This is a genomic window from Shewanella sp. cp20, from assembly GCF_000832025.1.
In the GTDB taxonomy this organism is placed as follows: domain Bacteria; phylum Pseudomonadota; class Gammaproteobacteria; order Enterobacterales; family Shewanellaceae; genus Shewanella.
On the sequence record NZ_JPII01000009.1, the window covers coordinates 172,720 to 230,390 of the forward strand.

Annotated in this window: 48 protein-coding genes and 2 pseudogenes (2 of these 50 only partly in view); 26 read left to right on the forward strand and 24 right to left on the reverse strand. The window is 54.9% G+C overall.

Features of this window, described 5'->3' with window-relative positions; translation table 11 throughout:
• A protein-coding gene (locus tag DB48_RS03115) for a LysR family transcriptional regulator (protein WP_041508866.1) crosses the window boundary here: on the reverse strand, positions 1 to 318 show its beginning. The gene continues 552 nt to the left of window position 1, outside the view; the window shows 318 of its 870 coding nt (coding positions 1–318); the start codon lies at positions 316 to 318; its stop codon lies off the left edge, out of view.
• Positions 319 to 439: 121 nt separating this feature from the next.
• Here DB48_RS03115 and DB48_RS03120 point away from each other — a divergent pair, with 121 nt between their 5' ends.
• A complete protein-coding gene (locus DB48_RS03120; protein ID WP_041508867.1) occupies positions 440 to 1,093 on the forward strand; it encodes a TetR/AcrR family transcriptional regulator in 654 nt (217 codons plus the stop codon).
• Here the strand turns inward: DB48_RS03120 and DB48_RS03125 are convergent.
• Together DB48_RS03125 and DB48_RS03130 are read right to left on the reverse strand one after the other, a co-directional pair.
• Entirely contained in the window at positions 1,077 to 2,444 is a 1,368-nt protein-coding gene (locus tag DB48_RS03125; protein ID WP_041508868.1) for an ATP-binding protein, read from the reverse strand. The genes DB48_RS03120 and DB48_RS03125 overlap by 17 nt on opposite strands.
• Positions 2,444 to 3,127, reverse strand: coding sequence for a response regulator (locus DB48_RS03130; RefSeq protein WP_041508869.1), 684 nt, complete (start codon positions 3,125 to 3,127; stop codon positions 2,444 to 2,446). Before DB48_RS03130 ends, DB48_RS03125 begins: the two co-directional genes overlap by 1 nt.
• A 235-nt stretch (positions 3,128 to 3,362) precedes the next feature.
• On the opposite strand from DB48_RS03130, the gene DB48_RS03135 reads away from it, so the two are divergent.
• From DB48_RS03135 to DB48_RS03155, 5 genes are all read left to right on the forward strand, one after another.
• Positions 3,363 to 3,845 (forward strand): Spy/CpxP family protein refolding chaperone, encoded by a 483-nt coding sequence (locus tag DB48_RS03135; RefSeq protein WP_235375330.1) that lies wholly within the window; start codon positions 3,363 to 3,365, stop codon positions 3,843 to 3,845.
• Between the two features lie 64 nt (positions 3,846 to 3,909).
• Positions 3,910 to 4,779: a cation efflux pump FieF gene (gene fieF, locus DB48_RS03140; RefSeq protein WP_041508871.1), complete on the forward strand. Its 870-nt coding sequence runs from the start codon at positions 3,910 to 3,912 to the stop codon at positions 4,777 to 4,779.
• 128 nt (positions 4,780 to 4,907) lie between these two features.
• Positions 4,908 to 5,561: a TetR/AcrR family transcriptional regulator gene (locus tag DB48_RS03145; protein ID WP_041508872.1), complete on the forward strand. Its 654-nt coding sequence runs from the start codon at positions 4,908 to 4,910 to the stop codon at positions 5,559 to 5,561.
• Positions 5,554 to 6,861, forward strand: a complete 1,308-nt coding sequence (locus tag DB48_RS03150) for an efflux RND transporter periplasmic adaptor subunit (RefSeq protein ID WP_041508873.1) — start codon at positions 5,554 to 5,556, stop codon at positions 6,859 to 6,861. The genes DB48_RS03145 and DB48_RS03150 overlap by 8 nt, the downstream gene beginning before the upstream one ends.
• Positions 6,858 to 9,968, forward strand: a complete 3,111-nt coding sequence (locus DB48_RS03155) for an efflux RND transporter permease subunit (RefSeq protein WP_041508874.1) — start codon at positions 6,858 to 6,860, stop codon at positions 9,966 to 9,968. Before DB48_RS03150 ends, DB48_RS03155 begins: the two co-directional genes overlap by 4 nt.
• 89 nt (positions 9,969 to 10,057) lie before the next feature.
• Here the strand turns inward: DB48_RS03155 and DB48_RS03160 are convergent, their stop codons facing one another.
• The 7 genes from DB48_RS03160 to DB48_RS03190 form a co-directional block, all read right to left on the reverse strand.
• Positions 10,058 to 11,344 carry a DUF4785 domain-containing protein gene (locus DB48_RS03160; protein ID WP_041508875.1) on the reverse strand — a complete coding sequence of 429 codons (1,287 nt, stop codon included), beginning with the start codon at positions 11,342 to 11,344 and terminating at the stop codon, positions 10,058 to 10,060.
• A gap of 10 nt (positions 11,345 to 11,354) precedes the next feature.
• The gene (locus DB48_RS03165) at positions 11,355 to 12,212 is read right to left on the reverse strand and encodes a hypothetical protein (RefSeq protein ID WP_041508876.1); all 858 of its coding nucleotides are present in this window, start codon (positions 12,210 to 12,212) and stop codon (positions 11,355 to 11,357) included.
• Between the two features lie 411 nt (positions 12,213 to 12,623).
• A complete protein-coding gene (locus DB48_RS03170; RefSeq protein ID WP_041508877.1) occupies positions 12,624 to 13,514 on the reverse strand; it encodes a LysR family transcriptional regulator in 891 nt (296 codons plus the stop codon).
• Between the two features lie 257 nt (positions 13,515 to 13,771).
• Positions 13,772 to 15,181 (reverse strand): nitrogen regulation protein NR(I), encoded by a 1,410-nt coding sequence (gene glnG, locus DB48_RS03175; protein ID WP_041508878.1) that lies wholly within the window; start codon positions 15,179 to 15,181, stop codon positions 13,772 to 13,774.
• A gap of 41 nt (positions 15,182 to 15,222) precedes the next feature.
• The gene (glnL, locus tag DB48_RS03180; protein ID WP_041508879.1) at positions 15,223 to 16,278 is read right to left on the reverse strand and encodes a nitrogen regulation protein NR(II); all 1,056 of its coding nucleotides are present in this window, start codon (positions 16,276 to 16,278) and stop codon (positions 15,223 to 15,225) included.
• Between the two features lie 126 nt (positions 16,279 to 16,404).
• Positions 16,405 to 16,947 (reverse strand): DUF4124 domain-containing protein, encoded by a 543-nt coding sequence (locus DB48_RS03185; RefSeq protein ID WP_041508880.1) that lies wholly within the window; start codon positions 16,945 to 16,947, stop codon positions 16,405 to 16,407.
• A gap of 65 nt (positions 16,948 to 17,012) precedes the next feature.
• Entirely contained in the window at positions 17,013 to 17,474 is a 462-nt protein-coding gene (locus DB48_RS03190; RefSeq protein ID WP_041508881.1) for an Lrp/AsnC family transcriptional regulator, read from the reverse strand.
• Between the two features lie 191 nt (positions 17,475 to 17,665).
• On the opposite strand from DB48_RS03190, the gene DB48_RS03195 reads away from it, so the two are divergent.
• Together DB48_RS03195 and DB48_RS03200 are read left to right on the forward strand one after the other, a co-directional pair.
• The gene (locus tag DB48_RS03195) at positions 17,666 to 18,838 is read left to right on the forward strand and encodes a PrnB family protein (protein ID WP_041508882.1); all 1,173 of its coding nucleotides are present in this window, start codon (positions 17,666 to 17,668) and stop codon (positions 18,836 to 18,838) included.
• 3 nt (positions 18,839 to 18,841) lie between these two features.
• A complete protein-coding gene (locus tag DB48_RS03200) occupies positions 18,842 to 19,954 on the forward strand; it encodes an aminotransferase class V-fold PLP-dependent enzyme (protein WP_041508883.1) in 1,113 nt (370 codons plus the stop codon).
• 85 nt (positions 19,955 to 20,039) lie between these two features.
• On the opposite strand, the gene DB48_RS03205 is transcribed toward DB48_RS03200, so the two are convergent.
• Together DB48_RS03205 and glnA are read right to left on the reverse strand one after the other, a co-directional pair.
• Positions 20,040 to 20,864 carry an N-acetyl-ornithine deacetylase gene (locus tag DB48_RS03205; protein WP_041508884.1) on the reverse strand — a complete coding sequence of 275 codons (825 nt, stop codon included), beginning with the start codon at positions 20,862 to 20,864 and terminating at the stop codon, positions 20,040 to 20,042.
• Positions 20,865 to 21,479: 615 nt separating this feature from the next.
• Positions 21,480 to 22,889: a glutamate--ammonia ligase gene (gene glnA, locus DB48_RS03210; protein WP_041508885.1), complete on the reverse strand. Its 1,410-nt coding sequence runs from the start codon at positions 22,887 to 22,889 to the stop codon at positions 21,480 to 21,482.
• A 368-nt stretch (positions 22,890 to 23,257) separates the two neighbouring features.
• On the opposite strand from glnA, the pseudogene typA reads away from it, so the two are divergent.
• The 3 genes and pseudogenes from typA (at position 23,258) to DB48_RS03225 (ending at position 27,235) form a co-directional block, all read left to right on the forward strand.
• Positions 23,258 to 25,080: pseudogene (typA, locus tag DB48_RS03215) on the forward strand (translational GTPase TypA).
• A gap of 493 nt (positions 25,081 to 25,573) precedes the next feature.
• Positions 25,574 to 26,743, forward strand: coding sequence for a patatin-like phospholipase family protein (locus DB48_RS03220; protein ID WP_041508886.1), 1,170 nt, complete (start codon positions 25,574 to 25,576; stop codon positions 26,741 to 26,743).
• A gap of 57 nt (positions 26,744 to 26,800) precedes the next feature.
• Complete coding sequence (locus tag DB48_RS03225; protein WP_041508887.1) at positions 26,801 to 27,235, forward strand: hypothetical protein; 435 nt, start codon at positions 26,801 to 26,803, stop codon at positions 27,233 to 27,235.
• A 1,023-nt stretch (positions 27,236 to 28,258) separates the two neighbouring features.
• On the opposite strand, the gene DB48_RS03230 is transcribed toward DB48_RS03225, so the two are convergent.
• From DB48_RS03230 to DB48_RS03255, 6 genes are all read right to left on the reverse strand, one after another.
• The gene (locus DB48_RS03230; protein WP_052813636.1) at positions 28,259 to 29,728 is read right to left on the reverse strand and encodes a phospholipase D family protein; all 1,470 of its coding nucleotides are present in this window, start codon (positions 29,726 to 29,728) and stop codon (positions 28,259 to 28,261) included.
• A gap of 73 nt (positions 29,729 to 29,801) precedes the next feature.
• A complete protein-coding gene (locus tag DB48_RS03235) occupies positions 29,802 to 31,889 on the reverse strand; it encodes a carboxylesterase family protein (RefSeq protein ID WP_041508889.1) in 2,088 nt (695 codons plus the stop codon).
• A 274-nt stretch (positions 31,890 to 32,163) separates the two neighbouring features.
• On the reverse strand, positions 32,164 to 33,855 hold the full coding sequence (locus tag DB48_RS03240) for a hypothetical protein (protein ID WP_041508890.1): 1,692 nt from the start codon (positions 33,853 to 33,855) through the stop codon (positions 32,164 to 32,166).
• Positions 33,856 to 34,257: 402 nt separating this feature from the next.
• Positions 34,258 to 35,745, reverse strand: a complete 1,488-nt coding sequence (locus DB48_RS03245; protein ID WP_041508891.1) for an FUSC family protein — start codon at positions 35,743 to 35,745, stop codon at positions 34,258 to 34,260.
• Positions 35,746 to 35,756: 11 nt separating this feature from the next.
• Positions 35,757 to 36,620, reverse strand: coding sequence for an HlyD family secretion protein (locus tag DB48_RS03250; RefSeq protein WP_041508892.1), 864 nt, complete (start codon positions 36,618 to 36,620; stop codon positions 35,757 to 35,759).
• Between the two features lie 12 nt (positions 36,621 to 36,632).
• The gene (locus tag DB48_RS03255; RefSeq protein WP_041508893.1) at positions 36,633 to 36,845 is read right to left on the reverse strand and encodes a DUF1656 domain-containing protein; all 213 of its coding nucleotides are present in this window, start codon (positions 36,843 to 36,845) and stop codon (positions 36,633 to 36,635) included.
• Positions 36,846 to 37,070: 225 nt separating this feature from the next.
• Between DB48_RS03255 and DB48_RS03260 the strand changes: the two genes are divergently transcribed.
• The 3 genes from DB48_RS03260 to DB48_RS03270 all read left to right on the forward strand — a co-directional run bounded on the left by DB48_RS03260 (position 37,071) and on the right by DB48_RS03270 (position 41,128).
• Entirely contained in the window at positions 37,071 to 37,979 is a 909-nt protein-coding gene (locus tag DB48_RS03260) for a LysR family transcriptional regulator (RefSeq protein ID WP_041508894.1), read from the forward strand.
• Between the two features lie 244 nt (positions 37,980 to 38,223).
• On the forward strand, positions 38,224 to 39,870 hold the full coding sequence (locus tag DB48_RS03265) for a hypothetical protein (RefSeq protein ID WP_041508895.1): 1,647 nt from the start codon (positions 38,224 to 38,226) through the stop codon (positions 39,868 to 39,870).
• 88 nt (positions 39,871 to 39,958) lie between these two features.
• Complete coding sequence (locus DB48_RS03270; protein WP_041508896.1) at positions 39,959 to 41,128, forward strand: BamA/TamA family outer membrane protein; 1,170 nt, start codon at positions 39,959 to 39,961, stop codon at positions 41,126 to 41,128.
• On the opposite strand, the gene DB48_RS03275 is transcribed toward DB48_RS03270, so the two are convergent.
• Positions 41,117 to 42,271, reverse strand: coding sequence for a multidrug effflux MFS transporter (locus tag DB48_RS03275; protein WP_041508897.1), 1,155 nt, complete (start codon positions 42,269 to 42,271; stop codon positions 41,117 to 41,119). The genes DB48_RS03270 and DB48_RS03275 overlap by 12 nt on opposite strands.
• Before the next feature lie 98 nt (positions 42,272 to 42,369).
• On the opposite strand from DB48_RS03275, the gene DB48_RS03280 reads away from it, so the two are divergent.
• Entirely contained in the window at positions 42,370 to 43,146 is a 777-nt protein-coding gene (locus DB48_RS03280; RefSeq protein WP_041508898.1) for an AraC family transcriptional regulator, read from the forward strand.
• Between the two features lie 65 nt (positions 43,147 to 43,211).
• On the opposite strand, the gene DB48_RS03285 is transcribed toward DB48_RS03280, so the two are convergent.
• The 4 genes from DB48_RS03285 to DB48_RS03305 form a co-directional block, all read right to left on the reverse strand.
• Positions 43,212 to 43,853, reverse strand: a complete 642-nt coding sequence (locus DB48_RS03285; RefSeq protein ID WP_041508899.1) for a DJ-1/PfpI family protein — start codon at positions 43,851 to 43,853, stop codon at positions 43,212 to 43,214.
• A gap of 1,746 nt (positions 43,854 to 45,599) precedes the next feature.
• The gene (locus DB48_RS03295) at positions 45,600 to 46,814 is read right to left on the reverse strand and encodes a 4Fe-4S binding protein (protein WP_041508901.1); all 1,215 of its coding nucleotides are present in this window, start codon (positions 46,812 to 46,814) and stop codon (positions 45,600 to 45,602) included.
• Positions 46,815 to 47,087: 273 nt separating this feature from the next.
• Positions 47,088 to 47,738 carry a DUF2959 domain-containing protein gene (locus DB48_RS03300; RefSeq protein WP_041508902.1) on the reverse strand — a complete coding sequence of 217 codons (651 nt, stop codon included), beginning with the start codon at positions 47,736 to 47,738 and terminating at the stop codon, positions 47,088 to 47,090.
• A 24-nt stretch (positions 47,739 to 47,762) separates the two neighbouring features.
• Complete coding sequence (locus DB48_RS03305) at positions 47,763 to 47,984, reverse strand: hypothetical protein (protein WP_011867341.1); 222 nt, start codon at positions 47,982 to 47,984, stop codon at positions 47,763 to 47,765.
• Positions 47,985 to 48,118: 134 nt separating this feature from the next.
• Between DB48_RS03305 and DB48_RS03310 the strand changes: the two genes are divergently transcribed.
• From DB48_RS03310 to DB48_RS03330, 5 genes are read left to right on the forward strand one after another with little or no spacing between them, the layout of a single operon-like run.
• On the forward strand, positions 48,119 to 48,997 hold the full coding sequence (locus tag DB48_RS03310; protein ID WP_415837094.1) for a virulence factor BrkB family protein: 879 nt from the start codon (positions 48,119 to 48,121) through the stop codon (positions 48,995 to 48,997).
• Complete coding sequence (locus DB48_RS03315) at positions 48,994 to 49,950, forward strand: alpha/beta fold hydrolase (protein WP_041508903.1); 957 nt, start codon at positions 48,994 to 48,996, stop codon at positions 49,948 to 49,950. The genes DB48_RS03310 and DB48_RS03315 overlap by 4 nt, the downstream gene beginning before the upstream one ends.
• 40 nt (positions 49,951 to 49,990) lie before the next feature.
• Positions 49,991 to 50,539 carry a hypothetical protein gene (locus DB48_RS03320; protein WP_041508904.1) on the forward strand — a complete coding sequence of 183 codons (549 nt, stop codon included), beginning with the start codon at positions 49,991 to 49,993 and terminating at the stop codon, positions 50,537 to 50,539.
• Positions 50,540 to 50,598: 59 nt separating this feature from the next.
• On the forward strand, positions 50,599 to 51,036 hold the full coding sequence (gene dtd, locus DB48_RS03325; protein ID WP_041508905.1) for a D-aminoacyl-tRNA deacylase: 438 nt from the start codon (positions 50,599 to 50,601) through the stop codon (positions 51,034 to 51,036).
• A gap of 2 nt (positions 51,037 to 51,038) precedes the next feature.
• Entirely contained in the window at positions 51,039 to 51,500 is a 462-nt protein-coding gene (locus tag DB48_RS03330) for a thioesterase domain-containing protein (protein WP_041508906.1), read from the forward strand.
• A 296-nt stretch (positions 51,501 to 51,796) separates the two neighbouring features.
• On the opposite strand, the gene DB48_RS03335 is transcribed toward DB48_RS03330, so the two are convergent.
• Positions 51,797 to 52,360 (reverse strand): NapC/NirT family cytochrome c, encoded by a 564-nt coding sequence (locus DB48_RS03335; RefSeq protein ID WP_041508907.1) that lies wholly within the window; start codon positions 52,358 to 52,360, stop codon positions 51,797 to 51,799.
• 394 nt (positions 52,361 to 52,754) lie between these two features.
• Here DB48_RS03335 and DB48_RS19620 point away from each other — a divergent pair, with 394 nt between their 5' ends.
• The 6 genes and pseudogenes from DB48_RS19620 to DB48_RS03365 all read left to right on the forward strand — a co-directional run.
• Positions 52,755 to 53,189: a hypothetical protein gene (locus DB48_RS19620; RefSeq protein ID WP_052813637.1), complete on the forward strand. Its 435-nt coding sequence runs from the start codon at positions 52,755 to 52,757 to the stop codon at positions 53,187 to 53,189.
• A 128-nt stretch (positions 53,190 to 53,317) separates the two neighbouring features.
• Positions 53,318 to 53,770: a DUF2057 family protein gene (locus tag DB48_RS19625; RefSeq protein ID WP_052813638.1), complete on the forward strand. Its 453-nt coding sequence runs from the start codon at positions 53,318 to 53,320 to the stop codon at positions 53,768 to 53,770.
• A 105-nt stretch (positions 53,771 to 53,875) separates the two neighbouring features.
• Positions 53,876 to 54,283, forward strand: coding sequence for a hypothetical protein (locus tag DB48_RS03350; RefSeq protein WP_041508908.1), 408 nt, complete (start codon positions 53,876 to 53,878; stop codon positions 54,281 to 54,283).
• A gap of 255 nt (positions 54,284 to 54,538) precedes the next feature.
• On the forward strand, positions 54,539 to 55,078 hold the full coding sequence (locus DB48_RS20535; RefSeq protein WP_041508909.1) for a heavy metal-binding domain-containing protein: 540 nt from the start codon (positions 54,539 to 54,541) through the stop codon (positions 55,076 to 55,078).
• Positions 55,079 to 55,101: 23 nt separating this feature from the next.
• Positions 55,102 to 56,693 (forward strand): annotated as a pseudogene (locus DB48_RS03360) (efflux RND transporter periplasmic adaptor subunit).
• Positions 56,694 to 56,701: 8 nt separating this feature from the next.
• Positions 56,702 to 57,671: the start of an efflux RND transporter permease subunit gene (locus DB48_RS03365; RefSeq protein ID WP_041508910.1), read on the forward strand. Its footprint extends 2,174 nt past the window's final position; the window shows 970 of its 3,144 coding nt (coding positions 1–970); it begins with the start codon at positions 56,702 to 56,704; its stop codon lies beyond the right edge, outside the window.

Below are 57,671 nucleotides of genomic sequence, written 5' to 3' on the forward strand. Positions count from 1 at the left end.
GTTCAGATAACGCTTGATATAGTCGGTCGGCACGCCTAGGCGGATGATTTCGCGGTTCTGACACTCCTTGAGGTCATCCAGCGCCTGCGAGTTGAGCTGCAACATCTTGTAGGCGTAGTTCAGCAGGGTCTCACCGGACTCGGTGAGTGTGACGCCCTTGTTGTCTCTGATCAACAGCTCCTGCCCCACGCTCTCCTCGAGCTTCTTGATTTGCAGGCTGAGGGCCGACTGGGTGCGACAGATCTTGTCGGCGGCTTTCGACAGGTTGCCCGATTCCGCGACGGCGATGAAGCTCTCTAGCAATTCGATCTTTAACATGGGCTATTGGCTTTGTTCATAGTGGTATCAGTATTACTCAATATCCCTGGTTAGAGAACACTGTTATCGTTTGATTGTGAAGTTGCAATTAAGATGTTTCGTAAAGTGTGATGAGGTCGATATGAGTAGCTGGGAGCAAAGAACAGATTATCTTGTTGAGGTGGCGCAGCGCTGCCTTAGGGGGCATCAGAGTTTCGATCTGTGCCGTTCTCATCTCGTTGCGGCCAGCCAGATCTCCAAGGGAACTATCTATAATCATTTCACCACAGAGGCAGACTTGGTGGTGGCGGTTGCCTGTGCCCAATACCAAGGTTGGCTCAATGCGGCCGAGAGTGAACAGCAAGGCGATACCGATCCCTTTGAATGCTATCTGTTCCATCACTGTCAGCGTTTGTATGATGTTTTGGCGCAGAAGCGCTTCGTGATAGAGCGCATGATGCCCAATCAAGAGTTATTGCAGCAGGCCTCAGAGGTGTATCGCGATAGATTTAATGATCTATTTGCACAATATTGTCAGTGGAATCAGGGCATGATCTCAGCCGTTGGCGATCGTCCTGGCTTTGATCGCTACGAACTGCTTAAAAATTATATTCGCGGCACCATGATCAATAGCGATGATGGCCTTAAGTGCTGTGACGACGTGCAAACCTACTATCAATTTAGTTATGCGATGGCCCAGCTGATGGGACACTCAGACAGACGCATTCCCACTAAGCAAACCTTTTCAGTCTGGCTGGCGCAGAGAGAGCCGCAGCAAACTAACGCGGCAGCCTGATAATCACTTCGAGTCCGTGAGGGGCGGCGTTGTGGGCCACTATCTGCCCCTGGTGGGCCTGTATGGCCGCCTTGGCGATCGCCAGCCCTAGCCCCCAGCCGCCGGATTCCCTCTCTCGCGCCGATTGCGGGCGATAGAAGGGCTCGAAGATCGCCTGCAGATCCGCCTCATTCTCTATGCCTGGACCATCATCCCTGATGCTGAGGATCACCCGCTCGGGCTCGGCGTAGGCACGTATGCTGACTTCCCGCTCGGCGTAGCGGATGGCGTTACGCAGCAGGTTCTCCACCGCCCTGGCGAGAGGGCGGGGATTGAGCATCAGCATCAGGCTGTCGTCTATGTCGATCAGCAGAGATTTCTGTTGCTGCTCCGCCTCGAACTCGGCGTCGTCTAAAACCTGTCCCAGGGTCTCGGCCAATGACAACTTATGCTTGTGCTCGTGAACATCCAGCTTCACCCGCGACAGCTCCAGCAGCTCGGCGATCATCGCCTCGAGTTGCTCCGCCTCATAGCCGATACGCTCTATCTCGGTCGAGGTCTGGCCCTTCTTGCGAGTGAGGGCGAGGGCTAGCTGCAGCCGGGTCAGCGGCGTCCTGAGTTCGTGGGAGATATCGCTGATCAGGCGCTGCTGACTGTTGACCATGGACTCGATGGCATCGGCCATGGCGTTGAAGGATTGAGCCAACTGGCCAATCTCATCTTTACGCGCCGTGGTGCTGGCATCGGCCCTGTGGCTGAGATCGCCGCTGGCGACTGCCTCGGCGCTCTGTTTAAGGGCGCGCAGGGGTTTACCCAGGTGCCAGGCCAGCAGGCCACACAGCAGGCCCGAGAGCAAGATCGCCAGGGTCAGGGTGAGAGCGATGTTTTCGGCGAAGAAGAAGAACCAGGGCCTGGGGTGCATCTCGGCGAGACGACCATAGAGGGTGTAGCGTTTACCCTTGATCTCGAAAGGTTCGGGGCCAAACAGCAGCTCGCTCTTAAACTGGTGGCTGATGGGGTGTCCCGCCTCGTCGGCCATCAGCATGAAGCGCCGTATGCCCCTTGAGACCCGCTGATTGTTGATCAGTTGGCCCTGTTCGTCCGCCACATAGAAGCGCACCGGCTTGTTGCCCATCTCCTTGAGTCTGTGCCAGCGCTTGTCGCGCTTGGTGGTCAGCAGTTCGGGGTGTTCCTGTAGGTGTTCAACGACTCGTTCGAGCAGCCCCTGCAGGTCGGGCGGAATAGGGGCCTGATCGTGATTCTGCTGCAGAAGCGGCAGCAGGCCGACGATGGCGATGATCAGGCTGCTACAGAGCCAGAAACTCAGCAGCAGCTTGATGAAGATGCGATTGGGAAGACTGCTAATTTTCATCAGGTTAGCCAGATATAGCCCTTGCCTCTCAGGGTCTTGACCCTGGGGCGTCCGTCGGTGCGTTCCGGCAGCTTCTTACGTAAATTAGACAGGTGCATATCCAGGCTGCGATCGAAGGGCATTAGCTTCTTGCCCAGCACATTTTCGCTGAGGTTGTCTTTGCTTAGCACCTCGCCGCTGTGCTGGATCATATGGTAGAGCAGGCTGAATTCGGTGCCCGTGAGGATCAGCAGTTGATCCTGGCAGACCACTTCCTGACGACTGGGATCCAGCTTGATGTCGGCAAACTCCAGTATGCCGGGCTGCTGTTCATCGACTTGATGGCCGGTGCGACGAATGATCGCCTTGATACGCGCCACCAGTTCCCTGTCGTTGAAGGGCTTGGGCAGGTAGTCGTCGGCGCCGATTTCGAGGCCCACGACCCTGTCTATCTCGTCGCCGCGGGCGGTGAGCATGAGCACCGGCGTCTGCTTCTTGGCCCGCAGCGCCTTGAGTACCTCGAAGCCGTTGAGCTTGGGCAACATGACATCGAGCAGGATGAGATCGAACTGCTGCTCCAGCGCCAGAGCGAGTCCGGCTGCGCCATCGTGAGCCAGGGTTAGATTAAACCCTTCAAGTTCAAGCAGTTGCGCTAGCAGTTCCGCTAGCCCTAGATCGTCATCGATTAACAGAATTTGGCTCATGGTACGTCTCTCTACACCTATAACAGCTTGAGTATACCCTTTTAGATGTCAATTGCAGTCTAAGAATGTAAGTCTAGGTAAAGGCGTGATGGACAGCAGATTCTCACTCTTTGGGCAAACTTTACAGAGGTTTACCTTAGGAAAACCCTGCATTACATAGGGGGGCGTACACTGTTAGTGTCGAAGCTCTTCCCAGAGCGAACTAACTATCCGCAATAAGCGTAAGAGGCAGATTATGAATAAGATGACCCTAAAATCAGGATTATTGGCGTTAATGACCAGTGCGGCCCTGTTAGCACCGGCTGTGTATGCGGCGGGCCCGGATGATGGCGGTTGTCGTCATGAGATGCGTGGCGAGCACAGAGGCCATCACGGCGATATGCATAAGATGTTTCGCGGCCTGGATCTCACCGACGCCCAGCGTAGCCAGATGAAGGAGATGATGCAGTCTCACCGCGAGGCGATGCAGGCCAAGCGTCCTTCAAACGAGGTGCGCGCCGCGCACAAGCAGCAGATGCTGGATATGATCACCTCAGACAGCTTCAACGAGGCCGATCTTAAGTCCATGATGGCGCAGCGCAGCGAGCTCAGGGCCCAGGCCGCAGTAGAGCGCATGAAGATGCAACGCGAGATCTATCAAATGCTTACCCCAGAGCAGCAGGCGAAATTTAAAGAGAATTTCGCCAAGCGCGGTGGACGTAAAGGTGATCGCCGATAGGGCATAACTAAGTTACAATGGGTCATATTCTTCCCCTGCTAATTATTAGCTGTAATATGACCCTATGACCGACACTTCCCAATACGATTTTTGGGTAAAGCTGGCCAGCCGCGCCGCCGTGGCGACCGCGCTTACCCTGATAGTGATCAAACTGGCGGCCTGGTTCTATTCAGGCTCCGCCAGTATGCTGGCATCCCTCACCGACTCCTTCGCCGACGCCCTGGCATCCATAGTCAACTTCATCGCCATTCGCTATGCCATAGTGCCCGCGGATCAAGACCATAGATACGGTCATGGTAAGGCCGAGCCCCTGGCGGCCCTGGCGCAGTCGGCCTTTATTCTGGGCTCGGCGCTGCTGCTGTTATTGCATGGCGGTGACAGGTTGATCAACCCAACCCCGGTCAATCACGCCATGGTGGGAGTGGTGGTGTCGGCGATTGCCATAGTGTTGACCCTGGCGTTGGTCTTGCTGCAAAGACGCGCCCTGGAGAAGACGGCAAGCACTGTGGTGGAGGCCGATGCGCTGCACTATAAGTCGGATCTGTTTCTTAACAGCGCCGTGCTGCTGGCACTTGTCCTGTCGCAGATTGGCTGGTGGTGGGCCGACGGCCTGTTCGCCATCTTGATTGCCCTGTTTATCGGCCAGCAGGCCGTGGACTTAGGCTATCGCTCGGCGCAGTCGCTGCTGGACCGGGAGTTGGATGCCGATACCAAGCTCAAGATCGTCCAAGCGATAGAGAAAGATCCCCGCATCAATGGCTTTCACGATCTGCGTACTCGTACCTCGGGCAAGACCACCTTCGTGCAGTGTCATCTGGAGTTGGATGGCAGGCTACCACTGGTGGAGGCTCACGCCATCGCCGATGCCGCCGAGGCGAGGGTGAGGAGGCTGTTCGAGCATGTGGAAGTGCTGATCCACCAAGATCCCATCTAGTCGATATCCGGCGGTGAGGCCAGACTTCGCCGCCGAAAATTCTACACAACCCCGTCTTTAGGGGAATTATTTCCCTGCCAATTCAAAGGCTATTCTTCTAGTATTAATTCCTCAACAGAGGAATTTTTATGGCAGAAGCTAAGAGTCGTGTCGGCCGTCCCAGTGGCGACACTCAAAATCGCGATAAGCTGATCCTGGCGGCGAGAAATCTGTTTATCGAACGCCCCTATGCCCAGGTATCGATTCGGGAGATCGCCAGCTTGGCCGGTACAGATCCGGGCTTGATCCGCTATTACTTCGGCTCCAAGGAGCGCCTGTTCTCTGCCATGATCCACGAGACGGCGATGCCCGTGATGGCCCAGCTCCACAAGGCGAGGAGAGAGGTGCGCCAGGAGAGTCCGGCGGACTTGCTGCAGACCTACTACAGCGTCATGAGCAAGCATCCGCACTTTCCCCGCCTGATGCTACGCCTCGCCGGGCTGGATCAGAGCCTGCCGGAAAATGCCGAGGTGACCAAGGCCTTCTATGAGGTGGTTAACTTCGAGAATATCGCCATATTTCAACGATTAAAGGAGAAGGGCATGTTGAAGGACGATGTGGATGCACAGTGTGCCCAGCTGAGTTTTTTCGCCATGATGGTGTTTCCCTTTATCGTGCCCGAAAACCTACTGCAAAGAGTCGGTATTGAGATCACGCCGACGTTTTTACAGCGGCTTGCCGAGCAAAATACCCGTCTGTTGCAGCGTGGCCTGATGGAAGTGAAGGATGAGAGTGATGAATAACAAGAAACGCTATCTATTGGTCGGTGTGGGCGTGGGTGTGCTGGCCATCTTGCTTGCGGTACTGCTGAAACCCTCACCTTCACTAGTCGCGGGCTATGATAAGGCCAGGGCGGTTGAGGTGACGCCCTTAACCCAGCAGGCGATCGCCCCCAGGGTGACAGGCTTTGGCCGGGTCGAGCCCAAGCATGTGTGGCAGGCGGTGGCCGAGGTGGGTGGCAAGGTGTTATATCGTCATCCCCAGCTGGAAACCGGGCGCATGCTACCAAAGGGCACGCTGGTGCTTGAGATCGATCCCCTGGAGTACCAACTCAAGGTCGCCCAGGCCCAGGCCAGCATGCACGCCACCCAGGCGCAGCTGACCCGCCTGGATCAGCAGGAGAAAAACCTCAACACCAGCCTGAAGATAGAGCAGCAGAAGCTGGTGCTTGCCGAACAGGAGTATCAGCGCAAGCTGACCCTGAAGAAGCGCAATCTGGTGTCGAGTTCTGAGCTGGAAAACCAGAAGCAGTCGCTGCTGGCCCAGACCAAGCTGGTGGAAGATCTGCAGAGCTCACTCAAGCTGCTTCCGGACGATCGCAAGGTGAGTGAGGCGCAGCTGAGTGTCGATATGGCGCAGCTACAAGACGCCGAACGTCGCCTGAATCAGACCAAGGTGGTGCTGCCTTTCGATGCGCGGGTGTCGGACATCAACATTGAGCAAGATCAGGTGGTGGCCGCCGGCGCCGTGATGCTGGTAGCCCACAGGCTGGGCACCGCCGAGATCAAGGCGGAGTTATCCTTGCAGGACATGCGCGCCCTGGTCAGCAGCCTGGTGCAGGCATCACAGCCCAGGAGCATGCCCTCTATCGATGAGTTTGGCCTACAGGCCGAGGTCAGTTTTCAGGCCGGTAATCATAGCTTTAGCTGGCCAGCCAAGGTGACCCGGGTCGCCGAGACGGTCAATCCTAATCAGGCCACCATAGGCGTCTATCTGGAGGTGGAGCAGGACTTTAATCAGATGGATCTCCTGCTGCGTCCGCCGCTGACCAAGGGGATGTTTGTCAGCGCGGTGATCAGCGGTAAACCCAAGCCACACTTAGTGATCCCCGAGCGGGCGCTGCGAGGCGATCATATCTATCTGATGGACGCCGAGCACAAGCTGGTGATCAAGCCGGTCGAGGTGCTGTTCCGTCACCAGCAGCTGGTGGCCATCAGCGGAGATATGAAGGCGGGCGATACCTTAGTGCTCAACGACCTGATCCCGGCCATTCCCGGCATGTCTCTTAAGCCCGTCACCGCTAAGGGAGGGGCGCCGCTGTGATCGCTTACATCACCCGACATCCCACCCTGGCTAACCTGCTGATGTTGGCCTTCCTGCTGCTGGGTGTCGTCAACATGGGCAGCATCAAGCGCGAGACCTTTCCTGAGTTTGCCCCGCCCTATGTGATGGCCACCGTGGTCTATCCTGGCGCCTCGCCGGTCGAGGTGGAGGAGAGCATCTGCCTGCGGATGGAGGACGCCGTCGATGGTTTGGCCAATATCGAAGAGGTCAAGTGTGACGCCCAGGAGGGGGTCGCCTCCATGCGCCTCAAGCTGGAACCTAAGGCCGATCTGGGACGTATGTTGGTGGATGTGCAGACCCAGATCAACGCGATTAACAACTTTCCGGCGCAGATCGAGCCGCCCATCGTCAAGGAGCTGGACTGGGCCGAGCCAGTGGTGGATATCGCCATCGTTGCCGACACTAGCTGGCCACACCTGAAAAGCTATGCCGAAGATGTGAAGCGCCGCCTCAAGATAGACGCTGGCGTGAGCCTGGTCTCTATCGCCGGTTTCTCGGACCATCAGCTGCGCATCGAGCTCAATCAGGCGGATATGCGCAGGCTGGGGCTGACCGCCGCCGAGATCGCCGACAAGGTCGGCCGCCAGAACGTGAAGATGCCGGCGGGGAATATCGAGCTCAAGGATAAGAATATCCTGCTCAGGTTCGATGAGCGTAAGGTCACCCCGGCCTCGCTGGCCAAGATCATCGTCGCCTCCAACCCCGACGGCAGCGTGGTGCGCCTGGGCAATATCGCCACCATCAGCGACAGATTCGAGCTGGATGAGGAGCATATTCAGTTCAACGGCAGCAATGCGGCGCTGATCAAGGTGCAGAAGAACAAGGCTGACGATGCGCTGCGCATCAAGGCCAGGGTGAGCGAGTTTATCGAGCTGGAGCAGGCCCGCGCGCCGGATGGTGTGCGCCTGACCATGACCAATGATCTCTCCTCCGTGCTGCAAGACAGGCTGAAGATGATGATCACCAATGGCTGGCAGGGGATCATCCTAGTCTTCCTCAGCATGTGGCTGTTCTTCTCCCTGCGCTACTCCTTCTGGGTGTCGGCGGGCCTGCCGGTCGCCTTCATGGGCGGACTCTACCTGATGAGCCTGTTTGGGGTGTCTATTAACCTCATGAGCCTGGTGGGGCTGCTGATGGCGATCGGTATCATGATGGATGACGCCATAGTGATTGCCGAGTCGATCGCCTCCCATATCGACAGGGGAATGGCGCCCCATGAGGCGGTGGTCAAGGGCGTACAGAAGGTCGCTCCCGGCGTGGTCTCCTCCTTCCTGACGACAGTGTTGATCTTCAGCGCGCTCTTGGGGCTGGATGGCCAGATGGGCGCCGTGCTGTCGGCCATCCCGACCGTGCTGATCATGGTGCTGACCATCAGTCTGTTCGAGGCCTTCCTGATCCTGCCCAATCACCTGAATCATTCGCTTACCCATGCCAAACCGGAAGGAAAGCCCAATCGCATCGGCGAGCTTAAGGCGAAGTTTCTGACTCGCTTCGAGGCATTTCGTAACGATCACTTGGTCAGGCTGGTGACCTTTATGGTGCGCTGGCGCTATGTGAGTGTCGGCGCCACTATAGGCCTGCTGCTGGTCTCTGTCTCCTTGGTGGTGGGCGGCGCGCTCAAGTTTGTGCCTTTCCCCGACTTAGATGGTGATATCGCCGAGGCGCGCATCATACTGCCGCCGGGCAGCTCCCTGAGTCAGACCCAGAAGGTGGTCGAGACCCTAATCGCCAGCGCCAAACGGGTCGGCGACAGATACACCCACGAGGTGGAGGATGAGCACGAACTGATCCGGGATATCACGGCCCAATACAACTTTAACGCCGATGCCGGCGAGAGTGGCCCCCATGTGGCGACCGTCAGGCTGGATCTCTTGTCGGCGGAGACCCGCAACACCCTCATCGAGGCGTTTATTCGCGATTGGCGCCTGGAGACCGGGGAGCTGGCCATGCCGCTCTCTATGGTGTTCAAGCAGCCAACCATGGGGCCGGCCGGGCGGGATATCGAGATCCGTCTGCAGGGCGACGACCTGGATATGCTCAAGCAGGCCTCGGTCTCTTTGCAGAGCTACCTGGGGCAGTTTGACGGCATCAGCGGCATACTCGACGACATGCGCCCGGGCAAGGAGGAGATCAAGGTGAGTCTGCGTCCCGGCGCCGAGAGTTTCGGTATCGATGGCCAACTGGTGGCGGCTCAGTTGCGCAGCGCCTACTTTGGCCAGCTGGCCGACGAGGTGCAGGTGGGACCTGAAAATATCGAGATCGAGGTGCGGCTGAACAAGCTGCATGCCGGGGATCTGCAGGCCTTGGCCAACTTCCCCATCATGCTGGCTGACGGCAGTCAGCTGCCGCTTTCGTCCATCGCCCTTTTGCAAGATCAGCGCTCCTATGTACGCATCCAGCGCATCGATGGCCTGCGCAGCGTGACTGTGATGGCCGATGTGGACAATCAGCGCGCCAATGCCAACGAGACCATAGCCGCGATCAGCCGGGAGTGGCTCCCCCAGATGCAGCAGCGCTACCCTGGGGTGAGGGTGGACTTCGAGGGGTCGGCCAAGGAGACGGCCAAGACCGGCAGCTCTATGGGAAAAGGCTTCCTTATCGGCCTGTTTGGCCTGTTTGCCATCTTGAGTTTTCAGTTCAGGAGTTATCTGGAACCCGCGGTGGTGATGCTGGCGATCCCGCTGGCGCTGATCGGCGTGCTCTGGGGTCATCTGCTGCTGGGCTATAACCTCTCCATGCCCTCCATCATGGGCTTCATCTCGCTGGCGGGCATAGTGGTGAACGACTCTATCCTGCTGGTGCAGTACATACGCCACCATGTGGATGAGGGAGACAGTGTGCATCAGGCGGTGGTGAGTGCCAGTCGCGAGCGTTTCAGGGCGGTATTCCTCACCTCGCTGACCACGGCGGCGGGCCTCTTGCCTCTGCTGCTGGAAACCAGCTTGCAGGCCCAGGTGGTGCAGCCCCTGGTGGTGTCTATTGTGTTTGGTATCTTCGCCTCGACCCTGCTGGTGCTGTTTATCATCCCCTGTGCCTACGCCATACTGGCCGACTTTGACAGGGTGAAGCCCCATACCCAGCTGTAGGCTTTGCTGATACCAATAGAAAGGGCGCCCGCTGTGAATCATAAGGGCGCCCTTTTTTATGCGACTGGATATGGTGCGCAGTTTTCCTTTTAGAGGGTGGCGGCCTCGCCCAGGTAACTCAGGCGAGCCATCTGGCCCTGATCTTTAAGCTCCAGCGCCTTGATGGCGTAGGGCGCACCAAGGCCAGAGGCCTCGAGCTGCTCGGCATCGAAGCTCAGGGTGACCTGACCATCTGCGTCGAGCCATTGGGCCGTCTCGGCGCGCAGGATGTTGGCCTGCTTACCCTGAGCATCTGTGCCCACTAACACGGCAGAGACCTGGTAGCGTCCCGGGCTGGCGACCTGCAGGTCGAACACCGCCTGGGTAGGCTTGCTATCCTGCCAGTAGATGCTGGCCTCGTCCGCCAGCTTGGCGGCGGGAACATACTGCTTGAAGGCGGTCTTGACGGTGCGGATCAGTGGCAGGTTATTGACCCGGGTCTCTATGTCGACCTGGATCTCGCTCAGGCCTAAGTTGCTGCTGGGTATGGCCAGCTCGTCCGGCACCTGCGCCTGCCAGGTATCGCCCTGTTTGACCACGGCTAACCTGTGATAGCGGCCATCGCTCTGCTTGAGGGTCGCGGTGGGGCTAAGGTCGATGTCGCTGTTGCTCAGCTTAAGATCGAAGGCCAGCTGCGGTGCCTTGCTACTGAGACGCTTTGGCGCCGACAGCGCCAGCTGGTAGGGGCTACCCTTCTCCTTGACGTTGATCAGATAGCTGTCGTTGGCACTGAGGGGCTGAACAACTTGCAGCTGATAGATGCCTGGCGTCGCCTGTTGTGACAGCTTCAAGGCGCTGGAGTCGTCGACGATACCCGCGGTCGCCATCGCCTGAGGATCACTCATGGATTGGATCAGCGAGGCCGACTTATCTACCGTCTGCTTGTTGACCTTGTAAAGGCGTAGCTGATCCGGTGAGATGGCCGGGCTGTGGCGCAGGGCGCCCGAGCTGGCATCGCCCCGGGGCGCCACGCGGATCACGCTGTCGCTCTGGCTCACGGCGAGGTTAATCCCCTTGTTGAGCTCGGCGCCCGAGACGGTGCGCCAATACTGGTCGCTGCTGCTCTGCTCCAGCTGGGTGGGCGCCACTAGCTGGGCTGCGCTGGTGATGGGGGCGCTGAAGCTGACGCCGCCGCGATTACCATTTACCGGTGGCAGCTCGGTGGCCGCCAGGGTGTCTATGGTGAGATCCCCCGAGGTGGGTGCCAGCAGAGTCACCTGGGTAACTGTCATGGCGCTGGCCTCTGGGGCATTGTCTGCTGGGGTCTCATCGTTTTGACAGGCACTCAGCAGGGCGGAAAGGGCGAACACACTCGCCATTTTGATTGATGGTTTCATCTTATGGCTCCTAGATATGGTCGCGGATCAGGGTGTCGAGATTAAAGCAGGCGCGGCGGCTCTGCTGATGACTCAGGGGCTCCTTGCCGGCGGTGCGCTGGATATCTTTAAACCAGACGCTGCCCGCCGCCGATTGTGACTGGCACTCCAGGAAGCCGTCCGAGCAGTCGTCCAGCCAGTTCTGAGTGGTCTCCAGTGCGACCTGATACTGATAGCCGGCGCAGTAGCTGTCGCTGTCCCAGAAGGCTGAGTCGACATCTGAACCCACCACGACCTCGAAGGGTGAGGGCAGCGCCGGGCGACCCGAGGTGCCATAGAGCCAGCTGTTGTTATAGCTGCTCATCCAGCTGACCTGCTGCTGTTTCACCGCATCGCTGCCATAGCCCAGCAGCCAACCCAGTGAGGTCTCGAACACATTGCCCTGGGTGACGGCATCGGCCAGTGGCGTGCCGCCGCTGGAAGGCGCCAGGGCGATCACCCTGGAGGTGGCGTTGATGATCTTGGGATAGCGACTGTCCCAGGTGGGATTGGAGAGGATCCAGCGCACCACGTTGCCGCCGTTGGAGTGGGTCAACAGGGTGAGGTCGTTAATGTTTTTACTGTCGATAAACTGGGTGAGTTGCCCCGCCAGACAGCCCGCGGCGGCGTCATCCCACATGTATTGGTCGAAGTCGCAGTTGATCACCAGATAGTTATCGGGCGAGGCAGCCCCCTGGCGCACCGAGTCGACAAATTCCCGCGTCCAATAGTCCGACAGCGCATCTGTCTGATGCCCGGTGCCATGGATAAACACGAGTCCGGAGGTGGCATAAGTCAATGGGCTGACAGCAAACAGACCCAGCATCATGAGCTTTTGGTAGATCTTCATTGGCTTATTTCTCTTTTCTTGTTGATGTTGTTTTAGGTTTTACTACTCAGGTTTTTCTACTGAGTTTTAATTACTCAGCTGTAGAGGTCAGACGTCTGACGTCAGACCTCTTAAGGAAAGCTAACGGCTGCAAAGTGAGGCGGCAAGGCTTTTTAACGGTACTTTAGTACCAGTTAAACTAAGCTTAGGTGGTTGATTGTTTTAAACAAAATGGCGTGCTTACTGTCACCGTGCATCTGGGACAGAGGCGGGCGTTTGAATCCTCGCTGAAAAAAATTGCACCTTTGTTGTGCAAGTGGGACCCGCCAGCACGATTGCCAGTGATTCTATCTGCCCGTGGCCCAGTTATCAGTGTTAGATAACTTATTGTCAGCCTTTTTCGGCTGAAAATCCGGTAAATTTTAACCCATATCAGGGGTGCAGATGGGCCTGCTCGCTGAGATCCAAAAGCGCCTGGGCCGCCGGTGTCAGGGGCAAGTCTTTACGCCAGATCAGCGCCAGGTCCCAGGTGAGGTTGGGGCGAATAGGCTTGAAGACCAACTCACTGCCCTGCAACTTGTGGCAGATAGGTTCGGGCAGTATGGCGACCCCCATCTGGGCCTCCACCATGGTCGCCAGAAAGTCCCACTGGCCGCTGCGAAAGGCGATGTTGAGCTGCACGCCCGCCTTGTGGCTCAGGCGGGTGATCAGCTTGGCCAGGGAGAAGTCCTCGTTGTAGAGGATGAAGGGGTAGGCCTCGAAGTCCTGCCAGGTCACGGCCTCTTGCTGGGCCAGGGCATGGTCCTTGGGTAGGCAGGCCAGCAGCGGATAGCGGGTGAGGGCGCGGTTGGCCAGCTCGACATCGTGTGTGGTGGGCAGGGCGGTGAAGGCGATATCCAGGCTGTTGTTGAGCAGCGCCTGCTCACAGCCGAAGCCGCCATACTCGTACATCTGTAGCTCTATTCCCGGGTATTGCTGACGAAAGGCGGTGAGCAGGTCGATGATCAGGCTGCTCATCATGGGGCAGACCCCAAGGCGCAGGTGACCCGACTTGAGACCGCTCAGGTTGGTGAGGTCTTCCTGTAGCCTGTGCCACTGGCCCAGGATCTCCCGCGCGCTGTGCTCCAGCAGGATACCCGCCTGGGTCAGCTCTATCTTCTGGTTATTCCTGTGCAGCAGCTGCTGGCCCAGATTATCCTCCAGGCGCTGAATGATCTTGCTCAGGGTGGGCTGGGTGATGAAGGACTTTTCCGCTGCCCGGGTAAAGTTTCCCGTCTCAACCAAGGTGAGAAAATAATGTAAGGTTTTGATTGGTATGTTCATTCTAATATGGCATTCACGGGATACTATTTATTCATTTTACTAATAGTCGCTATAAGATTACTTTGATCCAGTTGGCAAAATGAGGGCAAGGTAAATGAAAGCGAATCAAAGTTTATGGGTAGGGGCTTTATGGCAGGCGGCTATGCCTCGTGAAGTCATCGAATCCGAGTGTCAGTCTGAGAGTGTTGTTGTTAGCGCAAACAATACGCCTTCGGAAGAGGCGTCAAAGCACCCAGCCTAAGGCTGGGTGCTTTCACTCAATCCATCTCGAGTTCTTTCAGCTTACGCGTCAGGGTATTACGACCCCAGCCCAGGCGCTTAGCTGCTTCCTGTTTGTGTCCCTTGGTGTGTTTCAGCGCCGTCTCTAGCAATATCTTCTCAAACGCAGGCTGTATCTGAGTCAGTAGATCGCTCTCTCCCTCACTCAGGCGTTGATCTATCCATAGGGTCAGCGCCTCCTGCCAGCCTCCGCCGCCCGACTGTGACGTGCTGTCTTGGCTGGTGCTCGGGGTCAGCAGCTCGGGGGGCAGATCCTGGGGCAGAATCTCCTGGCCCGAGGCCATCACCATCAGCCAGCGACAGGTGTTTTCCAGCTGACGCACGTTACCGGGCCAGGGCAGGCTGGCCAGGGTGTCGGCAGTGGCCTTGGTGAGTATCTTAGGCTCGACGCTGATCTCCTTGGCGGCGGTGGCCAGGAAGTGGCGTGCGAGCTGGGGAATATCCTCCCGACGCTGGGACAGCGGCGGCAGATGCACCCGGATCACGTTGAGGCGGTGGAAGAGATCCTCACGAAAATCGCCCTTGGCCACCAGTGACTCCAGATTCTGGTGGGTCGCGGCTATGATGCGCACATCCACCTGCACCGGCGAGTGGCCGCCGATACGATAGAACTGGCCATCGGCCAGCACCCTCAGCAGCCTGGTCTGCACATCCAGCGGCATGTCGCCGATCTCGTCGAGAAACAGCGTGCCGCCGTCGGCCTGCTCGAAGCGGCCCTGACGCACGTTGGCGGCGCCGGTGAAGGCGCCCTTTTCATGGCCGAACAGCTCGGATTCGATCAGCTCCTTGGGGATCGCCGCCATGTTCAGGGCGATGAAGGGTTTGTCCTTGCGTGGGCTGTGTTTATGTAGGGCACCGGCGACCAGCTCCTTACCCGTGCCCGATTGACCGTTGATCAACACGCTGATGGAGGAACGTGACAGGCGGCCGATGGCGCGAAACACCTCCTGCATGGCTGGCGCCTCGCCGATGATCTCCGGGGCCTTAACCTCGGGCTGGCTGGCGGCCTTGGGCGACTGCTCCTTGGCGTGGCTCAGGGCACGCTCCACCAGGCCGATGGCCTCGTCGATGTCGAACGGTTTAGGCAGATACTCGAAGGCCCCCGCCTGATAGGCGCTGACGGCGCTGTCGAGATCGGAATGAGCCGTCATGATGATCACCGGAATATGGGGATAGTGCAGCTGCAGGCGATCCAGCAAGGTCAGGCCATCTGTGCCCGGCATGCGGATATCTGAGATGATCACCTGAGGTTGAGCCTGATCCAGTGCCTGCCACAGGGATTCGGCGGCGGCGAAGCTGGCACAGCTTATCTTGGCGCCCTTGAGCGCCCGTTCGACGACCCAACGTATCGAACTATCATCATCGAGAACCCAAACTTTTTCTGTCATACACCTACTCTCTTAAGTTGAATGCTCTAAGGTCACCTACGCTAGCTCTTGAGCGGCAGTAATATGGTAAATTCTGTCTTGCCCGGCACCGAGGCGCAGTCGATGCGTCCGCCGTGGAGTCTGGCAAAGTTATGGGCGATGGAGAGCCCAAGTCCGGATCCCTGCTCCCTGCCCGTGACCATAGGGTAGAAGAGGGTATCCATCAGCTCGGGCTTGATCCCCGGGCCGTCGTCTATGATGGAGAGCGCCAGCACCAGTTTATGGCGTGTGGTGCCTATGGTGACCTGGTGCTGAGTGCGGGTCTTGATGCGGATCTCGCCGCCTTCTTCCTCTGTCTCCAGCGCCTGAATGGCGTTCTGTACTATGTTGAGCACCGCCTGTTGCAGCTGCTCCTGATCCATCTCGATATCCGGGATTGAGGGGTCATAGTCTTGGATTAGGTGGATATTGTCCGGCAGGGTGACACTCACCAGCTTGAGCACCTTCTGGATCACCGCATGTATGTTGTGCAGGCTGTGCTCCGTGGGTTTCTGCGGGCCGAGCAGTCTGTCGACCAGGTTTCGCAGCCGATCGGCCTGCTCTATGATGAGGTCGGTAAATTCGCGCTGGTCGGCGTCTTCCAGCTCACGTGACAGCAGCTGCGCCGCGCCTCTGAGGCCGCCCAGGGGGTTCTTGATCTCATGGGCCAGATTGCGCACCAGATACTGGGCCGCCTGCTGTTGGGCATCTAGGGTGAGCTGCTGGTGTATCCTTCGCTGCTGATCCACCTGACGCAGCTCGAGTACGCCCTGCTCGGGTTGATCCGGCTCGACCTCCAGCGGGGTCAGGGTCATGTCGACCGTGTGATGCTGTCCGTCAAGGGTGATCAGGTTGGTGGTGTTGACCGTGAGCCCTTGGTGTTCGCGAATGGCGCTGCGCAGCAGCTGATGATCTATGCTGAGCAGCTGGCAGCAGTCTTGTAGGCTGTGCTCCGTGAGGCGGTGACTGCCTAACCCAAGCAGTTGCTCGGCCGCGCTATTGGCATAGCACAGCTTGAGATCATCTGAGACGACGAGTACGGCCGTCACCAGGTGATTGAGCAGAGGGTCTGTGTTCATTTACGGCTCCCGGAAAGTAGGTTGCACCATAATGGTGCACCAATTTGGTGCACGCTGCAAGCTGTCTTCACCGGGGGGATTTGGGGATGTGATTTCCTAAGTTGTTAAAAATTATGGTATAAATTTTTAACCGCCCCCGCGAGGGGTTGCCCTAGGAATCGCATATACACTGGCCCGGTGAAGAAATACGGTTCTAGGAGGGGTCGATGCAAGTTGTTTGCCGTTTTGTGCCAAGGCCCTGATTTCAAACTTATGCTCACCGCGATCCACATTCTCCAGGTTAAATACCGGGCTGGCCTGAGGCTGGCTGACGACCTTACCATCCATTACCAGCACCAGCCCATGGCCGGGGGCAAGATCTGGGCTGATGGCACCGATCACTGTGATATTGCCGTTATTGTCGCGAAGGGTCTCCTCTTCGCTGGGGCTGGAGATGGTCAGCTTATACAGCTCCTTAGGCTCGGCCTTGGCGGGCGCCGAGGACTCACGTACCACGGGAGGCGGCAGCTTGATCTGGTTTTCGGTATTTTCCTTAAACTCGACCTGGGTGGAGTTTTCTACCGGGGTATCCGAGTAGTGAACCTTGCCATCCTTGTCGACCCATTTGTAGATGGCTGCCTGAGCCCCAAGGGTCAGTAACAGCAGGGTAAACAGCAATATCGGGCGCATTTGCATTCCTTTTATACCTGGTGTTTGCTACAGATTAGTCGCTTTCGCTATAAAAATCACCAGTCTCATACGACTGGTAGTTGATGGCGGGAGAAGGTTTGTTTCAGCACCACGGTCGACTCTATGCTGGCGATACACTTGAGGCCGCCGAGGGAGTGTTTGACGAAGCCTTCATATTCCAGCAGATCGTGGGCGACGATCTTCAGCAGATAGTCGTGGGCGCCGGTGATCACCGAACACTCCTGCACCTGGGGCAGGCGGCTCATCTCCTGCTCGAACTGCTCGCCATAGGCGGCGGAGTTCTCGGTGAGGCGCACGAAGGCGTAGACGATCACATTGAGTGACAGCGACTTAGGGTCGAGCCTGGCGCTATAGCCCTGAATAAAGCCCGCCTGTTCCAGCTTCTTGATACGCCTGAGGCAGGGGGTGTCTGAGAGGTTGAGGCGATTGGCCAGCTCGGCCACGGGCAGTCGCCCCTCCTCCTGCAGTATGCTTAAGATCTGCTTGTCTTTACTGTCCAGTTTCATCTGTGTGCTCTCTTGTCGCTGCCGCTCGATAGGTATTGAGGTAATTTGTCGGATAGCATTATTAAAGTGATTATTTTTATCGGAATCCACCAAAAAATCTCTTTTTGTGTAGGTGATATTGCAGGTTTGCCCTAATGGCTTAGTGGTAGCTTATTGAGTCATAATTAAAATAACCAAGAGATAGTTACCCTATGAGTCAAGATGTCGCGGCCTTCGATCACTGGATCAGGCAGGAGTTTGTCGAGATTAACTCGGCGCTGGAGCGCCTCTACATGCTGCAGAGCGATCCCGCCAACGTGGAGGGGATAGGCGATGAGCTAAAGGCGCGGCTGGAGGCCGAGGGCCGAAGCTTGATCAAGGCGCTGCTGGATGAGGGCAATACCGACGAAGGATTCGATGCCGCCTTCGATCTGCTGGGCAACGTGGGCCTCTACATGGCCGCCTGCCGTCGCCATGAGATCACCGAGCCCAGCCGCGAGACCAGTTCGCCCCTGCTTGAGGCATCGGCGCTGGCGATGCACATAGGTGCCTCCATCGGCGTGACGCCGCGCTTTGCCACGGCGCATCTGACCACTCACAACCGTGCGGTTAACGGCCTCTACAAACGCTTTACCGATCTGGACGACGAGAAGCTGTTTGTCGACTACAACACCAAGGGGATCCTCGCCTACAAGCGTGCCGCCGATGCCTTGTTGAAGATCCAGCCGCTGGGAATTTCCCATCCCATGACCGCCGAACTGCTGGAGGTGGCTCGCGTGGCGCTGGAGCAGGTGATCGCCTCCAATCAGATCTTGTTCGATCGCCTCGATACCCAGGCGTTTTTCAACAGCGTGCGTCCCTATTACAAGCCCTATCGCGTCGGCCAGCAGGTCTATCGGGGTGCCAACGCCGGTGACTTTGCCGGTATAAACGTGATCGACCTGCAGCTGGGGCTCTGCTTCGCCAACGAGTCGGCCTACTCTCAGCTGTTGGTAGACAAGTTCCTCTACATGATGCCGGAAGATCAGCGCATCCTGCGCGACTGCATGCGCCGCACCAGCCTGATGGATGATTTTCTCGGTGCGATGGACATGCGGGAGCAGCCTTGGTATCGGGAGAATCTGGCGCGGTTCCTGCGGGTGTGTGAGGCCCACGGCCAAGGGGCGATACAGCATCATGATCAGCTGGTAGAGAAATATATCGCCCAGCCCGCTAAGCAGATGGAGAGTCAGCATATCGATAAGGTTACCGCCAGCGGCCCGCCGCTGCCTGTGTTATTGGGGGCGCTGGAGAAGCTCAGAGACAGACGCGCCGCCGCCAAGCGAGATGACATTCGTACCCGTTTCGACGATATCGCCAGGCTGCGCGCCAGCCTAGAGGGGTAGAGCATGTACCAGAATGATTTTGAGATGCCCAAGTCGGTCTACCTGTTAAATCACTCGGTGGGCAGGCCACTTAAGAGTCTGCGTCAGGCGTTCGATGAGCGCTTCTTCCTGCCCTGGCAGGGTTCGGGGCGCGAGCCCTGGGGGGATTGGCTGTCTGTGGTAGAGGATTTTCGTGCCCAGCTGGCCAGGCTGTTTAACAGTGAGGCCAGGCTGTTTTGTCCTCAGGTTAACCTCTCCAGCGGATTGACCAAGCTGGTGCAGTCCCTGCCTAGGTTGAGACATCCTGGCGCCGTGATCCTGATGAGCGAGAACGACTTTCCCAGCATGGGATTTGCCCTGCAACAGGCGCTGCCCGAGGCGCAGATACGTTTCATTCCCGCGGAGCTGGATGTGAGTCTGCCCGAGGTGTGGCAGGCCTATCTGACCGACGATATCGATCTGGTGTTTATCAGCCATGCCTATTCTAATACCGGGCAGCAGGCGCCGCTGGATTATCTGGTGCCTAAGGTGCGTCAGTTGGGGGCCTTGTCTGTGGTGGATGTGGCCCAGGCCGCCGGGGTATTACCTCTGGATCTTAGTGTGCTTGAGCCAGACTTCATACTGGGTTCCAGCGTTAAATGGCTCTGCGGCGGGCCGGGGGCGGCCTATCTCTGGGTCAATGCCGAGCAGCTGGCGCATTGCTCGCCCCAGGACGTGGGCTGGTTTAGCCATGAGAACCCCTTCGAGTTCGATATTTATCACTTTCGCTATCACGACTCGGCGCTCAAGTTTTGGGGCGGCACGCCTTCGGTGGCACCCTACGCCATCGCGGCCCACAGCATTGGCTATTTCGCCGAGCTGGGGGCGAACAAGGTGCGCCAGCATAACCTGATGCAGCTGCAGCGTATCTGGAATCAAGTGGGCGAGGCTCTGGTGTCGCCCTCAGACTCTGCTCGCTGCAGCGGCACAGCCATCTTGAATTTTGGCGCGGCGCAGCAACAGGTGGTCGAGGCGCTGACTCAGGCCGATATCAGCCTGGATGTGCGTAAGCAGGGGATGCGTATCTCGCCGCATATTTACAATGGTGAGCAGGACATGCAGCGGCTATTGGAGGCCCTAGTCCCCTTCTGCCGTTAGTGGAAAGCCCTGAGTGCTGACAAGAAGCCAGGCCTAGTGCCTGGCTTTTTTATGGGCGTCAGATCTTAGTGTATAGCCTATGTTTCTAGCGCCTCGCCAGACTCAACTCGACGAAGCGTTTGATGATGGCGGCATTGGCCAGGATGCGCTGGTCGAAACCTTGTTGGCCAGGGGTTTCGCTACACACGCCGACGCTGGCGCCCAGCCGTACCAGGAAGGCCTCGAAGGAGAGGTCGAAGTGGTTGAAGATGATGCCATCTTTGACCGGGCAGTCGTCGATCAAGCCATCCTGGGCGATAGGGAAATAGTGCCCCAGGGCGTCACGCAGCTCACGGCTGAATTGGCCGGGGTGCTGGTTGGCCTCGAAGGAGTAGATGTAGGTGTCTGTCAGCAGCACATCTTCGTGGCAGGTGAGGATGCCATCTTTACTGGCGGCGGCCAGCAGCTGAGAGTGGGCCAGGAGGATCTCGCCCTCACTCGAGGTGTCTTGATTGCTGACGCCGCGGCCGTTTTCTAACACGAAGCCGCGATTAGGGTTCTGTCCCAGCTTGTTGAACCTGTGGCCGCGCTTGAAACCGGTAGGGTTTACCAGAGGCAGCAGGCTGAGGTTGATCTGGCTAAATAGCTCAGGCTCCAGTTCGTTGAGGAAGTAGAGCAGTCCCCAGGGGCCGGCGGCCTCCTCGCCATGGAAACCTGCACTGATCAGAATAGAGGGCTGATCTGCCTTCTGCGCCGGTGACTGATACAGTTCCAGCGGATGTGGCCCGGCATCGCCCAGCTTGCGCGCCTGTAGCCCAAGGCGACTCGCCTGTTCGGCCAGGCGGGTATAGAAGCTGCTGATATCATTGCTCTGACAGCTAAAAATATCGCTGTGCCAGGTGTAAGACTGGAAGGGATCGCGGCTAGACATAATGGGATTCTAAGGTAAGTGATTCGGCGTGATCATGATAGCAGTTTGGCCATAAAGATAAATCAATTTTATGCCCGTCGTCAGGCGCTTAAATTAGGCTTAGCCCTCTGATTAACAGACATAAAAAAGCCGCCTTAAGCGGCGGCTTCCTCAAGCTGTGAGCAGAACTTAAAGGCAAGGATGACAGGCAAGAGTTACAGGTTTTAGTAAAGTTCGAACTCAGCTGGGTGAGTAGTGCGAGAAACGGTCTCAGTTTCTGCTGTCATCGATGCGATACATGGCAAGCATCGATGAAGTCTTTGCCGGAGCATTCTGGGGGCAGGACTGTCAATCACAGATATAAAAAAGCCGCCTAAGCGGCGGCTTCTTCAAGCTGTGAGCGAACTTACAGGCAAGGATGACAGGCAAGAGTTACAGGTTTTAGTAAAGCTCGAACTCAGCTGGGTGAGTGGTGCGTGCCACTTTCTCTGCTTCTGCTGTCATCGGTGCGATACATGGCAAGCATCGATGAAGTCTTTGCCGGAGCGTTCTGGGGGCAGGAGCGTCAGTCACAGACATAAAAAAGCCGCCTAAGTGGCGGCTTCTTCAAGCTATAAGCGGACTTACAGGCAAGGATTACAGGCTGTAGTAAAGCTCGAATTCAGCTGGGTGAGTAGTGCGAGAAACGGTTTCAGCTTCTGCTGTCTTCAGGGCGATATAAGAGTCGATGAAGTCATCAGAGAATACGCCGCCCTTAGTCAGGAACTCACGGTCTGCATCCAGGTTCTCCAGCGCATTTTCCAGTGAAGTCGCAACCTGTGGGATCTCAGCCGCTTCTTCGGCTGGCAGATCGTACAGATCTTTGTCCATGGCTTCGCCTGGGTGGATCTTGTTCTGGATACCGTCAAGACCAGCCATCAGCAGTGCAGCGAACGCCAGGTATGGGTTAGCCGTTGGATCTGGGAAGCGAGTCTCGATACGACGAGCCTTAGGGCTTGGCACTACTGGGATACGGATAGACGCAGAGCGGTTACGTGCCGAGTAGGCCAGCATTACTGGTGCTTCGAAGTGAGGCACAAGACGCTTGTATGAGTTGGTGCTTGGGTTAGTGAAGGCGTTCAGCGCGCGAGCGTGCTTGATGATACCGCCGATGTAGTAAAGTGCAGTTTCACTCAGACCCGCATACTTGTCACCAGAGAAGAGGTTAACACCGTCTTTAGCCAGTGATTGGTGAACGTGCATGCCGCTACCGTTGTCGCCAACGATTGGCTTAGGCATGAAGGTCGCAGTCTTACCGTAAGCGTGGGCCATGTTGTGAACCACATACTTAAGGATTTGGATTTCGTCGGCTTTTTCAGTCAGCTTGTTGAAGCGAGTCGCGATCTCGTTCTGACCGGCAGTCGCCACCTCGTGGTGGTGAGCCTCAACTACCTGACCCATCTCTTCCAGTACTAGACACATGGCGCTACGGAGATCTTGTGAAGAGTCAACCGGTGCTACTGGGAAGTAACCGCCTTTCACGAATGGACGGTGACCTGTGTTGCCGTCTTCGTAGTGAGTGCCTGAGTTCCAAGCCGCTTCTTTGGCGTCTAGCTTAACGAAACAGCCAGACATGTCGGTGCCGAACTTAACGTCGTCAAACAGGAAGAACTCTGGCTCAGGACCAATGAGTACGGTATCGGCGATGCCGGTAGAGATCAGGTACTCTTCGGCTTTCTTAGCGATAGAGCGTGGGTCGCGGTCGTAACCAGTCATAGTGCCTGGCTCAAGAATGTCACAGCGGATCAGGGCAGTGGTTTCTTCGGTGAACGGGTCTAGTACGAAGGTCGTTGGGTCTGGCATCAGTACCATGTCTGATTCGTTAATGCCTTTCCAACCAGCAATAGATGAACCGTCGAACATTTTACCGTCTTCAAAGAAATCGGCATCAACCTGGTGAGCAGGAATAGATACGTGCTGCTCTTTACCTTTAGTATCGGTAAAACGCAAATCAACAAACTTAACTTCAAGTTCTTCTAGTTGTTGTAAAACTGATTCAACTGACATTCTAAAGTCTCCGAGTAGAGTAGAGGGGATGCCCTTCTTATATCATTCAGCGTTGCGACCAACGCGGTTCTGGCATGAGTAAAGCGAGACTCGTGCCAAAAGTTTAAAGTATTGATTTTTATGGGAACGATAAAGCAGGCGGGTGGCGGAAATCTCGATATTGCACCATAAAGGTGCATTGATTGCCTCTTAATGGTGCGCTCACCAAGATGGTGCGCACCAATATAAACATGACTATTCATAGCTGACTAAAAAATAATCCTGTGCGAGAGCCCCTCGCTAGAGTAGAATGGCACGTTTTTTATTGCAACAGCTATTATTAGGGCTGTTATCAATACCCTATTTTTTCGATGGTAAGAGGTTTATCCGTGTTAGAGAATTTACGTAACATCGCCATTATTGCACACGTTGACCATGGTAAGACGACCCTGGTTGATAAGCTGCTGGCACAGTCTGGAACCCTTGAGACTCGAGGAGAGGCCGCTGAGCGGGTGATGGATTCCAACGATCTTGAAAAGGAACGTGGAATCACGATTCTGGCGAAGAATACTGCCATCAAGTGGAACGACTACCGTATCAACATCGTTGATACCCCTGGCCACGCCGACTTCGGTGGCGAGGTTGAGCGTGTACTTTCTATGGTTGACTGTGTGCTACTGCTAGTTGATGCGGTCGATGGTCCAATGCCACAGACACGTTTCGTGACTAAGAAAGCCTTCGCTCAAGGCCTTAAGCCTATCGTAGTGATCAACAAGATCGACCGTCCGGGCGCTCGCCCTGATTGGGTTATCGATCAGGTATTCGATCTGTTCGACAACCTGGGTGCTACCGATGAGCAGCTGGACTTCCCAATCGTTTATGCCTCTGCACTGAACGGCTTCGCTACCCTAGATCCTGAAGAGACTGGCACCGACATGACGCCACTGTTCGAGACTATCGTCGAGAAGTGTCTTCACCTGATGCCGATGCCGAAGGTGCTTTCCAGATGCAGATCTCTCAGCTGGACTACAACTCATACGTGGGCGTTATCGGCGTAGGCCGTATCAAGCGCGGTAGCGTTAAGGTTAACCAGCAGGTTACCGTAGTGGCGGCCGATGGCACCACACGTAACGGCAAGATCGGCCAGGTACTCGGCTACATGGGTCTGGACCGTCACGAAGTTGAGGAGGCAAACGCCGGCGACATCGTGGCTATTACCGGTCTGGGCGAGCTGAAGATCTCCGACACCATCTGTGCCGTGGGCAACGCCGAAGCCTTGCCACCTCTGTCTGTTGACGAGCCAACACTGACCATGACCTTCCAGGTAAACACCTCTCCGTTCGCGGGTAAAGAAGGTAAGTATGTGACCTCGCGTAACATCCTTGAGCGTCTGCAACAGGAGCTGGTACACAACGTGGCACTGCGCGTCGAAGAGACCGAGAGCCCGGATCGTTTCCGCGTATCAGGCCGTGGTGAGCTTCACCTGTCTATCCTGATCGAAAACATGCGTCGTGAAGGCTACGAGCTGGCCGTATCACGTCCAGAAGTTATCGTTAAAGAGATCGACGGCGAGAAGTGCGAGCCATACGAAACCCTAACCGTAGACGTTGAAGAAGAGCATCAAGGTGCGGTTATCGAGAAGCTAGGTACCCGTAAAGCTGATATGCGTGACATGCAGCCAGATGGCAAGGGTCGTATCCGTATCGACTTCATCATTCCTAGCCGTGGCCTGATCGGTTTCCAAACCGAGTTCATGACAGCCACCTCAGGAACGGGTCTTATCTACCACTCATTCGACCATTATGGTCCTGTGAAGGGCGGTGAGATCGGTCAGCGTCAAAACGGTGTGTTGATCTCTAACGCTACCGGTAAGGCATTGACCTTCGCCCTGTTCGGTCTGCAAGACCGTGGTCGTCTGATGATCGGTCACGCCGCCGAGGTTTATGAAGGCCAGGTAGTGGGTATCCACTCTCGCGCTAACGACCTAACGGTTAACTGTCTGAAAGGTAAGCAGCTGACTAACATGCGTGCCTCGGGTACCGACGAAGCTCAGGTACTGACACCGCACATTCAGATGACTCTTGAGCAGGCGCTCGAGTTCATCGATGACGACGAATTGGTAGAAGTGACTCCGCTGAGCATCCGTGTGCGTAAGCGTCACCTGACCGAGAACGATCGTAAGCGTGCCAGCCGCGCCTCGAAAGACGCTTAACTTGGCCCGCACCTTTTAGGTGCAGCCGATTAGCCCTAAAACCCCGACCATGCAGATGGCCGGGGTTTTTTGTATCTGGCGTTAGCTGATTCAAAGTTATCGATTGCCTACCGCGGGTGCCGCCCGTGGATGTGTCAATGTCCTTAATTCTTCACCACCGTAGGCTTTAAGTTGCAATGAAGCTAAGGCCTTCAAATACACCCCATAAATTCAATTAAAAGCCAAAGGGCTCCCTGCCTTATCGAGCACTCCCCTAAAAACAGCCTAGATCTGCGAGCAAGGATTCCGCCTTGCTTCCTACCTAGATTTGTAGGGCGAGATCCTGCAAATGGGATTAATGCAGATCCTGTTAGTTGATTAAACTGTCGCCAATAGAGAGTGCCCCTGCCTGTCGATGAATGGCGATAGGGGCAATCAACTTGCGTGGCGAACTTGCTCTGCCTGTTCGTCGTTAACCGGAATAATCCTAACAAGATGTGAAGAGGAGTGCGTCATGAGGCGTCTACCCATTACTGTATTTTTGACCCTGTTTCTCGCGGCGTGCAGCTCAACGCATACGCTGGAAACTCGCGTCACTAAAGAAAACTATCGTACCGTGACCCTGGCGGCCGAGACTCAGCACCAGGCCGACGAACCCTATAGAGTCTGGGGCGATGATGCCTCGGATTTTCTCTTTAATGCCCAGGATGGATCGACCCCCCTTAAGGTCCAGGGCGACAGATTGAATATTCTCGCGCTGTCGGGTGGCGGTGCCAATGGGGCTTTCGGTGCCGGCATTATCAATGGTCTGTACGACAGCCAGCAGTTGCAGGATTACACAGTGATTACAGGGATCAGTGCTGGTTCGCTCATCGCGCCCTTTGTATTTGTTGGTGGTGACGAGATCCCGCGTCTCAAAGAGGTGATGCTTGGCATTAACGACAAGATGATCCTGGGGAAGCGCAACCTACTTAATACCCTGATTAAGGATGCCTTTACCAATGGTGAGCAGATGTTTGAGTTCATCGAACAGGTATACACCCCAGAGATGATTGAGCAGATAGCCCTGCAACATCAGGCCGGTCGTCGCCTGTTTATCGGCACCACGCATTTCGATTCGGAAGAGCTGGTGGTGTGGAACCTGGGGCGTATTGCCGAGAGTCACCTGCCAAATAAGGTGCACCTGATCCATCAGATTCTGGCGGCCAGCTCGTCTATTCCTGGGGTATTTCCACCTCAGTTTATCGAAGTAGAAGATCAAAATGAGCGTCTCGAAGAGCTGCATGTCGATGGTGGGCTGACGGTGCAGATGTTTTTCGAGGTGGTCAACATCGACTATCACAAGCTGAACCAGGCGCTCGGCCTATCTGAGGCCCCTCAGGTACATGTCATCCGCAATGGCATGCTGAAGATGCCTTATAAGAGCATCGAAGATAGAGGCGTTCAGTTGCTGCGTAGAAGCCTCTCCAGCATGACGATTCAGCAGGCGAAAGGCGATCTTTACCGTATGCTTTATTTCAGTGAAATGAGCGGCTTAGACCTGGAGTTTGCCTATATAGACGATGAGTTTGACGCCCCGAAAGCCACGAAAGATATGTTCGATTTCGAGTACATGCAGGCCTTGTATCAGTATGGCTATGACAAGGTGAGCAAGGATGAACTCTGGACGACCGAAGTTCCCTAGGAAGCAATTGATTAAATATGACCCCCAAGATGAAGGTTAAAAGATGAAGGTTAAAATATGAAGAAAACACTCTTATCGCTGACGATGATTGCACTGAGTACAGGTGCACTTGCTCAGGATGTGGATCGTCTCAGTAACGCGCAGTTGGCCGAGGAGATGAAACAACTGGTGACGGTTACCGAGGAGGCCGAGCTCTTTATCACGATAGATGAAGAGGCCAGCTTTGAAATGGTCGAGTACCGGGGTTTTATCACCGAGACCTACAGTGACATCTATGTCACGCGTCAGCAGGCCAAAGCCGATGGACTCGAGAAAACGGCTAAGTTCTATGTGTATGGCGAGAAAGATATCGATGAGCTGGGACATAAGATAGCCGAGCGTGTGGAGCGTGACAGACCAAGATTTTTCTCGGTGGATCTGTTTCGTGACTACCATGGCGATTCAGGGGAATTTAACTATGTCGCCCGAGTCATAGAATACAAGTCGTCATAGAATATAAGCCGTTACAGAATATAAGTCGTCATAGACGATAAATCGTCATAACAGTTTAAGCCCGCCGTCGTGCGGGCTTTTTGTTTGTCTTGTCTACTCCCTCAACGGATTGCCTTATCCCCGCTGGTTTCACTCTGCTATGCGGCTTAGCCGCCTGTCGTGGAGCTATCGCGCCGTCTTCTCTTTCCTAATATTGCCTTCATTGATCATGGAGGTCTGGTGCAGTTCATTGCCGTTTTTGGAGTGCTATGCCTGTGAGTGCTATGCCTGTGAGTGCTGGCCCGTGAATCTCTCGACTCGATGCTTTTTGATTTAGCGCCTTTCGACTTAATGCTTTTCTATTTAGCGCCTTTCTATTTAGCGCCTTTCGATTTAATGCATTTGCACCGAGTGCTTTCGAGCTAGAGGCTATGCTCTATGGCCTTGGCGCAGTTCTCTCTGGCGGCAATCTCTTAAGCAGCGCTATAACTGTGACTTGTCTTCACTGCCCTCTTAGCGAGAAGCCCTCAGTTTATGAGCCGACCATGAGTACGAGGGCGGCGGATCATGAGGAAGGCGAGAGGAGAGAGGAGAGAAGAGAGAGATTTAGCCCTGAGCTGCAATCGCAGAATACTCAACCTAAAACCCAAACCCAAGCACCAAGCACCGGCAGCCACTCGCCTATTGCTGATTGCTAGCGGATAGTCGCTAGTCGTCAGGTGCAGAAGAAGGCGCCAGTGGCGACTCGCAACCGATGGGAGACTCACGTTAGGAAGCCAGGGGGAGTTGGAGAGCCTGGATCTAGGCGCTAGGCGTCAAGGGCCGGGGTAGGCGCCAGGCATTGAGTACAGGTAATTGCGTACAGGGAGTAAAGCGTAGGGTGTAAAGCGTAGGGAGTAACGCCGTGGGGGTTAAGCGACAGGCGTTAGCCTTTAATAAAGGCTCACAGTGCCGCGCCTGACGCATGCACGAGCATGGGCGGAACTGGCCTGCCGGGGAGGATCTCGGTGGAGTGTCCCCGGCAAGTGTGGGTAGTGGAGAGGGTTAGAGCTCAAATTCGCCATCGAGCTGTCTGATAATCCAGTCGGGCAGCTTGTGCCAACCACCATAGTTTGGTGAGGCGTCGTGGGACTCCTCGCCCGATCGCCAGTTTATGCTGCCGTCGGGAGCCAGGGTGACATGCCAATAGAGATCTTCCCTCTTGGCCAGCAGGTATTGGGTCAAGGCCTGAGCAAACTCTGGGCTGTCGATGACCACGCCAAACTCGATGTTGAGAAAGTCCGAACGCGGGTCGAAATTGGACGAACCTATGTAAGCGAGTTTGTCGTCAAAGATGAAGGTCTTGTTGTGGTAGTAGGTGGCCACATGATAGAGATGATCCCTATTTATCGCGTCGTCCCTAAATTCATACAGATCGACCCCCATGGCCAGCAGCTCTGGGCGGTATTGCTCAAAGTAGGCGGGAATGAAGGCAGAATCGTTCGATGCCGATGAGTTGGTGATCAGGGTTACCGCGGCATCATGTTCGGTCAGGGTCTCTATAATCTTGAACTTATGCTGTGTCGGTATCATGTATGGTGTTGAAATCACAGCCTTATTGGCATTGACCAGGGTTTGGCTCATCAGGCGTTCCACCCGGGTCCTGAAATAGGGCTTGTTGTCTTTTACCTTATCCAGCGAGTCGAATACCGGAGTGACCCTGGCATGGATAAAGTGCATGGGGGCTAAGTTCGCCAGGGATTGCGAGATCGCCTCCAGAACAGGAGCTTGCTTCTCCTGGCTGCGCTGCCAAGCTCGGTTAAAGTCGTGGTAGTGCTTGTGCTTTCGGGTGTGGATAAGCGCTTCTATTGGAGTTACTAGCTCGCTGGTCCACAGTTGTTGATAGTTGGCCATAAACGGCTGAATAATATCGCCTCTGAACACCACATCCAGATCGAAGAAGTTCGCCTCCTGGCTATAGCCAAAATAGTCGTCGCCAATGTTGCGTCCACCTAAGATCATCAACTGACCATCGACGTTGAAGTACTTCTCATGCAGGCGATTGTCCAGCTGCGGCTTATGGCGCTGAAAGTCCAGGCTGCGCCCGAGCCACCCCGTCTTACGGGAGTTGAAGGGATTGAAGATGCGCAGCTCGATTGCCGGGTGTTGTGCCAGCTCAGCCAGCCAGGTTTCGTTGAAAACCAGGAGATCATCTAAGACGATGCGTACCTGAACGCCCCTATCCGCCGCCAGTTTCAACTCATTGAGCAGCATCAGGCCGGAGAGATCTTTATTCCAGGAGAAGTAGGTGATGTCGATACTCTGTTGGGCGTGGCGAATTGCCTCTATGCGACGCGCCAACGCCTCGCTCGCGCTGGGGATCAGATATACCTGTGCCTGATGGGGCTGGGCCTGCCAATTCGATTCAAAACCTGGCTCGACCTCTGGGTAGCTACCGGCACACCCGGTGAGTACCAGGCTGTAAAGGCATAGCAGTAACGCCATCAATTGGCGGCTTAGGGGAAATCTACTCATAGTTTGAGTACCTCGTTGAGAAAAAGGCCGGCTAGCGGTTAACCAGTCGGCCTTGGTGACGGGGATTCAAGGCTTATTTATCGAAGTAACTCATGATCAGGCCTAAGTCTTCCAGGCCGCTCAGACGACCGCCTCTTAGTTCGGGATCCTGAGCGCTATTTTGCTGTGCATCCCAGTCGGTGATAGGGGAGATCTCACCGTCGGCCTGAATGGTCAATACCCTGTCAGTGGCCGTATCGTATTGATAGTCGGCGAATAGCTCATCGCTAAACCAGACACGTGACAGAGTGTTCATCAGCTGCTGATCTTTGCTGCTTGGTTTTACCTGGCTGCCGGCCAAGTTGTATGGCTTGTTGAAGATGAAGGGCAGCTCTGTACCACTGCATATCTTGCCCATGCAACTGACTGACTTAACCAGATCGCCTGGGTAGATGCTTTCCCCTTCGTTGTATACGGTCCAGCTATTGAAGCTCGGCTTATAGGCAAACTGATACAAGCTGGTGGCCACCAGGCCCTGAACGCTGCTCTGCTTCGCCTTAACGTGAACCGGGCCGCTGAACAGTATGTCGTTGGTCAGTTGATTAAACTGCGCCATGTTGGCGACGGCGCCAGAGAGTTCACCCTCGTCGTTAGGGGCGTAATCGGTCAATGCAAACAACTTGTTAGCCAGCTCACCATTGCCTAAACCAAAGAAGAATTTCACTATGGCCTCGTAGGCGCTGCCAGGCAGCGTATCGCCAAGGTCTAGCTGTGCGGCAACTTGTTCAGGCGTGAGCTGTTGCAAGCGCTGCTGGAGTCGCTCCAGGTTGTCTTGAGACGCCAGCCAGGTTTGAATGGCCTGCGCCGACGGCTCTATCCCCTCTGGCGCCTCATTCATCTCTTTGATCAGCTCAATGACGGTTGGGATCAGTGAGGTGAGGCTCGGCAAGAAGCTGGCTGTGGCACTGTCGTTACTGTTAAAGCCGACGACCGTAGGTACTGTGTACTCGGTTTTTGCGGGCTGAGTGGTCAGGTGGTAGCCGCCAATTTCAGGCTTGAGGAATCCCGGGGCGCGATACTCTATGTAGGGCGCAAATGGCTTCAGGTGATGCTGTGGTGTCATCTCGCTGTCTAGCTTGTTGGCAAAACATAGGCCGCTACCAATCAGATCGCTGGTGTCGATACAGTCTATGCCTGACCAGGCGCCGACCGTCGACACAAGTCTGGTCGCTTTGGCTTGAACGGCCAGCAGCTCGGTAAGGCTGAGTTCCGCTAGGTTTTCGGTTTGGTACAGCGCTGCACTGTAGTCGGCCAACTTGTCGTTAAAGGTTTGTGCCTGGCCATAGGATTTGTAGTCGAATCCATAGCTGTTGCTCTGCATGATGGCGCGTCGGAAATAGGTGCCGGCAATGTTCTCCTGGGTTTGGCTCTGCTGTAAGATGCCCACTGACATGGCGCCCGCGTCCTGACCAATCAAGGTGACGTTGTCGGGATCGCCGCCAAAGAGGTCGATGTTTTGGTTTACCCACTCCAGCGCGCGTTTCTGATCGCCAAGGCCGAAGTTGCCTCCCTCTGGGGTCTTAGTGCCGTCGACCCAATGACTGCCTAAGAGTCCAAGACGATAGTTAAGCGTGACGGCAATAAATGGCTTACCATCCAGCGCGCCCTGAGCGACCACATTGTCGCCCTGCACCAGAGGTGAGGCGCCAGAGCCGACCTCAAAATCGCCGCCGTGAATAAACACATAAACGGGCAGTGCCGCTTCGGCTAGCGTATTTTCCGGGCGCCAGATATTGAGATTCAGGCAATCTTCCGACTGAGCCTGTTCTGTGGTGCGGTTCTGCGGGCAGGCATCGCCGAACTCGGTGGCATCTGTCACCGTGTCCAGGCTATTGAGCTGGCTATGTTCGAAACGAGCGGCACTGGCATAGGAGATGCCCTTGAAGGCCTCGAGCTCGACGCGCGCCGCCTCGCCCTGAAGATCGTCAACCACAACAGATTCTTTCATCGCGGTGATCTGCTGCTGGCCGATCTGCACATTTATCTGCTGGGCGGGTAGCGGCTCGACAGGTGCCGGTTTTTCGGGGATCGGCGGGTTGCCACCAGATTGGTCATCACCGCCACAGGCGGCTAACGACAGTGATACCAATACGGCTATGGTCGAGCGAGAAAATATGGTCATTTTAGACTCCATCTATCGGGATTTGGGTGAGCTGGGCTCATTTGATGGGGCTATGTTAGTTTGATTTTTGACCATTCAATAATCGGCTATGAAGGATCGAATCCTCACTTAACTGGAGGGCTTGATAGCACGGCAAATCAAGAGTTTGCGTCCTTCTTGCGAGTCTGGATGCCGAGCTTGGTTGGAGAGTCATGACACTGCAGATGTTGCCAAATGCTAGGCATAAAAAAACGACCCAATCTAACAGATTGAGTCGTTTTTGGAGCGGTGCAGGTTAGAAGCGATAACCCAGGTTGAGGGTGAAGGCGCTTCTGGTTTCGCCTTTGTTGTACAGGGCGGTCAAGTTGAGATTTTTACCTATCTGCTTGTTGAAACCTACCAGGTAGGCCCATTTGTTGAGTTCGACACCGACATTGTAAGTAAAGTCGCGTCCCAGGGCGTCTATGTAACCTAAGTTGCCTTCCATCGTCGGCTTGAGTCCCTGGTACTCGGCACCGACAAAGACCTGTGCACGATAGTCGAGGAACTGATAACCCAACATAGGTTGAATGGTTAAGATGCCATCGCCCCACTGGTCGTTGCCTTCCAGGCGCGTCTTACTGTAGCTCGCGGTCACCGAGGCGAAGAACTCTTTATAGCCTACCGACAGGGTGGTGCCCACGCCGACTAAGTCGTATTCGAGGTGCAGCGGTACGTTAAGCTCACCCGGCGAGCAGATATCCACCCCCTTGCTCGCCACTGCGGCACAAGCCAACTTGCCGCCGACTACCCCCAGTTTGTCTTCGAACACATCCTTCATCTTGCCGGTATAGTGGGCATCGACCACGGCATCGACATTGACCTTGCCAACGTAGCCGAACACGTTCCAGAAGGGTAATATGTTGACGTCGGCGCGCAGTGAATAGCTTTCGGCATTCACTGTACCGATCGAACTTTCCGGGTCAAAAAACTCGTCCAGATTCAATCCCATGATGTCGAAACTGCTGAAGCCGACATCCATATCCTGGTTGCGATAGGCCACCGAGAAACCGAAAGGCAGGGGGACATCAATACCGCGCTGGCGTACGAAGTCACCCAGGATGGGGAAGAGCCTGTCCAGGTCGACCTTCTCTTCGCGAATGCGCGGATCTGAGACAGTGCTCAGTAGCTCTTGATCCATCACCAGTACCCCTAGCATGTCGTCGTAGAAGGCGACAGGCTTCAGCTTGGCCATGTAATTCACAGATTTTTTGCCTTTCTGCCCTTTGGCCTGAATCGTCTTTTCCTTCACGACCGTCTTGCCATTGACCAGGGTATCGAAGCTGATGTCCTGTACATAGTCGGCCACGTGATAGTCATCATACTCGAAGGACTCGCCCTTGTTGGTGATCTGCATGGTGCTGGGCTTGCCGTCGATCAGGGTCAGGGTGACATGCATAAAACGAAAATAGGCGATATCTTGTGGCAAACCATATTTTGAGTAGTTAAAGCTAATCTCGACATGATTTGGGCTGATTTCATTGACCTTTAATGACGATTTGTCATAGCTGTCCATGTAATCTTTTAGGCGATACTCAATCTTGGTGATCGCCTCTATCTTAGCAATCACATCTTCTTCTTCGTCGAGCTTAGCCTGATCATACTTGATGCGCAGATCTATGTTGCCGCGGTTATCTGTGCTTTGCACCAGAAAGACCTCTGACTCATGGTTCTCGCCATCGACCTCGATGGAACGTTTAACGTGCTCAACCTGCTGATCGCCGTAGGTGAGAGAGCTGAGGCCTAGCTTGAGCAGCTCGTCTGTGATGCCATAACGCTCCAGTATCGACTGTGACGCATCGGCTGCTGCGGTTTGCGCCGCCTGTGGGGCTTCGGCATCGGCGTAGGCCGAGTTGCCAAAAGAGAGGGCCAGCGCTAAAGGAATCGCCTTAAGCATGGCTGTCTTGCCCGAAGTCATCTTGATGGTACGAAATTGAAGCTTTTGCATTCTGGAAACCCTTTTCGTTTGCCCAGTCTTGGTTTAACTGGCCGAACCCTGATGTAGGGCTCTTTGTTATTTGTTGAAGTGGTTCGACACAGGGTTGAGCTGCTCAATCTGTTATCGGTTTCTTCATTCGATGAGGGGATTTTATGAGCAGATGTGACAATTAAGTAATCGCCTTTGAAGGATGAAACCCTTCAATGTCAGAAGGCGTAAGAAACGAGCGGTTTTTATTTAATTGTCTGTTTTGTATCTTGTTTTGCCTTTGTTTTCTGGCGGGACTGGTCTGGCTGCCGAGGGGCGAGCCTAGTGGTGTGGCGGAAAATTTCTCAAAAGTATGAAAAAATTTTGCGGCTGTGCTCCCTGGAGGAACCCAGCCGCAAGTGCTATCGCGACGGCTTGCCGGCCTTATAGCGGTTTCTCTTTCAGCAGGCGCATGTAAAACCGGGTCACGGTTAAGCCGATCAACACGATCACCAGCATCAATATGGGGGTGACGATCTCATATTGGGGCGTGCCATGGAGTGCGTTCATGGTCATGATCAGCAGTAGGTTTCCGCCCAGTAGCCGAATCACCGCATGGGAGGGTTTATTGAAGCAACCATAGATCAACAGCATGTTGATACCGTAGAAGGCTAGCAACTGCCACAGCTCTGTCATCTGGGTCAAGATTAAGCAGTATTCGGCCAGAAACAGTGCGCCCCAGGCGAGACACGCCATCTTTGCCGGCCGAATCAGGCTGCTCGGCAAGTACACAGCGGCGTTGGCTAAGGCCGCCCCTATGAGCGGAAATATCGGCCCACCCGGTATCGCAAAGTAGATCCATAGGCCGAAACAGGTTGAAGAGATCGCCATTGCGGTCAAGGCATTGGTTAACCTTGGCTTAAGCGCCTTATAGCGAGGCGCCTTGTCTGCCACTATGGCTGGACGCTGTTTGGCCCAATAGTCTGCCAGCGCCTGGCATTTTGATTGGTCCTCGCGGATAGCGGCCTCGAGCTGCTTAAGTTCATTGCTTAGCTGTTCAAGGCTTAGCGGTTCAAGACTAGCCTGCTCCTGGATTATTTGCTCTGAGACTTGCTGTTCAGGACTTAGCGGTTCAGGGCCTAGCTGTTGAGGGCTTAGTGGCACAGGTTGCCCATCTGGCGACTGAGCACTCTCCTGTTTGTCTATTTCGCTCACCAGTCGGCTCAGATGCGCTTGTATGCCATCACAGGCGCCCACAATGCTCTGCCATTTGGCTTTTTCATGGCGCAAGAGAACCGACAGGGCCAAGAGTTCATCTAGCCTGTCGATATGGTGTTGGTTATCTAAGTAAGCCGCTTGAGTATCCAGCCGCTGCCCATCTGCCAATGCCTGACTCAAGTGTTTCTGGGCCTGACGAAACTGTTTAGTCACTGTCTCCAGGGTGTCGAAGAACAGGGATTCTGTGGTTGTCGGCCACAGAAAACGAAACACCACCGAGTAGGCCAAGACGCCCAGCAGGGTTTCTTGGATTCTTAGGATAGCGATATCAAAGGAGGCGGTGCCATTGCTGCCGCCCATCATGGCAACGATGGCAAAGACGGCAAATGACATGGTGAAGGCATAGCCATAGCGTTTGTTGTCACCGAAGAAGACGCAGAATCCCAAAAACAGATGGAAAAATACGATGAACAGCAAGCGCTCCTGAGAGAAGAGACCTATCAGCAGCAGCGCATAGCAGATACCGGCAAGCGTACCCAACAGACGCAGCTTACCCTGGCGAAGGCCGTGGCCGAAAGACTCGCTGGCCGATATCGCGATTACAGTGATGGCCGCCCAATAGGGCTTCTCCCATTGGAACCACAACGCCAGCGCGAGAGCCAGGGTGACCGCGAGGGAGACTTTGATCGCCTCTTTAATGGATGAGCTGAGCATATCTGTCCACCTTAGTGTTTGTGGAGTTTTACCGATGCGGTCATGCCGACCCTGAGCTGAACGTCCTGGGGAAGGTGATCGAGTTTAATCTTGACCGGTATGCGCTGCGCCAGACGGATCCATTGAAAACTGGGGTTCACGTTAGGCAATAGGGCGTTGCCAGTGCTGCCGTCGGCCTTGGCGATACCATAGCCTATGCTCTGTACCTCGCCTTGCAGCATCTCTTTGCCGTGCATCAGCAGGGTGACTTCTGCCTTGTCATGGACGTCGACATCCTCGAGATCTGTCTCTTTGAAGAAGCCTTCAATCCAGAAGCTGGTCTCATCGATCAAGGCCACCACAGGGTTGTTGGCGATCACCTGTGAGCCGACGCGATAGTTAAGGTTGGTAATATAGCCATCTGTCGGGGCGGTGACCTTGGTATAGCGCAGGTTTAATCTGGCCTCTTCCACCTGAGCCTTGGCCATCAATAGATTAGCCTTGGCCGTTTCGATGGCATTCTGCAGGTTGTTGAGCGTCAGTTCAGACTGCGCCCCTGGGGTGAGCTTTTCGAGATTCACCGCACGACGGGCCTCATTTTGCGCCTTACTCAGGAGTGTCGCCGCCTGTTTCTCATTGGCGATCGCCTTGTTCAGGCTGGCCTGGTAGAGGCTGGGATCGATTTCAAACAGGAGATCGCCGCGTTTGACCTGGGCGTTGTCTTCCACCTGCATCTTGATGATCTGTCCCGTGACTCTCGGTGTCACCTGAATGACGTGGGCACGGACCTGTCCATCTCTGGTCCAAGGGTTTTCCAGATAGGTCTGATATTGGCTATACAGGGTCGCAGTGGCGGCCGCCAGAATCAGCAGTGTGAGGGAGTATTTTTTAAACATCTTGATACCTATTTAGAAAATGGAAATAAACTGGCTAATCACGCCAACTAAAATGATGGTGATGGCCAGTTCTGTGAGCGCCGGCGCCGCAATATATTTGTGCCAGCCGAGCCTGATACCAATCGCGCTAAAAACGTTGGTAAGGACGTAAGCCATTACGCCAACAAGCAATAATGGCGGGAAATAGACATCGCCTAATGCTATTTCGTGGGGCATGATGTTCATCTGTAATTAGCCTTATGTGGTGAAAGCGGTGTTTTGCCTCGATGTGAAGCTAAGGTTTCTTCTCTAGGCTAGAGATGTTAGTGCGGTGGCGGGGGGAGCGGTAATCGTGTTTGATGGATTAAACCCATCAAATTAGATCAACAAACCTGATGGGATATGCTAGCTTAGCGCAATGATCAGGCCTTTTTCAGGCCATAGGTGTCGGCTATTTTAAGGGAGTAGATGATGAACTTCAGCTTAGAACAACTTCTTGCCTTTGTTACGGTTTATGAGTTTAAGTCTTTTAGTAAGGCCGCAGTAAAGCTGGATAAACATCGCACCACCATTGGCCAGGTGATCACTAACCTCGAAGACCAACTGGCCATCACCCTGTTTGAGCGGATTGGTCGATCCGTTGAGCCGACGCAGGACGCCACCTTGCTGTATCACTATGCGAAGCAAGCCATAGAACAGACACGTACCTTCGACCGTATGGCCTTGAGTTTGTCTTATGGTGGCCTGGAGTCTATCACCATTGCCTACGCGAGCTTTATTCCCCAGCAGGTGCTGACGGCGATACGCAAGGCGCTGATGCAAGATTTTCCCACCATGGGAGTGAACCTTCTGGTTCGTTCGAAAGCCGAAATTAAGAAAGGGATCCAGGATGGTTCGATTCATTTCGGTCTGGTGAATGTGTTCGAGGGCAAGGTGGTCAACAGCATAGATTCTGTGGCGATGCGCAGCATGGCTTTTGTGCCTTTTACCAGTAAGAACAATGAACTGGCTAAGTTGCCACCGAGTGAAACCATGACGGCCATGAAGACGGCGCGTCAGTTTGTGCTGAAATCTATGCTCGACGATGACATGGCCGATCGCGTGGTGTTCTCTTCTCACTATGAGGTGGTGGATCAGCAGACGCTGATCATCCGGATGCTGCAGGAGGGGATGGGTTGGGCACTACTGCCTCGCACCATAGCGTTTTCTGAGTATTATTCCGATGATATTGTTGAGGTTAAGGTTGAGCAGATGAAAGAGGCGGTGCTCGTGCCCGTGTCTTTATGGAGCCAACATTCGAAGCAGGTGATGCTGATCAAGCAGACCATCGCCAAGTGCATCACTGATTACCTGAAGGCGCTTGATAACGCTAACAGTTAGCCTTTATTGATATTCTTTCTGGCAGGCCCTCACTTTTAGCCTGCCTTCCTCCCCCTGTGCTTGGCAAAACCGACATTTCCTACTGTTTGTTTAGTCTGTTTAAACCGCGTCTTGCGCTTTATGAAGGGTTTCATCCTTCATAGGTGATTATCTGTCTCTAATCGTCGCGCATAAAATCTATCGGTAATCGAGGTGCTTCCCCTATGCACCTTGCACACCTTATCGATTTAGAAGTGACCAGACGATGGAAGCATTACAAGACATTTTGAATATATCTGCCTATTTAACCATTTTGATCACCCTGATCTTGGGTTATCTGGTGGGTAAGATCAGGCTGGGGCGGTTTCGTCTGGGCTGCATAGCCGGCACCTTGCTGGTGGGCATGCTCATAGGTCAGGCGGGGGGCGAGGTCGCGCCGTCCATCAGATGGGTCTTCTTCGGGATCTTCATGTATCTGGTGGGGTACCAGGGGGGATACCGTCTCATCAACACGCTCAAGCTGCGCCGAAGATCGATATTGGTGGCCAGTATGTCGATGAGCCTGATCGCCATAATGACCCTGGCCCTTGCCAGCTGGCTGTTTGATCTGAATCTATTCATGGCCATAGGCATGACGGCTGGAAGTTTTGTCCACCCGGAAATTCTCAGCGAGGCCGGCGAGGTGATCGGTGGACTGCCGGGATTGACGGAAACGGCTAAGCAGCTTGCCCAGCACCAGGTGCATTTAGGCTATATAGCCACCGTCATATTCGGTGTGTTGGGACCTGTGTTGATGATCGCCTGGCTGCTGCCAGCCGCCACGGCGCGAGCGTTGGGGGACACGGCCACACGTCATGCTATCGATACCAGCAGTAATATCGTCAGACGTGTCTTTCGGGTCAATACCGACAGTACCGTCGTGGGCAAGACTCTGGCGCAGCTCAATGAGCCCTCTATCGATACTCTCTTTGCGCTAACGCGAGCCACCACAGGTGCTAAGCCGGTCGAGGATGCGCCCATTGTTGCAGGCGATGTGCTTACGATTACCGGATGCCACAATGCCTTGTTTTACTTCGATGACAACCTCTTAGGCACTGAGCTGCCCTGCGATCTTGAACCTGATCGCAGCGAAGAGAACCATTTGATCTTGATGCATGGACAGCTTGTCGGCCGGTCGCTGCACCAAATTAAAACGGCGATCAACCGAGGTGGTCAGAGAGCCGTATGTATCACGGCCGTGTTCAGAGACGAGCAGGCCCTGGAGATCACCCCAGAGCTAGTGGTAAACCGCGATGATATCTTGCAGATCACTGGGTGCTCCGACGACATACAGGCCATAAAACAAGATGTTGGCCAGGATCTCCCCCATCACGGGGGCAACCAGGCGCTCTTCGGGCTGGGCCTGGTGGTGGCCTATCTCATCAGCCTCTGGCATCTGGATATCGGCGGCCTGTATCTCTATTTCAGCATGGGGCTGAGTAGCCTAGTCTCGGGTATCGCTGTGGGCTGGGCCTGCCACAGGGTCAACCCGCTGGAGCTACTGCCCGAGAATACCAGCAGTTATCTGCGTAACCTGTCGCTACTGGCGTTTACCGCGGTCACCGGCCTCTATTACGGGCCGCACATGCTCGATGCCATAAGGGTGAGCGGCATCCAGATCTCCCTGATTGGCTTCTGTGTGGTGCTGATCTCCCAGCTGCTCTCATTTTGGCTCGCCTTTTGGATTTTCAACCTAGACCAGCCAGCTAAGTTGATGGGTCGGGTCGCCGCTCATCGGCAAAGAGGGATTGAGATGGCCGCGGGTTATCGACAGCGAGCCCTCGACGATACCTTTTATGCACTGACCCTTTCCTACATCACATCGAGCATGTTGATGATGATTGTCGTCTCGGCGGTGCTGCATCTGCTTTGAGCATAGTACTTAGTGCTTAGTGCTTAGTGCCACATCATCAGTGGTGAAGAGCAGAGTTCTTTTTCAAATAATTTAGTGAGTTACAACCATGATAAGAAAACTACTTTACTGTGCCTTGCTCATGGCATCGTCACAGGCCGTCGCCGATAGCAGCTACTTCTTCGATGAGCAGGATGGTCAGCTGGACCTTGGTCGTCATCTTGCCGAGAACGCCTACGGCTTTCTGCCTATTCCCGTGGTGATCACCGAACCCGCCATCGGCGTGGGGGGAGGCTTGGTGGGCCTGTTTCTCCATGAAACCGAGGAGGAGAAGGCATTACGCATGCAAAAGGCCCGCGAATCAATAGAGGGCGGTGCCCAGCTGGTTCCGGCCGCCATGACACTGGTCGGTGCTGCGGGCACCGAAAATGGCACCTGGCTGGCGTTTGCCGGTCATCGTCACTCCTGGTTGAAAGACAGCATTCGCTATACCGGCATTGCGGGTGTTGCCAATGCCAACCTGGATATCTACACGCGTCTGGGTGGGCTCCTGCCGCCCGAGCATGCAATTCAGTTCGATACCCAGACCAAGGCGCTATTCGCGCTGCAGAAGGCGCAGTTTAGGGTGGCCAATACGCCCTTGATGCTTGGGGTTAAGCAGATCTGGAGTGAGTCGAGCGTGTCCTCCTCCGATCCCATCGTCGATTGGATCTTGCAAAATCGCCTCGGAGACACGAGTACCACCTCAGGCCTGGGGCTGGTGGTCGAGTACGATACCCGGGACAACATGTTCTTCCCTAAGAAAGGTTATCAGCTGACGAGTGAGTACATGGTGTTTGATGAGCATCTGGGCTCCGATACTAACTATCAGACCCTCAATGTCAGTGGTGAGGTGTACGTGCCAATGTCGGATCACTGGACCTTTGCCGCCGCGGCAAGCTTTGATGCCCTCTATGGCGATGACAATGAGTTGACCCCCACGGCCAGACCCTTCGTTAACCTGCGCGGCGTGTCGGCGTTTCGGTATCAGGGCGATAAAGTGGCGAGCGTGCAGTCTCAAGTTATGTATCACTTCGATCACAGGTGGACTGTGTCTGGCTTCTACGGCTATGGCCAAACCGCCAACGACTCCGGCCACGACAACCAAGATTCGGTCAACGCCTACGGCGTAGGCTTTCGTTATCAGATTGCCCGCCGCTACGGTATCCACATGGGCGTCGACCTGGCGAGAAGCGGTGATGACAATGCCATCTACTTCAAGCTAGGTTCAGGCTTTTAGGCCTTTGCCCCAGATGCCCAGGCCGAGCAGCAGGGCGGTGATCACTAACGGGCCACCCAGCTGTTCGCTCTGGCTCACCAGTGCCAGACCGAGTGCGATCATCAGATAATAGGTCAGGCCGAATAGGGCGCCTGCGGCCCCAGCCTGAGCCCGATAATCGACCAAGGCCTGGCTGAGGATGTTGGGAATGGCGATACCGAAGGCGGTCACTATCAGCACCATCGGCAGCAAGAAGCCCAGTTGAGTCTCGAAGAGGTAAACCCCAAAGGCGCCTATGAGTGCCAACAGGCTGGCCAGTTGCAGTAGCCGGGGTTGAGGCAGGGCCCGCCGCAACAAGGCTTTATTCAGCAAACTGCCGACCAGTGTGCCTGCGGCAAGTACCAAACCGCTATAGCCAAATGCCTGGGTGCTCAGCTCCAGACGCTGAAACAGAAACGGCCCCTGCAGATAGTAGCTAAACAGCAAGACGTTGAAGCCCGCCACTAAGGCGGCGCTGTGCCAGATCTTGCTATCTGTCGCCATCCGCAGGGTGAGTGACCATAATGGCCTTGTTTGTCGACTGGCAGGCTGGGGCTCGGGCTGAGTTTTGGGCTGAGTCTCGGGGAGTGCGCTCAGGCAGACGGCGCCGAGCAGCAGCGCCAGCAGGCACAGGCAGAGAAACACCGCCCGGTAACCGCCCAGGCTGGCCAGCAGGCCGCCAGAGAACATGCCGACCACAGGGCTAATGGCGATCCCCATCCCCATGTAGGTGAACACCTTAGCCAGAGAGGGACCATCGAAGCTGTCCCTGAGCATGGTCTGGGTGACCACTGAGCCCACTGCGGCGCCAAAGGCGCTGAGGGCGCGCATTGCCAGCAGCCACTCGAAACTCGGCACCCACAGGGCGGCAAAGGCGGCGATGCCATACAGCATCAGACCGATTAGCATGGTGCGGCGCCTGCCAAAGTAGTCACACAGTATGCCCCAGCACACCACGCCAGCGGCGAAGGCCAGGAAATAGATAGACAGCGTCTGCCCGGCCAGTGCCAGCGGCACACCGAAGCCGGCGGCAATGTAGGGAAGCGCCGGGCTATAGAGGGTTTCCACTATCTGAGGAAACATCATGAGGAGCACCATCAGGGGGATAGAAGGCGTGGTGTTCATGGCTTAGACTCGCTGAAATCAAAAGGATGTGCAGTCTAACGGCCTCTGCTATAGTCCAAATAATATGATTAAGACAAAAAATATCGAAATGAGGACTTGTGGCATTTATCGATGAAACCTGTGAGTTTAATCCCGATGCGTTAGATGCCGAGGTGGTGGGCATCGCTGCGCGTCTGGGGCAGCATGACTCGGGCATGCACAGTCACGCCAAGGCGCAGTTGCTCTACGCGCCGCAGGGCTGCATGACCATCACGCTGTCGGGGCTTCACTGTGTGTTACCGCCGACTCGCGCCGCCTGGATCCCGCCGGCGTGTCGCCACAGCGTGGTGATGAATCGTGTGGTAGATTACCGCTCGCTCTACTTTGCGCCGCACCTGACTCAGGCCATAGACAATCGTATCCGGATCTTCGAGGTCAATCCCCTGTTGAAGGCGCTGGTGGAGCGCATGGCCTTCTGGCCCTGGGATAAAGCATCGACGTCCATGGTGAACACCTACCGCCTCTTCTTCGAGGAGCTGGTGCAGGCAAAGGAGAGCCATCTGGTGCTGCCTATGCCAAGTGACCGACGCCTGCAGGCTTGGCTGAGCAATCTGCAAGCCGCCCCTTGTGAGGTGCCGACCCTCAAGCAGCTTGGAAAGCGACTCGGTGCCAGCAGCAAGACCATCAGCCGCATCTTTGTTCGTCAGACGGGCATGGCGTACCAAAACTGGCGCCAGCAGTGGCGACTGCAACAGGCGATCGCCCTGCTCGCCAGCGGTCATCAGGTGAACGATGTCGCCTATCGTCTGGCCTTCTCCAGCGACAGCGCCTTCATCGCCTTCTTCAAGCAACACACTGGCAGCACGCCGCTGCAGTATTTGCAGCCCAAATACTGATAAATGGCAGATTTGCCGTTAAAGATAATCTGATGAGCTGCTCGCCTAGGCTGGCGCTAAGGGAGTTATCTTTGCTTGGCGCCCTCGACGGCACTCTTGACGGTACTCTCGACGGCATCCGCGATGGCGGCTTTGATCAGAGGCTCGAAGATCTCAGCCTGCCCCGCGGGAATCAGCTGTCTGTGGATCTCGCGGCGTTTTGACTCGCCATACAGTCGTTCGGCCAGCCAGCCGGTAAGATAGAGTGCCGATAGACAACCACCCGCCGTCGCGATATTGCCCTCAACCACCAGAGGCTTGTCTTGTACATCGACGCCCATAGACACCAGACCCGGTTTGGCATCCGGGTGGGTCGTCGCCTTAATGCCATCCAGCAGGCCAAGTTTGGATAAGATGAACGAGCCCGCGCACATGGAGCCTATGAGTTGCTTGTCGGGGTTGAGGCTGAGAGCCGTCATAAATGCCTCATCTTCTAATGCGGCAGGGACACCCTTATAGCCGCTGGTGAAGAGGACGACATCGGCACTGTTGGCTTCACTAACATGACCATCGGTTGGCACTGTGAGGCCCAAAGTGGAGGTGTGAAATGCCTTGGTGCCAAGTACCCGTACGTGCCAATCCGACTGGGTTCGGCCAAGAATGTCGCGCATCAGGAAGAAATCTATGTCGGTAAATTCATCAAAGAGGACTATCGAAATGTCATACATCTTCTATCTATTCCGTTTGTGGGCGTGAGGTGGCAATCGCTTCTTCGCGGTTTGAACACCGGCGTCGCACCAGTGCGCTGAGTTCGGCTGTTACTTTGGAACTTGCTGATTGTTTTATATTTTACCAGTAGTGAAGGTGAGAGGTGATCGGGCATTTTCATTATATTTGAGGGCGATACACATCCTGCTCATTGGGAGTGTACCTTCACCGCTTTAAGTCGTCTTCCCGGCGGGGGATGTGAAGGACTTTAGCTATTGAGCTTCTGACTGCTAGGCTTGTTAAGCCGAGTTATTTGACACCATGGCTTGGTGGTCAATCTATTGCCTGCGGCAGGTGCAGCTGGAGAGCCATAGGCGTTTCGTTTCTTAGCGTCGACCTGAACTGGTGTTTAGTGGGATTGTTTGTTTCTATGGCTTCATGGTCAACCTATCGCCTGCCCGGCGGGGGATGTGCAAGCACTCTTTTGGCACGCCACAAGCACATCCATGTGGGCTTCACGGCGGCGTCCATGCCGCCGAGAGCCAAAAGCGTGCTTACACCCCTATTTAAACGTCTCTTCGATTAAGCATTATTTGTTGTCGTTCGAGGTGATGAATTTAAGCAACTAAGCTTCTGGCTTATACGTTTGTTCAGGTGAGTTATTTGACACCATGGCTTGGTGGTCAATCTATTGCCTGCGGCAGGCCCAAGTGCAAACAAATTTGTGACACGCTACGAGCACATCCCTGTGAGCTCTACCTCGGCATCCATGCCTCGGAAGGTCACAAATGTGTTTACACCGAGTTATCCATCTCTTCGATTTAGCGTTATCTGTTGCCTTCCCGGTGCCAGCCTTGCTTGTATCAGAAGGCGTTGGAGATCTCGCCTCTTCTCAGTAATAAATCAAGCTTCTCTTGTCTTGGTTGTGGTAACTTTTGAATTGAAAAACAATACTTACATTGTTATAAAATTCAAATCCTTACTGTTTTCGTTTTGGAGTGCATTAGGACTTAAAGATTGTTATATTCGGCTTTTGCGCTAACAAGTATCTTAAGACATGGAAGAATCATAAATGCAGGAAGATAATTCAATATATGTAAACTTTTTTATTAGCTGGTTTCCCCTTCTTTTAGTATTGATAATTTGGCTCGTGCCCTTGGTTGTTATTGGCAAGTCAAAAAGAGTAGGAAGGAAAGAAAAAGCCATTTGGTTATTCGCCACATTTTTTGTTAGTTGGGCCAGCTTTATGCTCTATTTAATTATTGCCCCAGTAATGCAAAACGACGACTGACATGTTTGATAACAAACTGATGAAGTCATGTGCTATGCACTTTTGCTAAGAGAAGTTTGCACATGGGTACATCGCAGGTGTGAGGTTACAGCGAAGATAAGGTCTTCAAACATATATCATAAATTCAAAATGATCCAAAAAGCCAAATCTCTCAGCCTTAAAAACAAAGCCAAATCGAAGAGACGTTAGATACTGGTGTAAACACGGCTGCGGCCTTCGCCAGCATGGATGCTGGCGTAGAGCCCACAGGGAGGTGCTTGCGGCGCGTCGCAGAAGTGTTTGCACATAAAGCCTGCGGCAGGCAATTGGTAGCGATGAAGGCGCGAGCTTCAAACTGACTCAATTAGTAGCAAATACCTAAACCCCACCGTTGGTGATAGGCTGCAGCGAAGGTGTGACCTTCAGATTACCTCACTAAATGACAACGCCGCGGGCCGCAACAAATGGCAAATATACAGCCTTTATTCCAAGGCCATCAATGCCCTATTGACCCCAAATGCTGTATCAAATACATCCTGATCTCGGTCGGCGTCTGGCTGACCCAGAACCCACCAACATAGGCAATCAGCGGGATAATAAACAGCAGCAGTAACAGCATGATGGTCAGTCCGCGGGCCGACAGCTTGATACCGTTGCGGGTACTGAGATGCAGCGCCTTTGGCTTAGGGCAGGCTGAGACGCAGCGCATGCAGGCCTGGCACTCGTCCGAGCGCACCGTTCCTTGCACATGTACCTTGATGTTGGCTGGGCAGGCGCGGGTGCATTTGTCGCAATTCATCCCCTTGGCCTCGATGAGGCAGTGCTGAGTGCTGCGGCGGATCTTAAACGGACTCAAGAAGCTGGTGAGGCCGAGCAGGGCACCGTAGGGGCAGATGTAGCGACAGAATCCCTGGCGGCGCCAGGCGGCGAGCAGCAATATGACGACGAAGCAGGCCAGGGTGATAAGCCCAGGGGTGATGAAGAAGAGCGCCATCTTGAGATCGGCGATCTTATGATAGTTACCCTCGAGGTAGTGGGGAATCGAGGCTGACGGCATGCCGAGCACGATATAGAGCAGGCCCGCCAGCAGCAGGTATTTCAGCATACGCAGCGGCCAGTCGAGCCAGGCCGGTGGCAGCAATTCCTGCTTGATGAAGCGTTTCCTGAGTCGGTAGAGGTACTCCCCGGCGAGCCCCAGTGGGCAGGCCCAGCCGCAGAAGGCGCGTTTGCACAGCAATCCGGTGAGGATCACCACAGTGAGCATCACGGCGGCGGCCGGGTGGTTTTGATCCCAGATACCCAGTGTGATGATCGCCTTAAGCTCTATGGCCCCGGCGATAGGCAGGAAGGCGTCGCCCACGTCGGGGCGTATCAGGTAGGGCGTAATGCCTAGCTTAAGCATGATGGCATTGGCCCCATACTGAAGGCCGACCAACAGCATGGAGAGTGCCAGCAGGTGCTGTATCCATTCCCTGAGCGTGTTGGCGCGTACATCTCCCTTGAGCAGCTCGGGTCTAACCCTGTGGCCCAGGGCCAATAGTCCGCCAGCCAACAGCAGGGCGATAAACAGTGGCCAATAGAGGGTCACCAGCGCGGCGCCCATTAGGGCGGCGCCACTGACGACGGCGCCCCAGCGTTTGCCGCTCCAGTAGAGCAGGCTGACACTATAGAGTAAGGCTAAGGCGAGGGTAAGGGATTCGATAAGGCTCATACTGGCTTGCCAAGTCATTGAATGTATTAGTAAGAGGCGCTGCTGGCGTGGTTAGTTCGTGGCGGTTCGTGGTTTTGTGCGCTGACTCGCGAAATCGAGCCGATTCGATAGGGGGAAGGAGATCTATATCCGGTTGTTATACCAATCACAGTAAACATGTGATCAGAAATAGCGCCGGAAAAACGCTCGAGCACAAAGCAGGATTTTCTAGATTATTAGTAAAGGTTTAAAGCGAAGGCGCCCAGGCAATCCTAGGCGCTTTTAGGCGGAATATTACTGGTTGCCTTCCATCGATTGGATGAAGCGGTTGGATTCGGCAATCGACTTGTTCATCTCTTTGATCAGGCTGGAGATATCGGTTTGCAGGCTGGCAAACTCGCCCTTGATGGCGCCTATGGCCTGGGCGTTGAGGTTGTGCTTGAGGTAGAGCATGTTGTCTTTCATGGCCGTCAGGATAGGCGGCATCTTGCTCTCGGCGCGGCGCATGGTGCGTACCAGCTGCTCGTAGGAGCGACGGGTCTCGCGCAGCTTGGTTTCGCTGTTGCGGCGTAGGCTGGCCTTGCTGATCTCGCTAATTTCCGCCTGCCATTCGTCAAATAGCGCCTCGGCGACATCTTCTACCTTGTCGATGCGGTCGCTCACCTCGTCGGCGGCTTCCTGAGAAGATTCATATTCGTCTCTGGCCTTCTCGTAGGCGCTCTGCAGATCGCCACCGTCGTGGTTCAGCAGCGCCTGCATCTCTTCCAGTGCCGAGCTGAACTGCTCCTGGGCTTCTTCTTGAGACTCTTTGGCGGCGTTCACGCGATCCACCATGATGTCGCGCTTATGGTAGCCCACCTTCTCCATGGCACCATAGTAGGCGCTCTGACAGCCGCTGAGCATGACGACGGCACCCAGGGCCGCTGCTGTGATGAGTTTTTTCATCCTGACGATTTCCTTGTTAGACGGTTAGTCGGCCTTGAATTTAGCGGCGTCTATGATGCTCCACAGGTGAGCGATACCGCCTATGATGGCAGGGACGATCAACCACCACAGGGCATAGCCCACTATGGTGACGACACAAAACAGGAGTGCCGCCAGGATGCGTCCTTGTACTAATTGGCCCAGGCCTGGGAAGAAGAAGCTTGCGATGGCGGCAATCACGTTGCCAGCCGAACCTTGTTGGGACATCAATTTATTCCTTACACTTGTATCTAGTGTCTTTAAACTTGTAATCTTACTGTACCAAGATACGCAGTTAACCCCACTTGAATCAAGAGAATAACGTGATAAATAGAATAGATGTGAGCCTGCTTCGTTCGATCATGCTGGGTATCTGGCAGTTCATGATACATCTAAAGCAGCGTGTCGCGGAAGACCAGATAAATATGCGGGCGGGTCACCTGGCTTACGTTACCTTGCTCTCTCTGGTGCCTATGGTGGCGGTGACCATGTCTATGCTGTCGGCCTTCCCCGTGTTTAAGGGGATCCGTAGCCATATCGAGACCTTCATTTACGACAACTTCATCCCCTCTGCCGGGGATAGCGTGCAGATGTATATCAACGAGTTTGTCGCCAACGCCTCTAAGGGCACGGCTGTGGGTATCGGCGCCCTAGTCGTGGTGGCCATCTTACTGATCTCCAATATCGATAAATCGCTTAATGGCATCTGGCGCACTACGGAGAAGCGCTCCATGGTGGTCTCCTTCTCCATGTACTGGATGGTGCTGACCTTGGGGCCCGTGTTGATGGGGGCCAGCCTGGTGGCCACCTCTTATGTGGTGTCTCTCAAGCTGTTTAGCGGCACGGATCTCAGCGGTGTGGTGCCGCTCCTGGTAGAGCGTCTGCCCATGTTCTTCTCGGTCGCCACCTTCCTGCTGATCTACATGGTGGTGCCCAATACCAAGGTGAAGTTTTTCCACGCCCTGCTTGGCGCCATCGTCGCGGCGTTGCTGTTTGAGCTGGGCAAGAAGGGCTTCGCCCTGTACCTCACCGAATTTCCCGCCTATGAAGCTATCTATGGTGCCCTAGCGACCATCCCCATCCTCTTCGTCTGGGTGTATCTCTCCTGGATCATCGTCCTGATCGGCGCCGAGATCACCGCGGCCATGCCTGAGTATCTGGATAAGCGTCTGATGGATCTGGTGAACAAGGAGCTGGCAGATGATGAGCCTGATGAGCATTTCGACGAGTCTAAGCGGTGAGTCCGGCTAAGTCGCATCCGCTGATCCGTCAGGATTGGATAGATGTCGGCGAGGGGCACCAGCTGTTTCTGGCGCAATATGGTGATCCCCAGGGCATTCCCGTGCTCTATCTGCATGGTGGACCGGGTGCCGGCTGTAATCCTCTCGAATTGAGGCTGTTTATCGACCGCGGCTTTCATATCTACCTGCTGGATCAGCGCGCCGCCGGTCGTTCCAAGCCCTGTGGCGAGCTGGCCAATAATGACTTTCCCAGCCTGGTCAAAGATATCGAGCGCGTGCGTCATTGGGCGGGTGTCGAGGCCTGGTGCCTGCTCGGCGGCTCCTTTGGCGCGACCCTGGGGTATCTCTACAGCTGCGTCTATCCTGAGCGAGTGCTGTCACAGATCTATTGGGGCATGTTTATTCCTTCATATGAGGGGATGCAATGGCTCTATGGCCGGGGCGGGGCGGCGCAGATCTTCTCCGGTGAGTATCGCCAGTTTGCCGCCGGACATGGGGAGTCTCTCGAGCAGTTATTTGATCATTTCGAGACCGGATTTAGCCATCAGGATGCCGAGGTTCGCCGTAGCAGTGTATGGCGTTGGCTCCGTTGGGAGCTGGCCCTGGCCGTCCCCGGCTTCGAGTTAAGCGAGGCCCTGGCCGAGCAGGGCGGAGCCTTGGCGAGAGTGGAGCTGCATTATGCTCGCAATCAATATTTTGGCGGCTATCGGCTGATGAAGAAGGTAGGTGGCGATCTCACCTGCCCAACCATCATACTGCAGGGGGAGCTGGACTGGGTCTGCCCGCAGCGTCTGGTGGATGAGTTTCTGGTGGAACACGGTCCTAGCCTATTGAGGTCACGCCTGGTGAAGGGTGGCTATCATACCCTCGCCGACAGTAAGATGTGCCTGGCGGTCGCCGAGGCGGTGACCCAGATGGGGCGTTATCTGGCCGCCGGTAAAGAAGACAAGTAACAGACAAGTAAAGCGTCATAGCCTAAAGGAAGCAGATAACATGAAGAAGAGACTGATCGCCGTTTTGGCGCTTGTAGTATGTACTAATGTGTTGGCGACCGAGCGAACGCCCCAGCCGGTGCCAGAGCGGGTCTATTTCAGCGGCATGAGCGACGAGCTGGCCACTGATGCCCTGCTGGTGTCGCTGATCAACAAGAATTATCTGGCTAAGAAGGTGGGGCCGAATAAGGTGGGGGTGCAGCTGGGGAATCATCAATTTGTGCTGCAGCCAAGCCTGAATCCAGAGGGAATAGACCGTATCTTGGCGAGCCGTTTCTACGCGGTGAGCCCTAAGCTGGTGGGCTCCCAGGAGCTGGTGGCGCTGATCGGCACCCTGAACGATAAGCTGAACTTTGCCAAGTTTACCCTGAGGGAGGAGGGCAAGGTGATCCAGGTGCAGGGGGCGGCGACCTTTGTTGGCACCCTGGAGCTGGAGGAGCTGCGCCGTTTTCTTATCTGGACAGATGATGCCCTGATGCGGGTGGGGCAGGCCCTGCCCAACAGCGCCGAGCAGTTGATTAAACCCATTCCCGTGATGTCAGCCAACTAGAAGCATAAGGGCTACGGGCGTAGCCGTGATAAGCGTTAAGCAATAGGAGTCGAGCGGTAGTGATTGCCTTAATACAGAGAGTGAAGCAGGCCAAGGTCGATGTAGATGGCCAGACCATAGGCGCCATAGATAAGGGCCTCCTGGTCTTGCTGGGGGTCGAACGTGAAGACGACCAGGCTAAGATGGAGAAACTCGCCACCAAGGTGATGAGCTATCGCGTGTTTAGCGATGAGCAGGGCAAGATGAACCTGAATCTCAAGCAGGTGGGCGGAAGTCTGTTGGTGGTTTCTCAGTTTACCCTGGCGGCGGATACCGGCCGCGGCCTGCGCCCGAGCTTCTCTGGCGCCGGAACCCCGGAGCAGGCCAAACGCCTCTATGAGGCGTTTGTCGATTACTGCGCCGCCCAGGGCGTGCCCGTGCAGACCGGCGAGTTTGCCGCCGACATGCAGGTGAGCCTGATCAACGACGGCCCGGTCACCTTTAATCTGCAGGTGTGATAATGATGCAGCAGATACAGGAACTACTCGGCGAGCTGCAGCGCACATGGCATGAGACGATCCCCGTCAGCGCCTTCATGCAGATAGCCCCGGAGACCTACCAGGAAAAGACCCTGACGGTGAGTGCGCCGCTGGCGCCTAACATCAACCTGCATCACACCATGTTTGCCGGCAGCATCTATACCCTGATGACACTGACTGGCTGGGGCATGGTCTGGTTGCAGCAGCGACTTGCCGGGGTCGAAGGGGATATTGTCCTGGGCAAGGCGGATATTCGTTATCTGGCGCCCGTGGGGGAATCGCCTCAGGCGCGGGTGACCTGGCCCAAGGTCAATGAGCCGGAGGGAGATCTAAGCCTGTTAGGCCAAGGTAAGCGGGCCAAGGTGAAGCTAGAGGTGAGCCTCTACTGCGGCGAGCAGTGCTGTGCCCAGTTCCAGGGCACCTATGTGAGCCTGCCTAAATAATACCAATCGTAATAAATAATTGATCATTCTAGCTTGTTAAAACGCTCGATAACTGTATTAGTATTTTTAATTGTAGAATAACTACTTATCTAAAAATCCTGCTTTGTTCTCAAGCGTTTTTCCTGCGCTATTTCTGATCACATGTTTACTGTGATTGGTATAAGCTTGTCTTAGCGTCTATCAGCGTCGCCAATCACGGCGCGCATTTTAGGTCGCAAAAACAAAAACGCCTGATGATTATCATCAGGCGTTTTTCGATCAAGATTGCAATCTTAGATTGCCGTCAGGCTGGCGGATTATCCCTTAGGATAAGGGTGAGCAACGCCTTTGTGACAGTCTACACAAGTCTTACGCTTGTCAGCATCTTTCTTGAAGTTGTTGGCGTGCATTCTCTTCGCCATCTTCTTCATGGTTTCAGGCTGGTTCTCGTAGATACGAGTGTGACAGTGCTGGCAGTTAGCGCTGTCGTTAGCGCGGAAGTATTTAAGTGCTAGGTCAGCCTGCTCTTTACGGTTTTCATCCAACCACTCTTGAGTGTTGAAGCCGTCGATAGTGAGGAAGCCGTATAGATCTTTAGATACGATGATCTTCTTGATCAGGTAGTCAACCGGGCCGTGTGGCAAGTGACAGTCTTGACACTGAACGGTTACGCCCGCACGTCCGCCGCCGTGAGCCGACGCCATCACCTCATCTTTCAGAGAGTGGTTGCTGTGGCAAGACATACAGAATTCATCTGTACTGGTTGCATGTAAAGTTTGTTGTGTCGCAAAGTAGCCCACAACACCGACTACAATACCCACCACGAGTAGGGCAAATATTGAGTATTTCGCGCTAGGTTTGAATAGTGCACGCCAGTTCATCACTCTATCTCCAAAATAATATGTTTATTATATCTATTATATTTAATGCATCTCTGTAGCTGAGAGTATAACCAGAAGACGCCGCTTGATCTGGCTTTAAAACCGTAAAATGAGAGCTAGCTCTAACTCTATCTTACATAAGCAAGATTTTGTGAAATCGCTCATAATATATGCGCATTTACTAAAGTTATAGTAAAGACCATGACATGACAAGTTCGTCGCAACTTTTACTATTTAGTAATGATTTCGTTGGATTTTATGGGGTTATTATCTATTGCTAATATGACGATTGTTCGCGAAATGGAAAAATAATTTAATAGGCAGTGAACCTTTTTTAAAGGCGCCTGTCTATCATGGTAATTCCGGTTCAATTAATGACGTTTTTCTCGCTTATATGACACGTATCTTCGGCAAGTTTGTATTGATCATCGCCCTACTGGGTCAGTTTGTTCTGACACCAGCCATGGCCATGCCCAGTGCACTCATGTCTATGATGCAGGGCGATCATATGGCGATGCCTCAGGAAATGAGTCAGGTCATGAGCCAGGAGATGACACAGGTCACCCAAGCCGTAAAGACCGGCATGCAGATGTCTCATCAGGGGCAGGTATGCAAGATGTCCGGCGACAACTCGCTGGTGGATTGCGAGGCTCTGTGCGCCGCAATGGGCCCGGGCGATTGCATGACCCATTGCGCCTCGACCCTAGGTAACCTGAGTGCCAGCGTGCCATCATTGGCCTTTCAGCCTGTGTCGGGTCTGATTGTGACCACTGGTTGGTCGCTACAGACCGCCGATCTCACCCCCCTATCACCCCCTCCCATTGGTTAATGGTTCGTCTTCAACCCGCGTAACACGCACGTACAAAGCTCGAATACGAATCTGCCGCGCCGCTAACCTCATATGGCGTGGCCAACAATTTGCCAATTTGTCAGGCCTATGCCTGATGGGAGTCGATTATGAAAACACGTCATATCTTTACCAGCACACTCGTTACCAGCACGCTTAGCGCTTTCCTTGCCCTAGCCATGGTTAACGCCGCCAGTGCCGCCAGCCTCACTCTGCCCGACGAGATACAGGTGCAAGGTGGAGACGTTAAGCTAGGTCATCAGCAGAGCGTCTTAACCTTAGATTCGGGTAAGCAGCTGGTGGAGCTGGTCTATCGCGACATCTTTGCCGATAACGCCGATGATTCCGGTGTCTGGGTGACCTCGCAGCCGCTCTATTTAACCTTAGATGTCAAAGCTGATGATGCCTATCGCCTGGTGTTACCCGAGATATTGAGTCAGCAGGACGCAGAGGCCTTCATTGATGCACCTAAGGCGCGCCTGGTGTCGCAAAATGGTCGGCAGCAGGAGCTTACCCTGATGAACCATCAGGAGTTGATGGAAAAGATCTGGCTGGCGAAGTAATGCCGCTCGATTTAGATGACCTTGATATATTGGAAATGTGAGTTTTATCAAGGCCTCATCTTGATATCGTGATAGACTTGGATCATCTCATTATAGGGTTACATCATGCGTCAAACGCTTAGGCATCACACGTTAGTCATCTTCACATTGCTCGCTTTGCTGGGCCAGGTGTTGTTGGCTAATGGCATGGCGATGATCCCCTATGCGCAGGCGGATGAAATGCCTATGATGCAGATGAATAATGGCGATAACTGTCATGATGACGGTGCAAAGATGCAATCTCACTGCTGCGATGATGAGCAAAATGTGCTTCCCGCTGCTCAGCATTGCTGTGAAGGCAAAGGATTTTGTAAGGGAGATTGTAATCACTGCATGGTGATCTCTGTGACAGGCACGCTGTTTACCGTTACGCCCTGGCCTGGCGTAGCCGGTTCCGAGTCTATCCTGGCCACTCAAATGCCTCATTTCCACTCTATCTCTTTAGGCTCAGCCTTCCGACCGCCGATCGCCTGATCTTCTGTGGCGCCTGGTAGACGGGCCGTCCGAGTCTAAATCGATATACCTATTGTTTATCAACGTTTTACTAGGTGTATTGGCGTAGTTAATCCCGCTGTCTTGGAGACTCTCCATCCGCCGGGTGCGCCTCAACGATAGCTTCACTGATGTTTAACGAAAAATGAATTATATTAGCCGCATATTAATTACCTTTGAGTTAAGTTGCGTAATATCTACGCGCTTTATGCGGTCATCCTTTGATGGAGTCCATAGATGAAAATCCTGATCAGTCTGATTTTAACTGCGTTTATCTTTGTGAGCACGGCCCCAATGGCCTTCGCCGAGCAGCATCATGCTGCGGCGGCCGAACAAGGTTATGACTGCCCCATGCATCCTGAAGTGAAAGGCGCCAAGGGCGATACCTGCCCTAAGTGCGGCATGAACCTTGAGCCAGCGGCGCACCATGCCACGGCCAAACACCATGGTAAGGACTGCGACAAGTGTCCTCACCATCAACATGCTAAAGCCGACAAGGCTGGCGGTTACGAGTGTCCTATGCACCCAGAGGTGAAAGGCGCCAAGGGCGACACCTGCCCTAAGTGTGGCATGAACCTGGAAAAGGCCAAGGCGGCCAAGGCCGGTAAGTCATGCGACAACTGCCCTAAACATAAGCATCAACACGATATGGCTAAGCAAGGCTATCACTGCCCTATGCATCCAGAAGTGAAGGGGGCGAAAGGGGATTCATGTCCTAAGTGCGGCATGTTCCTTGAGCCTGTGGCGAGCGCCGATAGCGGCCACAAGCATCACTAGTTTATGAGTGGAGATGAGGCATTATGAGTCAGGTAAATTCGAAAAACAGAGGCCAAAAGCTCGCTTATCTTTTGAGTCTTTTTATGGTGGCGACTCCGCAGCTGGGCCATACCCAGGCGCTAGAGGCCAACACGGCCCACGGACACGAGGCGCACCAACATGCGGCGGGAGAGAAGACCTATGTCTGCCCAATGCACCCCGAGGAGACCAGCCACGAGCCGGGAAGCCGTTGCCCCAAGTGCAACATGTTCCTGGTAGAGCAGGAAACCGAGACGAGTGAGAAGAGTTTGACGGCCGGGCATGAGCAGAAGACCTATGTCTGCCCCATGCATCCCGAGGAGACCAGCCACGAGCCGGGAAGTCGTTGCCCCAAGTGCAACATGTTCCTGGTGGCCGAGGAGGAAGAGGAGTCGATTAGCACTAAGGCACAGGCCGAGATGGATCACAGCCAACACGATCCCTTGGCTCAGGCAAAGCCTGCTCCCCTTACCGGTGAGCCGTCGATCAAATATGTCTGCCCCATGCATGCCCATATCGTTAGCGATGTGCCCGGTACCTGTCCTATCTGTGGCATGAATCTGGAGAAGGTGGAGATGTCGGCCGATGCACAGCAGATTGAGATAGATGTCTCTGGCAGCATGCAGCAGGCCCTGGCGCTTAAGGTGGCTAAGGCTGAGAAAGATACCCTGTGGAAGTTTGTCCAGACAGTGGGTCAGATAGGTTATGACGAGAGCCAGATCAACCATGTGCACGCCAGAGTCAACGGCTGGATAGAGAAGCTGGCCATAGATTCAGTGGGCGACAAGATCACCAAGGGGCAGCTGCTGTATGAGATCTACTCGCCGGATCTGATCAACGCCCAGGATGACTATCTGTTGGCGCTAAGCAGTCTGCAGAGCTCAAAGGAGAGCCGCAATTATCAAGACCTGGTACGTAAGGCGGGGCTACGCCTTGAGTTACTGGGGATGAACAAGGCGCAGATTAAACAGCTCGCCAAGACGAAACAGACCCAGTATCGGGTGCCTTTCTATGCCAAGACAGACGGTATCGTCAAGGCGCTGACCGTGCGTGATGGCATGTATATTCAGCCAGCCACAGAGGTGATGTCTGTGGTGGACCTATCTAAGGTGTGGGTGATTGCCGATGTGTTCGAGAATGAGCAGAGCTGGCTTGCCATTGGTCAACCCACAGAGGTTTCTGTGCCGGCCATGGATCTTAAGGGCATAGAGGGCAAGATTGACTACATCTATCCCGAATTGGATCCCGTGACCCGTAGCCTTAGGGTGCGTATTGTGCTGGCCAATAACGAGGTGGCCCTGCGTCCCAATACCCTGGCCAAGATAGAGATCTACGGCGGTCCGAATGAGGATGTGCTGGTGATCCCTCAGGAAGCCTTGATCCAGACGGGCAAAGAGAACCGCGTCATCGTCAAGCAGGGTGATGGCAGCTTCCTGGCCCGCAAGGTCACCGTCGGCATGATGTCGCAGGGCAAGGCGGAGATCTTAAGCGGTATCGAGAGGGCGAACAGGTGGTGACCTCGGGTCAGTTCCTGCTCGATTCAGAGGCGAGCCTGAAGGGCAGCCTGATGCGTCTTAGCAGCGGTCATCAGCACTAGGGGGCGCTATGTTAAAGAAAATTATCGAGGCCTCCATCGCCCAGCGCTTGATGGTGCTGATCATCGCCTTGATGATCACCGTCTGGGGCGTGCAGGAGCTGAGAAAGACCCCCCTGGATGCGCTGCCGGATCTGTCGGACGTGCAGGTGATCATCAAGACGCCTTACCCAGGTCAGGCGCCTAAGTTGGTGGAAGAGCAGGTGACCTACCCGCTTTCTACCGCCATGCTGGCGGTGCCCGGCGCCAAGACGGTGCGGGGCTACTCCTTCTTCGGCGACTCATACGTCTATGTGATCTTCGAAGATGGCACCGACATCTACTGGGCACGCTCGCGGGTGCTGGAATACCTGAGTCAGGTCAGCAGCCGACTGCCCCAGGGCTTGCAGCCCTCATTGGGGCCCGATGCCTCGGGCGTGGGCTGGATCTATGAGTATGCCCTGGTGGATCGCTCGGGTAACCTGGATCTCTCCCAGCTCAAGAGCCTGCAGGACTGGTACCTCAAGCTCGAGCTGCAGAGTGTGGCCGGTGTCTCCGAGGTGGCGACTGTCGGCGGCATGGAGCAGACCTACCAGATAGTGATCGAACCCGACAAGCTGGCCATCTACAAGCTGGACATTGCCGCGGTGAAGAATGCCATTAACAAGTCCAATACTGAGGCGGGCGGCTCAGTGATCGAGATGGCCGAGGCCGAGTATATGGTGCGCGCCAAGGGTTATCGTCAAACCCTGGACGATTTCAGGGAGATCCCCCTGGGGGTCACCAGTCCGTCAGGCACGGCGCTGCTACTCAAGGATGTGGCCACAGTGCGTAAGGGCCCAGCCTCTCGGCGCGGCATTGCCGAGCTCGACGGTGAAGGCGAGGTGGTGGGCGGCATCATAGTGATGCGCTACGGCGAAAACGCCCTGGCCACCATAGACGCGGTCAAGGCCAAGCTTGAACAGCTCAAGGCGGGTCTGCCTCAAGGGGTGGAGATCATCC

Coding starts and splice junctions, on each gene's coding strand:
- DB48_RS03255 (WP_041508893.1), bottom strand. CDS start 36,845: ATGAACATCATGCCCCACGAAATAGCATTAGGCGATGTCTATTTCCCG.
- DB48_RS03150 (WP_041508873.1), top strand. CDS start 5,554: ATGAATAACAAGAAACGCTATCTATTGGTCGGTGTGGGCGTGGGTGTG.
- DB48_RS03130 (WP_041508869.1), bottom strand. CDS start 3,127: ATGAGCCAAATTCTGTTAATCGATGACGATCTAGGGCTAGCGGAACTG.
- fieF (WP_041508871.1), top strand. CDS start 3,910: ATGACCGACACTTCCCAATACGATTTTTGGGTAAAGCTGGCCAGCCGC.
- DB48_RS03320 (WP_041508904.1), top strand. CDS start 49,991: ATGAAGAAGAGACTGATCGCCGTTTTGGCGCTTGTAGTATGTACTAAT.
- DB48_RS03185 (WP_041508880.1), bottom strand. CDS start 16,947: ATGCGCCCGATATTGCTGTTTACCCTGCTGTTACTGACCCTTGGGGCT.
- DB48_RS03205 (WP_041508884.1), bottom strand. CDS start 20,864: ATGTCTAGCCGCGATCCCTTCCAGTCTTACACCTGGCACAGCGATATT.
- DB48_RS03300 (WP_041508902.1), bottom strand. CDS start 47,738: ATGAAAAAACTCATCACAGCAGCGGCCCTGGGTGCCGTCGTCATGCTC.
- DB48_RS03135 (WP_235375330.1), top strand. CDS start 3,363: ATGAATAAGATGACCCTAAAATCAGGATTATTGGCGTTAATGACCAGT.
- DB48_RS03235 (WP_041508889.1), bottom strand. CDS start 31,889: ATGACCATATTTTCTCGCTCGACCATAGCCGTATTGGTATCACTGTCG.
- DB48_RS03190 (WP_041508881.1), bottom strand. CDS start 17,474: ATGAAACTGGACAGTAAAGACAAGCAGATCTTAAGCATACTGCAGGAG.
- DB48_RS03120 (WP_041508867.1), top strand. CDS start 440: ATGAGTAGCTGGGAGCAAAGAACAGATTATCTTGTTGAGGTGGCGCAG.
- DB48_RS20535 (WP_041508909.1), top strand. CDS start 54,539: ATGAAAATCCTGATCAGTCTGATTTTAACTGCGTTTATCTTTGTGAGC.
- glnA (WP_041508885.1), bottom strand. CDS start 22,889: ATGTCAGTTGAATCAGTTTTACAACAACTAGAAGAACTTGAAGTTAAG.
- DB48_RS19620 (WP_052813637.1), top strand. CDS start 52,755: ATGACACGTATCTTCGGCAAGTTTGTATTGATCATCGCCCTACTGGGT.
- glnG (WP_041508878.1), bottom strand. CDS start 15,181: ATGACAGAAAAAGTTTGGGTTCTCGATGATGATAGTTCGATACGTTGG.
- DB48_RS03220 (WP_041508886.1), top strand. CDS start 25,574: ATGAGGCGTCTACCCATTACTGTATTTTTGACCCTGTTTCTCGCGGCG.
- DB48_RS03160 (WP_041508875.1), bottom strand. CDS start 11,344: ATGAAACCATCAATCAAAATGGCGAGTGTGTTCGCCCTTTCCGCCCTG.
- DB48_RS03275 (WP_041508897.1), bottom strand. CDS start 42,271: ATGAACACCACGCCTTCTATCCCCCTGATGGTGCTCCTCATGATGTTT.
- DB48_RS03250 (WP_041508892.1), bottom strand. CDS start 36,620: ATGTTTAAAAAATACTCCCTCACACTGCTGATTCTGGCGGCCGCCACT.
- DB48_RS03335 (WP_041508907.1), bottom strand. CDS start 52,360: ATGAACTGGCGTGCACTATTCAAACCTAGCGCGAAATACTCAATATTT.
- DB48_RS03245 (WP_041508891.1), bottom strand. CDS start 35,745: ATGCTCAGCTCATCCATTAAAGAGGCGATCAAAGTCTCCCTCGCGGTC.
- DB48_RS03285 (WP_041508899.1), bottom strand. CDS start 43,853: ATGTATGACATTTCGATAGTCCTCTTTGATGAATTTACCGACATAGAT.
- DB48_RS03195 (WP_041508882.1), top strand. CDS start 17,666: ATGAGTCAAGATGTCGCGGCCTTCGATCACTGGATCAGGCAGGAGTTT.
- DB48_RS03295 (WP_041508901.1), bottom strand. CDS start 46,814: ATGAGCCTTATCGAATCCCTTACCCTCGCCTTAGCCTTACTCTATAGT.
- DB48_RS19625 (WP_052813638.1), top strand. CDS start 53,318: ATGAAAACACGTCATATCTTTACCAGCACACTCGTTACCAGCACGCTT.
- DB48_RS03200 (WP_041508883.1), top strand. CDS start 18,842: ATGTACCAGAATGATTTTGAGATGCCCAAGTCGGTCTACCTGTTAAAT.
- DB48_RS03230 (WP_052813636.1), bottom strand. CDS start 29,728: ATGAGTAGATTTCCCCTAAGCCGCCAATTGATGGCGTTACTGCTATGC.
- DB48_RS03165 (WP_041508876.1), bottom strand. CDS start 12,212: ATGAAGATCTACCAAAAGCTCATGATGCTGGGTCTGTTTGCTGTCAGC.
- DB48_RS03225 (WP_041508887.1), top strand. CDS start 26,801: ATGAAGAAAACACTCTTATCGCTGACGATGATTGCACTGAGTACAGGT.
- DB48_RS03330 (WP_041508906.1), top strand. CDS start 51,039: ATGATGCAGCAGATACAGGAACTACTCGGCGAGCTGCAGCGCACATGG.
- DB48_RS03350 (WP_041508908.1), top strand. CDS start 53,876: ATGCGTCAAACGCTTAGGCATCACACGTTAGTCATCTTCACATTGCTC.
- DB48_RS03125 (WP_041508868.1), bottom strand. CDS start 2,444: ATGAAAATTAGCAGTCTTCCCAATCGCATCTTCATCAAGCTGCTGCTG.
- DB48_RS03145 (WP_041508872.1), top strand. CDS start 4,908: ATGGCAGAAGCTAAGAGTCGTGTCGGCCGTCCCAGTGGCGACACTCAA.
- DB48_RS03305 (WP_011867341.1), bottom strand. CDS start 47,984: ATGTCCCAACAAGGTTCGGCTGGCAACGTGATTGCCGCCATCGCAAGC.
- DB48_RS03240 (WP_041508890.1), bottom strand. CDS start 33,855: ATGCAAAAGCTTCAATTTCGTACCATCAAGATGACTTCGGGCAAGACA.
- glnL (WP_041508879.1), bottom strand. CDS start 16,278: ATGAACACAGACCCTCTGCTCAATCACCTGGTGACGGCCGTACTCGTC.
- DB48_RS03270 (WP_041508896.1), top strand. CDS start 39,959: ATGATAAGAAAACTACTTTACTGTGCCTTGCTCATGGCATCGTCACAG.
- DB48_RS03310 (WP_415837094.1), top strand. CDS start 48,119: ATGCTGGGTATCTGGCAGTTCATGATACATCTAAAGCAGCGTGTCGCG.
- DB48_RS03265 (WP_041508895.1), top strand. CDS start 38,224: ATGGAAGCATTACAAGACATTTTGAATATATCTGCCTATTTAACCATT.
- DB48_RS03260 (WP_041508894.1), top strand. CDS start 37,071: ATGAACTTCAGCTTAGAACAACTTCTTGCCTTTGTTACGGTTTATGAG.
- DB48_RS03170 (WP_041508877.1), bottom strand. CDS start 13,514: ATGAACATACCAATCAAAACCTTACATTATTTTCTCACCTTGGTTGAG.